Origin of the sequence: Streptomyces sp. NBC_01618 (assembly GCF_045209435.1) — a bacterium.
Classification (GTDB): Bacteria; Actinomycetota; Actinomycetes; order Streptomycetales; family Streptomycetaceae; genus Streptomyces.
Genome location: NZ_CP109297.1, coordinates 4,180,223 through 4,237,194, shown reverse-complemented (window position 1 = coordinate 4,237,194; position 56,972 = coordinate 4,180,223). Strand labels below are relative to the sequence as shown.

Annotated in this window: 46 protein-coding genes, 8 tRNA genes and 4 pseudogenes (1 of these 58 cut by a window edge); 28 read left to right on the top strand and 30 right to left on the bottom strand. The window is 69.0% G+C overall.

Annotated elements, in window-relative coordinates:
- From OH735_RS19795 to OH735_RS19785, 3 genes and pseudogenes are all read right to left on the bottom strand, one after another.
- Positions 1-759: the 5' portion of an IPT/TIG domain-containing protein gene (locus OH735_RS19795; protein ID WP_406386648.1), read on the bottom strand. 708 nt of this gene lie to the left of the window's left edge; the window shows 759 of its 1,467 coding nt (coding positions 1-759); its start codon is at positions 757-759; its stop codon lies beyond the left edge, outside the window.
- 195 nt (positions 760-954) lie between these two features.
- The gene (locus tag OH735_RS19790; protein WP_406386960.1) at positions 955-1,116 is read right to left on the bottom strand and encodes a hypothetical protein; all 162 of its coding nucleotides are present in this window, start codon (positions 1,114-1,116) and stop codon (positions 955-957) included.
- Positions 1,086-1,355: pseudogene (locus OH735_RS19785) on the bottom strand (DUF3631 domain-containing protein); the annotation flags it as partial. The gene OH735_RS19790 and the pseudogene OH735_RS19785, both read right to left, overlap by 31 nt.
- A gap of 21 nt (positions 1,356-1,376) precedes the next feature.
- On the opposite strand from OH735_RS19785, the pseudogene OH735_RS19780 reads away from it, so the two are divergent.
- From OH735_RS19780 to OH735_RS19755, 6 genes and pseudogenes are all read left to right on the top strand, one after another.
- Positions 1,377-1,599, top strand: a pseudogene (locus OH735_RS19780) (site-specific integrase); the annotation flags it as partial.
- A 1,620-nt stretch (positions 1,600-3,219) separates the two neighbouring features.
- The gene (locus tag OH735_RS19775) at positions 3,220-3,558 is read left to right on the top strand and encodes a MerR family transcriptional regulator (RefSeq protein WP_406382839.1); all 339 of its coding nucleotides are present in this window, start codon (positions 3,220-3,222) and stop codon (positions 3,556-3,558) included.
- 767 nt (positions 3,559-4,325) lie between these two features.
- Positions 4,326-4,529, top strand: coding sequence for a cold-shock protein (locus OH735_RS19770; RefSeq protein ID WP_030304224.1), 204 nt, complete (start codon positions 4,326-4,328; stop codon positions 4,527-4,529).
- A gap of 320 nt (positions 4,530-4,849) precedes the next feature.
- Positions 4,850-6,364, top strand: coding sequence for a DEAD/DEAH box helicase (locus tag OH735_RS19765; RefSeq protein ID WP_406382838.1), 1,515 nt, complete (start codon positions 4,850-4,852; stop codon positions 6,362-6,364).
- Positions 6,365-6,408: 44 nt separating this feature from the next.
- The gene (locus OH735_RS19760; RefSeq protein WP_406382837.1) at positions 6,409-6,813 is read left to right on the top strand and encodes a CBS domain-containing protein; all 405 of its coding nucleotides are present in this window, start codon (positions 6,409-6,411) and stop codon (positions 6,811-6,813) included.
- A 54-nt stretch (positions 6,814-6,867) separates the two neighbouring features.
- Positions 6,868-7,179 carry an SCO5918 family protein gene (locus tag OH735_RS19755; protein ID WP_327368876.1) on the top strand — a complete coding sequence of 104 codons (312 nt, stop codon included), beginning with the start codon at positions 6,868-6,870 and terminating at the stop codon, positions 7,177-7,179.
- A gap of 636 nt (positions 7,180-7,815) precedes the next feature.
- On the opposite strand, the gene OH735_RS19750 is transcribed toward OH735_RS19755, so the two are convergent.
- A complete protein-coding gene (locus tag OH735_RS19750; RefSeq protein WP_406382836.1) occupies positions 7,816-9,165 on the bottom strand; it encodes a hypothetical protein in 1,350 nt (449 codons plus the stop codon).
- Between the two features lie 125 nt (positions 9,166-9,290).
- On the opposite strand from OH735_RS19750, the gene OH735_RS19745 reads away from it, so the two are divergent.
- The 5 genes from OH735_RS19745 to OH735_RS19725 all read left to right on the top strand — a co-directional run bounded on the left by OH735_RS19745 (position 9,291) and on the right by OH735_RS19725 (position 13,069).
- On the top strand, positions 9,291-9,683 hold the full coding sequence (locus tag OH735_RS19745; protein ID WP_406382835.1) for a hypothetical protein: 393 nt from the start codon (positions 9,291-9,293) through the stop codon (positions 9,681-9,683).
- 307 nt (positions 9,684-9,990) lie between these two features.
- Positions 9,991-10,158, top strand: a complete 168-nt coding sequence (locus OH735_RS19740; protein ID WP_266359515.1) for a hypothetical protein — start codon at positions 9,991-9,993, stop codon at positions 10,156-10,158.
- Positions 10,159-10,171: 13 nt separating this feature from the next.
- Positions 10,172-11,356: a JmjC domain-containing protein gene (locus OH735_RS19735; RefSeq protein WP_406382834.1), complete on the top strand. Its 1,185-nt coding sequence runs from the start codon at positions 10,172-10,174 to the stop codon at positions 11,354-11,356.
- Positions 11,353-12,264 (top strand): aldo/keto reductase, encoded by a 912-nt coding sequence (locus tag OH735_RS19730; protein WP_406382833.1) that lies wholly within the window; start codon positions 11,353-11,355, stop codon positions 12,262-12,264. The genes OH735_RS19735 and OH735_RS19730 overlap by 4 nt, the downstream gene beginning before the upstream one ends.
- A gap of 19 nt (positions 12,265-12,283) precedes the next feature.
- A complete protein-coding gene (locus OH735_RS19725; RefSeq protein ID WP_406382832.1) occupies positions 12,284-13,069 on the top strand; it encodes a hypothetical protein in 786 nt (261 codons plus the stop codon).
- A gap of 76 nt (positions 13,070-13,145) precedes the next feature.
- On the opposite strand, the gene OH735_RS19720 is transcribed toward OH735_RS19725, so the two are convergent.
- From OH735_RS19720 to OH735_RS19700, 5 genes are all read right to left on the bottom strand, one after another.
- A complete protein-coding gene (locus OH735_RS19720) occupies positions 13,146-14,864 on the bottom strand; it encodes a mobilization protein (protein WP_406382831.1) in 1,719 nt (572 codons plus the stop codon).
- 4 nt (positions 14,865-14,868) lie between these two features.
- A complete protein-coding gene (locus OH735_RS19715) occupies positions 14,869-15,444 on the bottom strand; it encodes a plasmid mobilization protein (RefSeq protein WP_406382830.1) in 576 nt (191 codons plus the stop codon).
- Between the two features lie 86 nt (positions 15,445-15,530).
- Entirely contained in the window at positions 15,531-16,352 is an 822-nt protein-coding gene (locus OH735_RS19710; RefSeq protein ID WP_406382829.1) for a DUF2637 domain-containing protein, read from the bottom strand.
- A 194-nt stretch (positions 16,353-16,546) separates the two neighbouring features.
- Entirely contained in the window at positions 16,547-17,767 is a 1,221-nt protein-coding gene (locus tag OH735_RS19705; protein WP_406382828.1) for a DUF3631 domain-containing protein, read from the bottom strand.
- 234 nt (positions 17,768-18,001) lie between these two features.
- Positions 18,002-18,232 (bottom strand): hypothetical protein, encoded by a 231-nt coding sequence (locus OH735_RS19700; RefSeq protein ID WP_401988629.1) that lies wholly within the window; start codon positions 18,230-18,232, stop codon positions 18,002-18,004.
- Between the two features lie 109 nt (positions 18,233-18,341).
- Here OH735_RS19700 and OH735_RS19695 point away from each other — a divergent pair, with 109 nt between their 5' ends.
- Both OH735_RS19695 and xerC read left to right on the top strand, forming a co-directional pair.
- A complete protein-coding gene (locus OH735_RS19695) occupies positions 18,342-19,007 on the top strand; it encodes a transcriptional regulator (RefSeq protein ID WP_406382826.1) in 666 nt (221 codons plus the stop codon).
- Entirely contained in the window at positions 19,004-20,617 is a 1,614-nt protein-coding gene (xerC, locus tag OH735_RS19690) for a tyrosine recombinase XerC (protein ID WP_406382825.1), read from the top strand. Before OH735_RS19695 ends, xerC begins: the two co-directional genes overlap by 4 nt.
- Positions 20,618-20,650: 33 nt before the next feature.
- Here xerC and OH735_RS19685 read toward each other — a convergent pair.
- Positions 20,651-20,723, bottom strand: a tRNA-Lys gene (locus tag OH735_RS19685).
- A 318-nt stretch (positions 20,724-21,041) separates the two neighbouring features.
- On the opposite strand from OH735_RS19685, the pseudogene OH735_RS19680 reads away from it, so the two are divergent.
- Positions 21,042-22,353 (top strand): annotated as a pseudogene (locus OH735_RS19680) (IS200/IS605 family accessory protein TnpB-related protein); the annotation flags it as partial.
- A 152-nt stretch (positions 22,354-22,505) separates the two neighbouring features.
- On the opposite strand, the gene OH735_RS19675 reads toward OH735_RS19680, so the two are convergent.
- From OH735_RS19675 to OH735_RS19655, 5 genes are all read right to left on the bottom strand, one after another.
- Positions 22,506-24,092 (bottom strand): FG-GAP-like repeat-containing protein, encoded by a 1,587-nt coding sequence (locus OH735_RS19675; protein WP_406382824.1) that lies wholly within the window; start codon positions 24,090-24,092, stop codon positions 22,506-22,508.
- Positions 24,092-26,227 (bottom strand): FG-GAP repeat domain-containing protein, encoded by a 2,136-nt coding sequence (locus OH735_RS19670; protein WP_406382823.1) that lies wholly within the window; start codon positions 26,225-26,227, stop codon positions 24,092-24,094. Before OH735_RS19670 ends, OH735_RS19675 begins: the two co-directional genes overlap by 1 nt.
- A 241-nt stretch (positions 26,228-26,468) precedes the next feature.
- Complete coding sequence (locus OH735_RS19665; RefSeq protein ID WP_406386646.1) at positions 26,469-28,655, bottom strand: DEAD/DEAH box helicase; 2,187 nt, start codon at positions 28,653-28,655, stop codon at positions 26,469-26,471.
- Positions 28,656-28,894: 239 nt separating this feature from the next.
- The gene (locus OH735_RS19660) at positions 28,895-29,485 is read right to left on the bottom strand and encodes a hypothetical protein (RefSeq protein WP_406382822.1); all 591 of its coding nucleotides are present in this window, start codon (positions 29,483-29,485) and stop codon (positions 28,895-28,897) included.
- Between the two features lie 178 nt (positions 29,486-29,663).
- On the bottom strand, positions 29,664-30,014 hold the full coding sequence (locus OH735_RS19655) for a metallopeptidase family protein (RefSeq protein ID WP_266747485.1): 351 nt from the start codon (positions 30,012-30,014) through the stop codon (positions 29,664-29,666).
- A gap of 330 nt (positions 30,015-30,344) precedes the next feature.
- Here OH735_RS19655 and OH735_RS19650 point away from each other — a divergent pair.
- The 3 genes from OH735_RS19650 to OH735_RS19640 all read left to right on the top strand — a co-directional run bounded on the left by OH735_RS19650 (position 30,345) and on the right by OH735_RS19640 (position 30,629).
- Positions 30,345-30,417 (top strand) — tRNA-Glu (locus OH735_RS19650).
- A 38-nt stretch (positions 30,418-30,455) separates the two neighbouring features.
- A tRNA-Asp gene (locus OH735_RS19645) sits at positions 30,456-30,530 on the top strand.
- Positions 30,531-30,552: 22 nt separating this feature from the next.
- Positions 30,553-30,629 (top strand) — tRNA-Phe (locus tag OH735_RS19640).
- 38 nt (positions 30,630-30,667) lie between these two features.
- On the opposite strand, the gene OH735_RS19635 is transcribed toward OH735_RS19640, so the two are convergent.
- From OH735_RS19635 to OH735_RS19625, 3 genes are read right to left on the bottom strand one after another with little or no spacing between them, the layout of a single operon-like run.
- Positions 30,668-31,516, bottom strand: coding sequence for a cytochrome c biogenesis CcdA family protein (locus OH735_RS19635; protein WP_406382821.1), 849 nt, complete (start codon positions 31,514-31,516; stop codon positions 30,668-30,670).
- Positions 31,513-32,346 carry a DsbA family protein gene (locus tag OH735_RS19630; protein WP_406382820.1) on the bottom strand — a complete coding sequence of 278 codons (834 nt, stop codon included), beginning with the start codon at positions 32,344-32,346 and terminating at the stop codon, positions 31,513-31,515. The genes OH735_RS19635 and OH735_RS19630 overlap by 4 nt, the downstream gene beginning before the upstream one ends.
- A 59-nt stretch (positions 32,347-32,405) precedes the next feature.
- Positions 32,406-32,819: a hypothetical protein gene (locus tag OH735_RS19625; RefSeq protein ID WP_406382819.1), complete on the bottom strand. Its 414-nt coding sequence runs from the start codon at positions 32,817-32,819 to the stop codon at positions 32,406-32,408.
- A 156-nt stretch (positions 32,820-32,975) separates the two neighbouring features.
- Between OH735_RS19625 and hrpA the strand changes: the two genes are divergently transcribed.
- The 3 genes from hrpA (at position 32,976) to OH735_RS19610 (ending at position 37,583) form a co-directional block, all read left to right on the top strand.
- Positions 32,976-36,935 carry an ATP-dependent RNA helicase HrpA gene (hrpA, locus tag OH735_RS19620; protein WP_406382818.1) on the top strand — a complete coding sequence of 1,320 codons (3,960 nt, stop codon included), beginning with the start codon at positions 32,976-32,978 and terminating at the stop codon, positions 36,933-36,935.
- A gap of 115 nt (positions 36,936-37,050) precedes the next feature.
- Positions 37,051-37,125, top strand: a tRNA-Asp gene (locus OH735_RS19615).
- Between the two features lie 143 nt (positions 37,126-37,268).
- Positions 37,269-37,583: a DUF6274 family protein gene (locus OH735_RS19610; RefSeq protein WP_406382817.1), complete on the top strand. Its 315-nt coding sequence runs from the start codon at positions 37,269-37,271 to the stop codon at positions 37,581-37,583.
- Positions 37,584-38,073: 490 nt separating this feature from the next.
- On the opposite strand, the gene bldC is transcribed toward OH735_RS19610, so the two are convergent.
- Together bldC and OH735_RS19600 are read right to left on the bottom strand one after the other, a co-directional pair.
- A complete protein-coding gene (bldC, locus tag OH735_RS19605) occupies positions 38,074-38,280 on the bottom strand; it encodes a developmental transcriptional regulator BldC (RefSeq protein ID WP_003949541.1) in 207 nt (68 codons plus the stop codon).
- Between the two features lie 523 nt (positions 38,281-38,803).
- Positions 38,804-39,649 carry a hypothetical protein gene (locus OH735_RS19600; protein ID WP_406382816.1) on the bottom strand — a complete coding sequence of 282 codons (846 nt, stop codon included), beginning with the start codon at positions 39,647-39,649 and terminating at the stop codon, positions 38,804-38,806.
- 176 nt (positions 39,650-39,825) lie between these two features.
- Here OH735_RS19600 and OH735_RS19595 point away from each other — a divergent pair, with 176 nt between their 5' ends.
- A complete protein-coding gene (locus tag OH735_RS19595) occupies positions 39,826-40,932 on the top strand; it encodes a Leu/Phe/Val dehydrogenase (protein ID WP_406382815.1) in 1,107 nt (368 codons plus the stop codon).
- 316 nt (positions 40,933-41,248) lie between these two features.
- Positions 41,249-41,506: a DUF3073 domain-containing protein gene (locus tag OH735_RS19590; RefSeq protein WP_406382814.1), complete on the top strand. Its 258-nt coding sequence runs from the start codon at positions 41,249-41,251 to the stop codon at positions 41,504-41,506.
- 200 nt (positions 41,507-41,706) lie between these two features.
- On the opposite strand, the gene purM is transcribed toward OH735_RS19590, so the two are convergent.
- The 4 genes from purM to OH735_RS19570 form a co-directional block, all read right to left on the bottom strand.
- Positions 41,707-42,774, bottom strand: coding sequence for a phosphoribosylformylglycinamidine cyclo-ligase (gene purM, locus OH735_RS19585; RefSeq protein WP_406382813.1), 1,068 nt, complete (start codon positions 42,772-42,774; stop codon positions 41,707-41,709).
- A gap of 60 nt (positions 42,775-42,834) precedes the next feature.
- Positions 42,835-44,361, bottom strand: a complete 1,527-nt coding sequence (purF, locus tag OH735_RS19580; RefSeq protein ID WP_406382812.1) for an amidophosphoribosyltransferase — start codon at positions 44,359-44,361, stop codon at positions 42,835-42,837.
- A 402-nt stretch (positions 44,362-44,763) separates the two neighbouring features.
- Positions 44,764-45,564: a sterol carrier family protein gene (locus OH735_RS19575; RefSeq protein WP_406382811.1), complete on the bottom strand. Its 801-nt coding sequence runs from the start codon at positions 45,562-45,564 to the stop codon at positions 44,764-44,766.
- A gap of 457 nt (positions 45,565-46,021) precedes the next feature.
- Positions 46,022-46,660, bottom strand: coding sequence for a TetR/AcrR family transcriptional regulator (locus tag OH735_RS19570; RefSeq protein WP_406382809.1), 639 nt, complete (start codon positions 46,658-46,660; stop codon positions 46,022-46,024).
- Positions 46,661-46,780: 120 nt separating this feature from the next.
- On the opposite strand from OH735_RS19570, the gene OH735_RS19565 reads away from it, so the two are divergent.
- Positions 46,781-46,987: a hypothetical protein gene (locus OH735_RS19565; protein ID WP_406382808.1), complete on the top strand. Its 207-nt coding sequence runs from the start codon at positions 46,781-46,783 to the stop codon at positions 46,985-46,987.
- Between the two features lie 105 nt (positions 46,988-47,092).
- On the opposite strand, the gene purL is transcribed toward OH735_RS19565, so the two are convergent.
- From purL to purS, 3 genes are read right to left on the bottom strand one after another with little or no spacing between them, the layout of a single operon-like run.
- Complete coding sequence (purL, locus tag OH735_RS19560) at positions 47,093-49,342, bottom strand: phosphoribosylformylglycinamidine synthase subunit PurL (RefSeq protein WP_406382807.1); 2,250 nt, start codon at positions 49,340-49,342, stop codon at positions 47,093-47,095.
- Positions 49,339-50,019 carry a phosphoribosylformylglycinamidine synthase subunit PurQ gene (gene purQ, locus OH735_RS19555; protein WP_406382806.1) on the bottom strand — a complete coding sequence of 227 codons (681 nt, stop codon included), beginning with the start codon at positions 50,017-50,019 and terminating at the stop codon, positions 49,339-49,341. The genes purL and purQ overlap by 4 nt, the downstream gene beginning before the upstream one ends.
- On the bottom strand, positions 50,016-50,276 hold the full coding sequence (gene purS / locus OH735_RS19550; protein WP_406382805.1) for a phosphoribosylformylglycinamidine synthase subunit PurS: 261 nt from the start codon (positions 50,274-50,276) through the stop codon (positions 50,016-50,018). Before purS ends, purQ begins: the two co-directional genes overlap by 4 nt.
- 390 nt (positions 50,277-50,666) lie before the next feature.
- Here purS and OH735_RS19545 point away from each other — a divergent pair, with 390 nt between their 5' ends.
- The 5 genes and pseudogenes from OH735_RS19545 to OH735_RS19525 all read left to right on the top strand — a co-directional run bounded on the left by OH735_RS19545 (position 50,667) and on the right by OH735_RS19525 (position 52,118).
- Positions 50,667-51,002, top strand: coding sequence for an Lsr2 family protein (locus tag OH735_RS19545; RefSeq protein ID WP_406382804.1), 336 nt, complete (start codon positions 50,667-50,669; stop codon positions 51,000-51,002).
- Between the two features lie 211 nt (positions 51,003-51,213).
- Positions 51,214-51,285, top strand: a tRNA-Gly gene (locus OH735_RS19540).
- A 97-nt stretch (positions 51,286-51,382) separates the two neighbouring features.
- Positions 51,383-51,455, top strand: a tRNA-Gly gene (locus OH735_RS19535).
- Between the two features lie 102 nt (positions 51,456-51,557).
- Positions 51,558-52,023: pseudogene (locus OH735_RS19530) on the top strand (DNA-binding response regulator); the annotation flags it as partial.
- A gap of 22 nt (positions 52,024-52,045) precedes the next feature.
- Positions 52,046-52,118, top strand: a tRNA-Gly gene (locus OH735_RS19525).
- Between the two features lie 58 nt (positions 52,119-52,176).
- Here OH735_RS19525 and OH735_RS19520 read toward each other — a convergent pair.
- The 3 genes from OH735_RS19520 to OH735_RS19510 all read right to left on the bottom strand — a co-directional run bounded on the left by OH735_RS19520 (position 52,177) and on the right by OH735_RS19510 (position 56,822).
- Positions 52,177-53,091 (bottom strand): phosphoribosylaminoimidazolesuccinocarboxamide synthase, encoded by a 915-nt coding sequence (locus tag OH735_RS19520; RefSeq protein ID WP_406382803.1) that lies wholly within the window; start codon positions 53,089-53,091, stop codon positions 52,177-52,179.
- A gap of 108 nt (positions 53,092-53,199) precedes the next feature.
- Positions 53,200-54,663 carry a N,N-dimethylformamidase beta subunit family domain-containing protein gene (locus OH735_RS19515; protein ID WP_406382802.1) on the bottom strand — a complete coding sequence of 488 codons (1,464 nt, stop codon included), beginning with the start codon at positions 54,661-54,663 and terminating at the stop codon, positions 53,200-53,202.
- Between the two features lie 275 nt (positions 54,664-54,938).
- Positions 54,939-56,822 (bottom strand): hypothetical protein, encoded by a 1,884-nt coding sequence (locus tag OH735_RS19510; RefSeq protein ID WP_406382801.1) that lies wholly within the window; start codon positions 56,820-56,822, stop codon positions 54,939-54,941.
- Between the last annotated feature and the right edge of the window lie 150 nt (positions 56,823-56,972).

The window sequence follows — 56,972 nt, the reverse complement described above, 5'->3', positions numbered from 1 at the left end:
CGCCCCGATGAGCAGCTTCACTTCTTCGGTCGCCTGCGGTCCCGGGCTCGGGTACCAGTCGGCGGTGGTGTCGAGATCGGCCCATGCGTGCGGTACCAGGTCGTAGGCGTTGTTCTGGCGCTCGTCGATGACCCACGGCACGGAGTCGAAGTAGTCGACAAAGCTCTGCACGCCGGCGGTGGGAGCGGCATAGGTGATCACCGCGAACTTCGGCTGTTTCGGCCAGGTCTGTGCCTGCAGGTACGGCGCGAGCATGGTGGCGATGCAACCGCCCAGGCTGTGACCGGTCAGATAGACGGTCGGCTGCGGCGAGGAGGGCGCCGACTTGAGCACGGCGGCGAGCGCCTGAGCGAGCGTGACGTTCGGGGAGGGCGAGGCGATCGAGCGGGCGTTGACAACCCGTTTGAACGCATCCATCGCCCCCTTGGAAACGGCGATGGGCTTCGGCGATCCGCTTTCGGGGAACGGGACGACTGTGCCGACCTCAAGGTCCTCAAGGATGTCGGTCAGATCGGCGTCCGTTCCGCGAGCGACCACGGCGAACTCGTTCGAGCCGTTGGTGCTCTGTGCGATGTAGGCCATATTGGCGTTGGCCTCGCTCAGGGCGAGCCACACCAGCTTCCACGCGCCCTGCGTCGCAAGGCTGGGATCGCTCAGTTGCGCGTCGATGCCGGTGATGATTCGCTCGGTCTGATGCTCCGGGGTTTCCCCGGACGGACGCGGGGTAGCCCCGGTGGCTGCAAGGGCAGCCAGGGTCATGGTCACCTGGGCGATTGTCGGATCGGGCGCCATCGTCGTTCCTGCTCCTCGGATGTTTTGCCGGTGCGGAGGCGGAACGGCCTTTCGGCAGCATCAGGGCAGATCTGTGCCGAACCGACCGTCAGATTGGACGCACACAATCAGACCTCCCCTCTGCTTTATCCGGTGCTTTTCCTGCCTTCAGGTTGACCAGGTTCACCTTGTTGGCCGTTCGTCATACGTGTGTGCGGTGCGCAGCGCGGTCGCCAGAACTGCGGTGTCCGCGGGCAGGCCCGGGGCGGCGGCCCAGGCGACGATGCCGTCGGGGCGGATGAACGCGGCCGACAGATCGCCGCGGTCGGCAGGGGCGGCCACCACGGTCGACAGGCGGCGAACCGGTCGCGCAGGGCATGGAGGGGCGGGGTGTCGCGGTAGGTGCGGAACTCGGCCACCTTCTCGCCCGGCCTGCGGCGGCGCATCCGGATGACGATCGATCGGTCCATGACCGTGTCGGGCAGGTCGCCGATGCCCGCGAGGGCCGCCATGGCGAAGGTGGGGAGCTTCGCGACTTCGTGGTTGGGACCAGAAACCCGGAGGTTGCTGGGGCCTCCGGCGTTGTGCCGCCGGGGGCCCGTTTCCGCATCCTCGCCACCACCGACCTGCCGCCGATCACCTTGCGCGACCTGCGTCACGTCGCGGCCACTCTCACCCACGGCAGGGGCGGCGATCTCCACACGATCAAGGGCGACGCTGCACCACTCCACGATCACGCTCACGTCGGACACGTACACGAGCCTGCTGCCCGAGGTCGACAAAGCCGCCGCCGCGCTGGTGCCACGGGCCCGTAGGGCCCCTCCGTAGCCCCTGCTGTCGGACCGTCCGCTCACGCACGAGGTCGGGGAAGACGAAGCGCCCCGACCGGATGAAACCGATCGAGGCGCTAAGTAGCAGGTCAGAGGGGGTCCCACCTCGCTGCCGGCGGTAGGCCGTGTGGGACTCGAACCCACAACCAACGGATTAAAAGTCCCGGCAGGGTCCTGCCGGGACTTCCGCCAGCTTCCACGCTGGTCCAGAAATGCCTAGTCAGAGGCATGTCGCATGCTGGCCGGTCCAAGGTTGTGTGCGCCATGTCAGCACGTCCGCTCACGCATCGCTCACGCATCCAGGCCCCGTCGAAGACGGCCGAGCCAACACACCTTCCAAATGTTCATCAGGAATCCGAGGTGGGTCGGTGGGCGTGCCGGCCTGGAGCGGAGAGGTCGGCAGGTGGGTTCCTCAACGATCCCGGACACCGGTGGATGGGACCAGAACTGAGACCGCGGCGCGGCCGGAGCCTTGCCGGTCAAGAGCAGACAGCAGTCAGCCGTGGCGGGTTCGAGTTTGAACCAGCGGCCCCTTTGTCCCAAATGAGGTTCGGCGAAGATCGTGACCTGCGAGGAAATCCCGGGCGCTCCGGCGCGCGCTGGCAATGCATGCCGTGGAGAGGGCAGTTGCCACGTTGACGCTCATTGTGTTCATCAGGCCACCCTGGTCTCTGGATCGTCACGCAGGTCCTATCTGGCGGCGCTTGTGCCCGGCCTGCGGTGTGTCAACCGCACGAGCCCGCGCGTGTCCTGAGCGATCATCCGCATGGCCAGACGTGGCGAATGCGGTGTTCGCGGCGTCGAGGCTGCGCGTAACGGCGCTGGTCGGAGCGGGCGAGCCTGGCTGGAGCGGGGCCGCCGCACACCCGTTCCGTGACCGAGGCCGACTATCTCTCCGCCCGGGTACGGAAATCTATGTCAGCCGGAGTAGACATTAGGGTGGTGGTGTGGCTATGGTTTCTCTCGTAGCCCAGAGAGACAGCAGGGCCCGGCAGAGACGAACTGCCGGGCAGCAGTAACCGCAGTTGCAGTTCGCAGGACGGTGCGGTGGTGGAGTTCCGAAGCCAGGGTTGTTGCAGGACGGCGACGGGACTGGCGACCGGACCGGGTGGCCCGCAGTGATCAGGGGCCGCCGTGAGCAGTACCCGCAAGTGCAGTACGCAGCAGTGAAGTCAGTGAGCAGCACCTCGGTGAAGGCGTCGGCTGCGGACGCGCGCACCGGGAGGTTCGACAGTGGGGTTCTAAGCCAGAGCAGATGCAGGACGGGCGACGGGGCTGGCTGTCGAAAAGTGGCGCTGGCACAGGCCACAGAGCAGTACGCAGGAGAGCAGTACCAGCAGTAGGTAAGTGATGATCCCAGAGGGAAGAACGGAGGAGCCAGGCGCCATCAGGATCGCCCGGGTGGAAGTTTTGAGCCCGGGTACCGCAGGACATCGATAGCGAGGTGGTCTCCGGTCAAGCAACCGCGATCCCCGCACCCCCGACAACTTCCAGGTCGGGTCAGCGGAAATAGAAGGCCGGCGCAGTATCAGGGTCGGCAGATGGTGTAGCAGTTCCTTCGGGGCTCGGGTGCCGTACGGCACCCGAGCCCCTCCACGCGTTCCACAGAGAGGTGCAAATGACAGCAGACGACTCGTTCGGCCGTCTCAACGACGACGACTACCCTGCCTACACGATGGGCCGGGCCGCCGAGATGCTCGATACCACACAAGGTTTCCTCCGCGCCATCGGAGAAGCCCGCCTGATCACCCCGCTGCGTTCCGAGGGCGGCCACCGGCGCTACTCCCGCTACCAGTTGCGCATCGCCGCACGCGCCCGCGAACTCGTCGACCAGGGCACCCCCATCGAGGCCGCCTGCCGCATCATCATCCTCGAGGACCAGCTCGAAGAAGCCCAGCGCATCAACGCCGAATACCGCCACGCCGCCGAATCAGAGAACCCGACGACCGCGGGCTGACGCGTGGCTTCTGGGTCAACTGCCTTGACCAGGAAGTTCCCTTCGCCCACATCTTCGTCGTGGGCGTTCTGCTGCGGCGGAGGAGCCAGGGTGACCGCCTCCGTCTGCCGCATGTCGTAGGACGCTTCATCGGCAGGAAGGTGTGAGGCAAGGGCCGCGGGAACTGTGAAGTGGTTTGACACGCAGAACGGCTGCGGCTTCACCGCCCGGACAGTGGCGGCTCGGACGTGTTCGCCCACCGTACGGCGATCAGCCCGCGCGCGGAGCGTACTGCTGCCCCGGGCAGGTCCTGCTGTCCGACTGGTTCGCACGAACGGTGGGCGTCGGCCGCCTTCAGTCTCAGTCCATGGTGGTGGGATCTGGGGCACTCGTGAGAGCGCCGCGCAGCAGCGCTGCGCTGATCTGCGTCGGGACCCTTATACGGGCTGATGGGCCGCCGTATAAACGACGACCGCTCTTCCTGGAACGCCGTGTTCCGGGTGGATCAATATCTATGACCGCGAGACGAGAGTTTAATGTGCCGCGCGGACAGTGTGTTTACTGCAACGGGCAGAGTGGAATTATTTACCGTACGCAGGCCGCTACCGCATGCTACTGTCGATCTCAGTTGCAGTCGTGGTTCCCAAAAACTTCAACACCTTTCGTCGGCATTTTTAGCCGCGGGGAGCGTTTTGTATTTCCGGTCATCTCCGGGCGGGGCATCATCGCGGCGACCCGGTATCCGTGGATTGCGGGTTCCGGCGTACTGCCCCACAAGGAGATATGACATGGCGTCTGGCACTGTGAAGTGGTTCAACGCGGCCAAGGGTTTCGGCTTCATCGAGCAGGACGGTGGCGGCGCTGACGTGTTCGCCCACTTCTCGAACATCGCCGCTCAGGGCTTCCGTGAGCTGCTCGAAGGTCAGAAGGTCACCTTCGACATCGCGCAGGGCCAGAAGGGCCCGACGGCCGAGAACATCGTTCCCGCCTGACGCTGACGCGCACTTCGTAGCTGGGGCCCGCATCCCTCGGGGTGCGGGCCCCAGCTACGGGCATTCCCCGGGGCTTCCCTGTGGGGCAACGACGCCCGCAGATCCCTCTCCAGGAATGCGGACCTCTTTGAAGATGCACCCGTAGACGTCCGGGATCTCACGTCCGCATGACGTCACCCATTTCATCGCCTGCACTTGCACCGGATTCACCGCGGGCCAGATCTGCTTTCGCATTTCGTTCGGCTCGTTCTTGTGATTCCCCGCGCTGTTCTTCTGCTGCGAGAATTCCTTGATACGTGCCGTATCAAGGAAGGTTCTGAATGAACCCCTCACGTACGAACAACCGCTCCTCCCGCAGCCGTACCGGCGGTCCCGCCTTCGGCTCCGGCGCCGGTTCGCACCGGGGCAACCGCTTCGGCACGCCCGCCCCGAGCCGTTCCGGAGGGCCGAGCCGCCCAGGCGGCCGCGGCCGGCGGCCCGCGGCGGCCTCGGGCGAGTTCGCCCTGCCCAAGACGATCACTCCCGCGCTGCCCGCCGTCGAGGCTTTCGCCGACCTCGACATGCCCGAGCAGCTGCTGGCCTCGCTCACCGCGCAAGGCATGCGCGTCCCGTTCCCGATCCAGGGCGCGACCCTGCCCAATACCCTCGCGGGCCGCGACGTCCTCGGTCGCGGGCGCACCGGCTCAGGCAAGACCCTCGCCTTCGGCCTGGCCCTGCTGGCCCGCACCGCCGGACAGCGCGCCGAGCCCCGCCAGCCGCTGGCCCTGATCCTCGTGCCGACGCGTGAACTGGCACAGCAGGTGACCGCCGCTCTCACCCCCTACGCCCGCTCGGTGAGGCTGCGCCTGGCCACCGTCGTCGGCGGAATGCCGATCCGCAGGCAGGTCAGTGCACTGCGCAGTGGCGCCGAAGTCGTCGTCGCGACGCCGGGCCGCCTCAAGGACCTCATCGACCGGGGAGACTGCCGGCTGAACCAGGTCGCGATCACCGTCCTGGACGAGGCCGACCAGATGGCCGACATGGGCTTCATGCCCCAGGTCACCGCACTCCTGGACCAGGTCCGCCCCGAGGGCCAGCGGATGCTGTTCTCCGCCACCCTCGACCGCAACGTCGACCTCCTGGTCCGCCGCTACCTCACCGACCCGGTCGTCCACTCCGTCGACCCGTCCGCCGGCGCGGTCACCACGATGGAGCACCACGTACTGCACGTCCACGGCGCCGACAAGCACCGCACGACGACCGAGATCGCGGCCCGCGAAGGCCGGGTGATCATGTTCCTGGACACCAAGCACGCCGTCGACCGGCTGACGCAGGACCTGCTGAACAGCGGAGTGCGGGCCGCCGCCCTGCACGGCGGGAAGTCGCAGCCGCAGCGCACACGGACCCTGGCCCAGTTCAAAACCGGGCACGTCACCGTGCTCGTCGCGACGAACGTCGCGGCGCGCGGTATCCACGTCGACAACCTCGACCTCGTCGTCAACGTCGACCCGCCGAGCGACCACAAGGACTACCTCCACCGCGGCGGCCGCACCGCGCGGGCCGGCGAGTCCGGCGGCGTCGTCACCCTGGTCACCCCCAACCAGCGCCGCGACATGACCCGCCTCATGGCAGCCGCCGGCATCGTGCCGCAGACCACTCAGGTCCGCTCGGGCGAGGAGGCACTCAGCCGGATCACCGGCGCCCAGCCCCCCTCCGGCATCCCCGTGACGATCACCACGCCGGTGGCCGAGCGACGTCAGCGCAGCCGCAGCGCGGCCTCCCGCGGCCGGCGCAGCCCCGCTTCGACTGCCCGGCGCACGATCGTGCGGCAGTCCTCCTTCGACGCGGCGGCCTAGAACCCTTGATCAGGAAACTGGCCCATCTCTGCAGGAGGCACATCTTGGCACTGGTTCAGATGCAACCCCGCCCGGCGAGCGCCACCCCGGCGCACAGGACAGTGGCCGACACCATGGGCACGGCCGGACCGCAGGTCTGCGACGACATGACCATCGAAGTCGCCCTGGCCGTCATGACCAGTGCCCGCACCGAGCACCTGCTCGTCTGCGACAACGACGGCCTGTGCACCAGACCGGTCACTCAGGCCCAGCTCACCGCCATCCGTGACAGCCCCGCGTACACGGACCGGGTCCAGCTACGCGACATTCTCGACAACCGCGGGCCGTTCACCTCACCCGCTACCACGATCACCGAAGCCCAGCACGCGATGCGCGGCCGCCGGCCCGGTGCCCTGCCGGTCGTCGACGAGCAGGGCAGCGCTCCGGGCGTCCTCGCCCTTGCCCACTGAACCGCCTCACCGCGGCGAAACCATTCCCCTTCATTCTTCTCCCTGTGAGGCATCATGCGCTGTGTCATCGCCCGCTTCCCGTTCGACCTCACCAAGAGCGGCGTCCTGGAATCCATGAAGGGCATCAAGCCCGAACAGGTCATCGGCGAGTCCGTGATCATCGGCCGCCGCACCTACCCCGTCAAGCAGGTCGGGCAGGTCATCACACGCCAGGACCGCCGCGATTTCAGCGCCGGCGAAATCCTCCGGGCCATGACCCAACTCGGCTTCACCTGCCCCGGCCTTCCCCACACCGCCGCGCCCACGCGCGTCCTCAACCCGTTCCAACAGGCTTCCGCGATGCTCGGCGCCCCTGCCGCCGTCTGACCGACGCGCAGGCGCAAGCCGCCACCAAAACAACAGTGAGGGTCCTCAGCGCGCAGCAGTGGATTCAGTGGTCGGAGTAGCTAAAGTCGCCCATGGTCCAAGCGCTGACGTCATCGATCGCCACCAAGACCTCCGACACCCGCTGCCTCCAGACTGCTTTGGGAGTCAGCCGCCTCGAACGGCGACGGGCCGCGAACGCGGTGAGCGGCGAGGAAGCCGTCGAGGCTTCGACGCTCCTTCGGTGAGGGGGAGATCCAGCCTGTCGGTTGGGGTCGTCTGGTCAGCGTCTCGCCTCTCGGCGGACAACCGTTCGCCCCCGACGAGGCCGCAGGAGAGCGGCCCCCTGGCCGACTGGGCCGCTTGGGTTACCACGTGCGGCGCGTCGTCCTCGGGGCCGCTCTGAAAAGCACGGCGAGCGCTACCTCGCGGCACTCAACGCCGGTGAATCAGCAGACGCACACGAAGCCGCTGTCGCGGTTAATCAAGTGCTGGAAGAGCAGGGCGCCGGCGGAAACGAGACGGGTCCGTAACTGGAAGCCTGACCGCCCTGCCGGCCAGATCCTGCTTGCCTGACCCGCGCGCCGCCCAGACGGGGAGGGCGGTGCGGCGCCCGCCTCATCGCCCTCTCCAGGGTCACTACCCCTTCAGCGTCGCGACCTGGCGAGCGCGTTCGCCGAGTTCTCTTACGGCCCGGACCTTCCGGTGGGGAGCGAGCCGCTTCCGCATCGTCTCGAAGTGCTCGTCGCCGCGAGCGGTTGACAAACCCACGTAGTCGTCGAGGAACGTATTCCAGGTGCTGCACGCCTCCTCGATGTGTCCCAGTTCGTACTGGCGTTGGGCCATCACGCCGTTGGCGTGGAGTCGGCCCTGCCGTTCCTGTTTGGGTTGTGCCCGGACCGAGCTCTTCAGAGCCGCGATCGAGCCCGCCAGGTCTTTCGTCTCGTAGAGGACGTGGGCGACGTGGAACTGGTAGGCCGCTTGGTCGTATCCGCCGACAGCATCTCGGCGTGAGTCGGCCTTCGAGAGCGCTACTTCGGCTTCACGCAGGCGAGTGAATGCCTGCTTCCGGTCGCCGACCATGGCTGCCGAGTGTGCCTGCTGACCTCGAAGGAACGCCACCAGCCGCGGGCCGGCCTTGGGTGCAGCTTCGGCAGCTGAGTCCGCGAGCTTCAAGGCCGTCTGCCCATGGCGCAGATGTGATGCCTGAAGGCTCATGCCGCGCAGAGTGCGGCAGTAGGTGACGTGGTCAGCAGCATCCTTGGCGAGGTTCAACGCCTTTACGTAGTACTGCTGTCCGAGGCCGTGCTCTCGTTCGTACATCGCCATCCACCCGGTCAGGTAGGTCAGGTCGGAGGCGGCGGAGAGCATGTCGTTTCTGACCGGCTCGGTTGCTTGGGCTCGCAGGTAGGGCGCGACGGTGTTGACGAGGAATGCCGCGGCCATTGGGCGGGCGTGGCCGCCGCCCAGCTCGTCGAGGATGTCTGCGATGCGGTCGGTCATGGTCCGTACGGTCGCGACTTCGCCCGGCCCGATACGGCCTGTGGGTTTCGTGGCGCGTTCGCGTTCCTCTGCGTGCGCCTCGCCTGCGAAGAGGGGCACGACGAGAGCAGCCGAGTACAAGCCGGCGGCGAGCACGCCGCGTCGTGAGGGGTCCATATCAGCCCTGCCCAGATCCAAGAGGGACTCGACAGTGTCTCCGCTGCCGGAGTCCTCTCCGCCCTTCGGAGGCTGCAGACCCGCTTCCGCATAGGTCACGGGGCGGCCGACCTTACGTTCGAGTACCTCGATGATGATCGGCCTGACCTGCTCCCTTGGCTGCGTCCCGCTCAGCCAGTGCGAAACGGCGGAGTGGTCGTACTTCAGGGTCATACCGACCTGGACACCGGTGCGGTTCACCGCATTGGCGAGCTGGGTACGCGACCATTGCGCCTGCTCAAGCAGGGTTTCGAGTCCCGTATTGCGGTCGTCCTGGGGTGCTTTGGCCATTGCCAACTCCCGTAGGTTTCACGGCTTTCACGGTCACGCCTCCCTCCTACGGTACCCGGATGGGCACATCTCGCAGTTAGCTCTTCACACGCCGCAACCAAAAGCGGACACGAGAGGAGCGCGTGATGACCGCTGTGACAGACAAGGACCGATCCCCGAGCGTCGACGCTGCCGATCCGGAGGCACTGCCGATCGACGTCGAAGCCATCAGCGATGTCGTGACGAAGGCTTTGGCCATCACGCTGTCCATGCCTGATCGGCAGGAAATCGACCTGACAGCCACCCAGTTGCGTGGAGCGCTGAACCTGTTCGTGACGGAAGAGCTGGGCTTCGACGAGGACCCGGTCGTTCGGCAGATGTACAGGGACGCTTACCGCCTGACGGAGCTGAACGCCCGGCCGACGGCTGAGACTCCGCAGTTCGTTGCCTTCGATTACACGCGTGAACTCGGCCGACTGACGAGACGTTTCGTCAGTCTCTACCGCGAGCGCCATCCGGAGGGCACCAACGATGGGTAGCCACCGGAGACGCCGGTGACCGACAAGCGGCGGCTGCACGACTGGCGTGAGTGGGCGGGCGCTCTCCTCCCCTTGCTTGTCACCGCCCCCCTCGGCCTTCTGATCTGGTATTTCGGCAACCACTAGCCCCACAGACTCCGCCTCCGAGCGACGACTCATGGCTTCCCCAACGGCCTGACGCCGCAGAGGCGGGAAGAACCCTGCCCGGCTGTTCTCGTGAGGGTCGGCAGTCGGGCGGGCGTACGACGAGTGCGGAGGACCGCTCCGCACTCGACCGGCAAGTGCAAGAGAAGAAGAGGAGTCAGCGATGGAGATCCAGCACGAAACGCAGGCGGACTCGGCGCACACAGCCCTGACGGCGCCCATCACGGGTGACAGCCTGCTCGTCGCCCGTGCGCAGGTGAAGGCGGCGCGGGAGCGTGCGTTCATCCCGTCGGACAACACCGGCGGCCGGTCCGACAGCAACGATTCCTGACGGGACCGGACACATGACCGCTCAGCCCCACGCGGTCGTCGCACGCCTCGGCGAGGACTTCCTCGCCGAGGCGTTCGGCCGCACCTTCCGCGTCATTCCTGGCGATGCCCAGTGCATTGCCGGACTCCTCGACTGGGACGACCTCAACGAGATCATCGCCCGGCACCGCCTGGAACCACCGCGGCTCCGTCTCTCCGCCGACGGCGTGGTCGTTCCCCTCGACGCCTACACCGTGCGTGAAGTAGCCAGGCGCCGAACGGTATGGCATCGAATCCACCCCGCCTCCCTGCACGAACAGCTCGCCCAGGGCGCCACCATGGTGATCGACGCATTCGATGAACTGCACCCAGGCGTACATGGTCTTGCCCATGCTCTTGAGGCCAGGCTCCGCTCCAAGGTCCAGGTGAACCTGTACGCCTCCTGGAAGCCGCGCGAGGGCTTCGGGGTGCACTGGGACGACCACGACGTGGTCGTCGTCCAGGTGGACGGCCACAAACGCTGGAAGATCTACGGACCGACCCGCGTCGCCCCCATGTACCGCGACGTGACCGAAACCGCCCCGCCGTCCGACGAGCCCGTCGCAGAGTTCGTCCTCACACCAGGGGACATCCTTTACCTGCCCCGTGGCTGGTGGCACGCCGTCTCTGCCTCCGAGGGACAGCGGTCGCTCCACCTGACGTGCGGGCTCAGCTCCACAACCGGCGTCGACCTCGTGTCCTGGGTTCTGGACACCCTGCGAGCAGAACAGACAGTCAGGGCAGACCTCCCTCATTTCGGGTCCTCCGATCAAAAGCAGCATGTCGTTGACCAGCTGCGCGACCTGCTCGTCAAAGAAATGGCTAACGGAAGCCTGATCGATCGCTACTTCCAGCACCGGGACGCGGACGAGCCCGTACGGTTCCGGCCCAGCCTGCCCTTCGTGGACGCAGTACCGGCCGACCCTGGCGTCAGGGCGCGGATGCTCACCGCACGCCACACGCTCAGTACGACGGACGACGGCAACGCCGTTCTGACGGCAGGCGGCGAGTCCTGGACCTTCACAGCGCCCGCACTGCCCTTGCTGAAGCGTCTCGCCGACCGATCGGAACACCGGCTCGCCGACCTCGTCAGCGACACCGAACTCACTCTGGGGCAGGCGGCTGCCGTGATCAGTGAACTCGTGAACGGCCAGGTCGCCTCGGTCAGAGGCACGCAGTGAGGGGCGCCGAACTCGGCCTGGGCACCTATCGCACGGCCGGCGTTGCGGCCGCCGCCCAGGCCGCGATCGACCAAGACGTTTCCTGGATCGATACGGCCCCGAACTACCAGCGCGGCACAGCCGAGGAGCAGCTGGCCCCCGTGCTAGGCGCCTTCCCGTCCGTACGTGTGTCGACGAAGGTGGGCTTCCTGGACGCTGCCCGCCAGGTGCGGGCGACGAAGGAGGGCGTGCTCACCCCTTCGCGGACCGAGAAGGGGTACTGCCTCGAACCGTCATATGTGAGGTGGCAGGCAGCACAGAGCAAGGCCGCCCTCGGCCGGATCCCCGACATCACGTTCGTCCACAACCCCGAACACGGTGGACCAGAGCCACACGAGCTCGACGCCCGCCTCCTCAAAGCGTTCCGGACGCTGGAGGAGTGCTGCCGGCAAGGACTGATCAAGGCGTACGGCGTGGCCACGTGGTTGGCGCTGCACGACGGGTCGCTGACGGTCGACCGTCTCATGGAACTGGCCCACAAGGCCGGAGGCCCGACCCACAAGTTCGCAGCGATCCAGCTCCCTTTGAGCCTCGTGCAGCTGGGGCCCATCGCCGACGCGCTGAACGGCCGGGGCGTTCTCTTCGACGCCCACGCCCTCGGCCTGGAAGTCTTCGCCTCGGCACCACTCCATGCCGGAGAGCTGCTAGAGATGGTCACTCCCACCGTCGCGCAGGAAGTGCATCCGGGAACCACGCCCATACAACTGCTGCTCGGGACAGTCGCCTCCACACCCGGTGTGACACGGATCCTGCTGTCGGCCAGCACCACGAGCCATTGGACGGCAGCCGAGCAGGCCGCCGCCCCGCCCCTCCCACGCCTCTTCGACAGCACCGAACTGAGAAAGATCGTCGATGCCTTCCGCGCCTGACCACGCCACAGCAGAACGAATGCGACGAGCATTCGAGTACGCCGCCACAGTCTTCTCTCTCAATGCTGCAGGCAGTGAGGAGACCTGGGGGTGGGACGGTAAGACCCTGAGCGGCCCGGCCAGCGGCCACCTCTGGCTGCGGGTGGCCGAGACCAAGGCAGAGAAAGCAGCCAGCGCATCCTGGAAGGGACCGGAAGAAGCACACGAAGCGATGCCGGACCGCGTTCCGCGTCCTCGCTTCCGCGGGGCTTTCGAATGGTCGACCGACGCGTACGCCTACCGTGCCGAGGTCCACAACCGCGCCAATGGCCGGCCGCTCAATCGGTCGCCCTTGGCGCCACCGGGCCTGGACCTCTCCGCCGTGTGGTGGGCCCAGCTACGCGATGCGCTGGACACGATCTCCCTCGTGTCCACGAGCCGTGTAGCTGTTCGCCAAGAACGGCTCCACTGGGCCTTGCCCCGCTTCCTCGGGACGGACGTGGCCACCGAAGTCCTGGAGTGGAGTACCGCACACGCCGACATCCAGTGGTCGAATCTGACCGGTCCCGAGCTCTTCATCCTGGACTGGGAGCGGTGGGGACTGGCTCCAGCCGGCTACGACGCGGCCACCCTCTACATCTCCAGCCTCGCTGTCCCTTCGGTTGCAGACCGCGTCCTCCGCGAGTTCAAGCCCATCCTGCAGTCCGCCTCCGGCTGCCTCTCCCAATTGGTCGTGGCCAGCGAGTACCTCCAAGGGATCGAACGCGGAAACAACCTGGAACTCGAGGCGCCCTTGCGAAAGCACCTGACCCACCTGCTCGGTTGACCCACCCTGTGCACCTGCTTGAGGGCAGGCGGACAGGGTGCCGATGGGCGTCACGCCCAAGACGTCGGTTCCGTTCTCAACGCCGACGAGGGTGCGCAGCCGCCGTACCTGGGCTGGTGGCGGGCGGAGCGATGTGCCGACCCTGTTTAGCCGGTCGCTTGTCGGCTCGCGCAGCGGTGGGCATCTCGGCGGGTGCGAGATCGAGCCGGTACAGGCGCCAGATGAGCACCTCGCTGACGGAGTCCGCGCTGTCGAACTCCCGTTGTGCTGTGACCGTGTGGAGGAGGACCGAGGGGTTGTGTCCGGCCCGCTGGGCTTGATCCAGCATGACCGCCAGGGCGGGCCAGCTGGCCTCGGTCTGGACGCGGCTGGCCAGTTCAGGCCGTGCGGAACGGATTGCGGCGATCTGGTTGTGCTGTGTCCGCGCAGAGAGCCCTTCGCCGTATGCGCGCATGTCGGCCAACAGACCCGCAGCAGCAGTCCGGTACGCCGTGCGCAGGTGCATGGCGGTTTGGCGTGCGGCTTCGGCTTGCTGGGCGTGCTGGTGGGCGGCGTGCCAGTGGCCGGCGGCGACAACGGCGAGGATCAGAACGTCCAGGACCAGAGCGGTGGCGGCACCGTCTGCTCCGTGTCCGAGGGCATGCCCGGAGTGGACGATCTGGCGAGCGGCCCGTCGGAGTGCGTACATCCGGGTCTGTTCACCGCGAATATGGGAACGGGCTGCGCGCTCGAAGGTCCTTGCGGCATCTCGGAGTTCCTCATGCGGACGGCCCAAGGTGGTTTGAGCGAGAGCGTCGAGGACCTCGCCCACCCCGACGATGTGGGCAGCCGCAGCCTCGTCGTCGGGGGAAGCGATCATGGTAAGTGCCGTATCGAGGGCTTCGGCGGAGAAGCGGCGGGCGCGGCCCGGCGCGGATTCGCCGGCCCGTTCCACGAGGGCCGGGGGCTCGGGGACGTCTCGTTCGGTAGTGAAGCGCTCACGGATTTTGGGCAGGGACAGGTCAGGTGCGAGTTTCGAGCCCGAATACCAGATGGGTTCCTGCTTGGCATTGCGGTCACCGACGAGGTCTACGGAGTAGCCAAGAAGGTCGCCGGACGGGGCGACGCGCTTCTTGATCCGTACGCCTTCGGCGGCAAGGCGGTCAAAGAACTCGGTCTCGTCGGGAGCGCCGGCGAGGGCGCGGTGGACGTGTTCTCGCAGCAGCTCACGCGACGTGGCCTCCTGGCCGAGACGTTCAGCTTTGCGCCGTTCGGCGCTGGTGGGGCGTTTGGCGGCGGTGCCGTCGCCCTTCTTCAACTGGCGCAGGCCGAATTCCTTCTCGATCTTGCGGCATTCCGCCTGGGCTCGGGTGGCGTCCTTGTGGCGGCGTGGCTGGGTGCGGTCGGCGCGTACGAGGGTGGCGACGAGATGGATGTGGTCGGGGGCGTGCCGGACCGCGATCCAGCGGCAAGCTTGCTCATCGCCCTCGGGAGCAATGCCGGTGGCGTTGACGATGCGGCGGACGACGGTGGCCCAGTCCTTGTCGCTGAGGATGCGGTCGGTGTCCGCGGTGCGCACCGAGCAGTGCCAGACGTGCTTGGACGGGGCCTTGTCCTTCAGGGCGTCGACCCACTGGTCGAGATCGGCGGCGAGCTCGGAGAACGTGGCGCTCGGATCGCGGCCGGGATCGACGACGAAGGGGTCGTAGGCGGCGACGATGTGCGGGTCGACGTGAGCTTCGATGTCGCTGGTTCGGTAGAGGTACTTGAGCAGGCCGATCGTCCGGCCGCCCGGCGGGTTGATGTCGGGGACCAAGGACTCAGCTCACCAGCTTCCGGGCGGCAGCTTTCACCATGGCTGCGGACTCGCAGACCTCGTTAGTGGCGCGAGCGAGGTGGACGACGTCGCCGCCGGAGTTCAGGATCCGCGCCATCTGATTGATGTTGTTGCCGACACGGGCCAGGTCGACGCGGGCCGCTTCGAGCCTGTCGAAAGCCTCGTCCTGGTCAAGTCCGTTCCGACCGTGGAGTTGTGCGTGGACCGCCTGAGCGATGAACCGGGCTTTGGAGACACCCTTCGCGTCGGCTGCGGCCTGGATCTCTGCGTCTTCGGCCTCGCTGGCGCGGAAGGTCAGGCGCTTCACGCGCTGCCGCGGCTGGCGGGAGCGTCGGCGGCCCCGCTTGGCAGCGGGCTTGTCTTGCTGGTGGCCGCCCTCGGCCACCAGCTCCGGGTTCGGCACCCCCTGGCGCCGGACCTCCTCCGCCACCCCCGGGGCGGAGGCAAGCGCGCTGGACCGGCCCTTGGACGGTCCAGCGCTACAGCTTGCTCCGCCTGGAGCTGGGGTGTAGGTCATCTGCTTCTGAGATGGAGGGAGTTCGTGGTTGAGGTCGTGCATGTGGACTCCTGCAAGGGGTGGTGGTGAGGACCCGCCCTTCCCGTGCTGATTCGGGGAAGGGCGGGCGAGGGCGACGGGTTGTGGGGTCAGCCGGTGCCTGCGGTGGCCTCGTCGAGTTCGGCCTGCAGCAGGTTCTTGACCTTGTCCAGGCGGCTTCGGGAGATGCCGAACCCCTTGTCCCGGATCGCCTTCTCGACGTTGCGGCGCGAGACACGGTCGGCCCGTCCGAGGGGAGCCGTACGACCGATGTCGATGGCCTGCTCCAGCGAAATGCTTGGCGGAGTACCTCCCGGCATACCTGCCTGGTACGGAGCCTTTGCCAGGTGCTTCGCGGCGGGCTGCGCCACGTCGTTGGCGCTCGTGGCGGTTGGCGGTGACGTTTCGCGACCCATGTCTCCCACGGCGGGTTTGTGGCCGTCATTGGCGCTGTGACCGATGGGGTTGTGGCGGCCGGCGGTGATGGGGCGTCGGGCGACAAGGAGGTAGAAGTGGACGGCTCCGGCCAGGGCGAGTGGGGCGATGGCGGAGATGGCTCCGACGGTGATGTCGTCGAGGGCGAGGCCGTTGTGGCGGGTTTGCTGGTTGAGGCGGATGGCGTGCAGGACGTTGGCCCAGATGCTTGTGGCGGTGGCGATGCCGACCAGCGCCGAGACGTAGAGGCGGGCGGACAGGGGTGCGGTTCGCAGAACGAGTAGGGCGCCGATCCCGATGGCGATGAACCCGTCGATGACGAGCGGGAAGGCGTAGGTGAGCGCCGGGTGGATGTGGCTGGCGGCGGCCATCTGGCGCAGGGCGTCGTAGGAGAGGGCGAAGGCCGCCACGGCCAGCAACGCCACGCCCGTGCGGATCGCGGCGGCCAGGGGCACCGGGGCAGCGGTCGGCGCTGCGGCGAGGGCAGGGGAAGGCAATGGAGAGTGCTCCAGGGGTACGGAGGTGCGGCTGACGTGGCCCGGTGAGGGGGAGAGAGACCCGTCGCGACTCGTTGCATGCCTGGTCAGGGCAGGTACGGGTGGGGCGGTGATGTCGAGTCGACTCGTCACCGCCCCTCGACTCGTCACCGCGCTGACCTGCGCGGGGACGAGTCGCGACGGGTCGTGCCGGGTCAGGCCCCGGCCGTGGCTTCCGGTGCGAGTTCGGGGCAGTAGCGTGCCCAGGAGTCGGCGAACTGCTGGCGGGTGAAGCCCTTGGCCTGGACGTGGCCGTGGAAGCGGTGATTCGCCGAACCGATGCCGTACTCCTGGAGCAGGATCTGCAGGCCCCGGGCGGTCAGGCCGTTGGCGGTGTACTCCGGCCACGGGGTCTCGTCGTCCCGGTTGAGGATGTCGAGGAGCCGACTGGTGCGGAGCATCGGCGGGTCGCCTTCGGTGGCGAAGGCGCGGCGGATGTCGGCCAGGAGGCGGATGCCCAGGCTGCTGCGGTCCTGGTCCTGCTCGGCCTCGTGCTTGGCCATGACCCGGCAGGCGGTACGCGCGAGGTGGGGCCATGGTCCGCCGGCGAGGTCGGCGACGGACACCAGCGGCTGCCAGGTGTCGGCCGCGCGGTCCTGGACCGGCATGGCCGGTGTCAGCTCCATCGCGTCGGCGTGGAGCGGGGCCAGCCAGGCGGCGAGCCGGTCGCGCAGGGCGTGGAGGGGCGGGGTGTCGCGGTAGGTGCGGAACTCGGCCACCTTCTCGCCCGGCCTGCGGCGGCGCATGCGGATGACGATCGACCGGTCCATGATCGTGTCGGGCAGGTCGCCGATGCCGGCGAGGGCCGCCATGGCGAAGGTGGGGAACTTCGCGACCTCGTGGTTGGGGCCGGAGACGCGGAGGGTGGGGCGGTTGCGCTGGTGTCCCGCGTTGAGCAGGCCGCGCATCTCCTCGTTCTTCTCCGCGACCTTCGCGGAGCCGAAGAGGGTGTCGGCCTCGTCAACCAGCAGGGTGGGCGGGGTGTCGGTGATCGACCGGAACACCGCGGCGGCCGAGGCGTTGACGGTGATCAGCGGATCGTGGACGCTCTCGGTGATCACGTCCAGCAGCCGCGACTTGCCGCACCGCTTCGCCGGTCCGACGACGGCCAGCCGCGGAGCGTGCTGCCATGCGGTCTGCAGGTGGGTGGCCGCCACCCACAGGGTTACCGCCGTGAAGGCTTCCTCGCTGGGCAGCACGACGTACCGGCGGAGCTGCTCCCGTAGCTCCGTCAGCACCCGCTCACCTTCGGAGGCCGAGGAGTTGTCGGGTCCGTCCACGGACGGCCCAGGCTCAGACGGCTGTCCGGGTATGGCGACCGGCGGCCAGGATGGCTTGTCGGAGGTGGAATAGGGCTCGGTTGCTTCGTGTTTCACGGGGGCAGCTCCTCGTCTGGCGGTGGCGGGCTTGCGCGCCCTTGCCGCCGGGTTGGTTCTTCGCGGGCCGTTGGGGGTTGCTGGGGCCTCCGGCGTTGCACCGCCGGGGGCCCGTTCCCGTCTCGCGGGCGCAAGGCCATCGCGAGGGAACACGGACGGTACGTCGACGCCCGCCAACAGTCCAGCGATTCTGTGTCAGCTCAACGCAGAATGGCCTGCTACGCTGCCGCCCTTTCACGCCGCCAGCCCCAGCAGATCCAGCAGATCCGCAGTCACGACGCGGTAGGCGCTGCCGAGCCTCAGAACCTTGCACGGGTACGCACCCCGCTTCGCCAGCTCATAACCCTTGCTCCGGCCGAGCCCCAGGGCGCGGTTGCTTGTCTCCAGGTCAACAGCCACCGGAAGGGCCAGCAGATCCTCCCGACTCATCCCCTTCGAGCGTCCTGATGTGGCGTTTTCACGCATGCGGCATCCCTTTCGGCACAGCCCTCGGCGAACGTGGCCATCACGTCCGGCTCCAGGCACCCACCAACCAGCATCCTCAAGCTAATGTGTCTGCATGACACAACACGGTATGGATGATGAAGAGGACGACTTCCCAGAGTGGGTGGACCGGGTCAAGGCAAACGTGGCCGGCGAAGTCCGCCGGAGACGGAAGGAGATGGGGTGGAGCGCACAGGACCTGGCCGACCAGTGCGAGCAGCTCGGACACCCCATCCCGCGCAACGTGATCGCCAACATGGAGTCCGGCCGCCGGGCCAGCCTTCCGCTGGTGGACGTCATGGTCCTGGCCGCCGCCCTGGAGACGTACCCGGCCTGCCTGATCTTCCCAGTCGGATACGTCGACCAGACCCAGGAACTCCCCTTCCAGAGCCTCGTCCCCACCTGGGACGCCCTACGGCGCTTCACCGGCGAACAGGAAGTGCCCGGATACGACCCGGGCCTGGTCCCCGACTTCGAAGCCCACGCCAGCCTCGTACGCACCGCCCTGGCCGCCCTCGAAGAAGAAGAACAGGCACGGTTCACGGCCAAGACAGCAACCGGCCGCGCACAGCAGGAAGAAGCCGAACGCAAGCGCACCACGTACGCCGACCAGGCCATCTCCGCCAAGTACAGACTCCGCCACCTCCGCCGGGAACTCCGCGAGGACGGAGCCACCCCACCCGACCTCCCACCCGCACTCCACGACGTCGACCCACCCGACTCGGCCCCTGACACCACCACGGAGGAACGCCTTTGAAGGGCTCCACACACCGCCGCTGCTACTGCCGCGACCCCAAGACCGGCAAGCCGCTCGGCAAGAAGTGCCCCAAGCTCACCAGCCGCAAGCACGGCTCCTACGCCATACGCCAGGAACTCCCACCCCGTGAGGACGGCACCCGCCGCTCCTTCAACCGCGCCGGCTACGAGACGCTGAAGGCGGCACAGTCCGACCTGGACCACGTACGGGCTCTCATCTCCATCGCCGATTCCGACGACGAGCACGACCTGGCCCGCATCGCGGCCCTGCTCGAACAGGTCGCGGACGAGAAGGCTCCGCTGCCCGACATCGAGGACACCCGCAGGCGCTTCAGGGCGGGACTGGACCTGATCGGCCGACGTACCGTAGGCGAATGGCTCGACCAGTGGCTTCTTTCGAAGAAGTCACGCAAGACGACGCTCAACGGGTACGCCTCGCACATACGCGTGCACCTGAAGCCGCGCATCGGCCATGTCCGCCTCGACCGTCTCAATGTCGGCCACCTGGTGGAGATGTACGACGGCATAGCCGACGCCAACGAGGTGGTCCAGGCGGAGAACCTCGAACGCCGCGAGCAGATCGCCAGGTGCAAGCCCAGCAAGGCCGGCCGCCCCATTGCAGCCGAGCGGGCGCGGCTCGCCGTCGAGCGGGAAAAACTCGCCGAGATGAAGCCTTTCCGGAAGATCACCGGCCCAGCCACGCAGCAGAGCATCCGGCGCACGCTGCGAGCGGCTCTGAACGCGGCGATCGCCCAGCAGCACATCACCTTCAACCCTGCCTCCCACGTCGAACTGGAGTCCGGCAAGCGCCCGAAGCCCCTGCTCTGGACGACCCAGCGGGTGGAGCGCTGGCGTGCCACCGGTGAACTGCCGTCACCGGTGATGGTCTGGACGCCTGCGCAGTTCGGCACGTTCCTGGACGCGGCCGAATCCGATCGGCTCTACGCTCTCTTCCACCTCGTCGGCACCCGTGGCCTTCGCAGGGGCGAGGCCGTTGGCCAGAGCTGGACCGATGTCGACCTGAACGCCGGCCTCATCACCCCGGCCAAGGAAATCGTCGTCGACGGCTGGGACACCTACGAGTCCGCCCCCAAGACCGACGGCAGCGCCAGCACGATCGCGTTGGACAGCGTCAACGTCGCTCTTCTGTGCGAGCACCACAAAGCGATGCTGAGCGCCCGGGAGAAGTGGGGCGACGCCTGGAACGAGACCGGCAAGGTCTTCACCCGTGAGGACGGCTCCTGGCTGCACCCGGAGACGGTTTCCGAGACGTTCCGCCGCATCCTCGCCACCACCGACCTGCCGCCGATCACTCTGCGCGACCTGCGTCACGTCGCGGCCACTCTCATCCACGGCGGGGGTGGTGACCTCCACACGATCAAGGAGACGCTGCACCACTCCACGATCACGCTCACGTCGGACACGTACACGAGCCTGCTGCCCGAGGTCGACAAAGCCGCGGCAGAAGCCGCCGCCGCGCTGGTGCCACGTGCCCGTAGGGCCCCCTCCGTAGCCCCTGCTGTCGGACCGTCCGCTCACGCATCGCTCACGCACGAGGTCGGGGAAGACGGAGCGCCCCGACCGAATGAAACCGATCGAGGCGCTAAGTAGCAGGTCAGAGGGTTGCCCCTCCCCCGCTGTCGGTAGGCCGTGTGGGACTCGAACCCACAACCAACGGATTAAAAGTCCGCTGCTCTGCCAATTGAGCTAACGGCCCCCGGCGAATCACCCCTGAGCATAGCCCGCCGGGGCCCGGCCGCCGATCGGGTATCGGTTACCGGGCCCTGTCACGGTGGGATCCGCGGGGGTTCTGCAGGAAATGTGCGGGGGCTCAAGGGGTACGGGCAGGCGTCTCAGAGGTTGTGAGCTGCTGTCGGTTTGCTGAGCTGAAGTGCGTTGGAGTGAGCCGGAGTGGGTCCTGTCGGCGGCTTCATGGGGTGGGAACGGGAGTTCTGGGGCCGAATGGGTGACCTTGGCGGCTGGTGCTCGTTGGGCTGAGTGGCAGGTGTCCGGTCTCGTGGGAGGGGGTGACGTGGTGCGTGGTGTGCGGGAGTTGACGGCACCGTTCGTGGCGCCCGGGCCTTGCGGGGTGGCGGTCCGGGACCGTCTCAAGCACCTCACGCCCCAGGACGAGAAGGTTCTGCGTGAGGTCGGCGCGTATCAGGGCGCGCTCACTTCCCGTGACCTCAGGGCCCGTTGCGCGGATGGGCTGGAGCACAGCGCGAAGACGTGGGCTTCGCGTAAGCGGGACCTGACCGGGGTGTCGTCGTCGCGGATCGCCGGTGCGATCACCAAAGCCACACATGACCAGTGGGCGCTGGCCCGGCGTTGCCAGGCCGCGCACATCCGGAATCTGGAGGCCGGGATAGGGACACTGCGGCACCGCCTGTCCCTCCCGATCGGCACGAGGGGCACCAAGCGAGCAGCCGGTGGCTACCGTTCCAAGGGGCGAGTGGTTCCACAAGTCCCGCCGCCTCGCGGCGCTGGAGGCCCGGCATGCTGCCGCTGTCGCCGACCGACAGGCCGGACGCGTCCGGGTGGTACGGGGCGGCAAACGCCTCCTCAACACTCGCCATCACCTCGCCGACGCCCACCTCACCGAGGAGCAGTGGCGGGAACGCTGGGAGGCGGAGCGCTGGTTCATCGCCGCCGACGGCGAGTCAGGGAAGCGGTTCGGGAACGAAACAATCCGCGTCACCCCGGACGGCGAGGTCAGCATCAAACTGCCCGCCCCGCTCGCCCACCTGGCCAACGCCAAGCACGGCCGGTACACCCTCACCTCGACCGTGGCGTTCGCGCACCGCGGCGTGGAGTGGGCCGACCACACCGAAGCGAACCGAGCCGTCGCCTACCGCATCCACCTCGACACCGACCGCCGCCGCTGGTACCTCACCGCCACCTGGCAACGCCCCGTCGTCCAGACCATCCCGCTGGAAACCGCCCACGCCCGGGGCATGATCGGCGTCGACACCAACGCCGACCACTTCGCCGCCTACCACCTCGACCCGCACGGCAACCCCATCGGCGACCCGCACCGCTTCCCCTACGACCTGTCCGGCACCACCACCCATCGCGACGCCCAGATCCGTCACGCACTGACCCGCCTGATCCACTGGGCCAAGCAGGCCGGTGTGACCGCGATCGCCATCGAAGACCTCGACTTCACCACCGAGAAGACCCGCGAGAAGCACGGCCGCAGGAAACGGTTCCGGCAGCTCATCTCCGGCATCCCGACCGGCAAACTCAAGGCCCGGCTGGTCTCCATGGCCGCCGAACACGGCCTGAGCATCGTCGCGGTCGACCCCGCCTACACCTCGATGTGGAGTACTCAGGAAGGGCGCGCCCCGCAGGCCGCGCCCTTCCTGAGCTCCCACCGCCTCTTCTTCGGCTCTCGCCGGATCGGCTGATCCGCGCGTCCCGCGCCTCAGCCGATCCGTGCGTCCCGCGCCTCAGCCGATCCGCGCGTCCCGCGCCTCAGCCGATCCGCGCGTCCTGCGCCTCAGCTGATCCGCGTGTACTTCTTCCAGCGCGTGTCGGCCAGCTTCTTCGGCGCCGAGAAGCCCCCCGTGTGGTTCGCGTTGTAGAGGTACACCGCGCCTGCGGGCGTCCGCGCGAGGATGTCCTGACGCCCGTTGTGGTCCATGTCGCCGCTGCCGACGATCGCGTTGTACTTGCCCCAGCCCGATCCGATCTTCGTACGTGGGGAGAAGCCGCCCTTGCCGTTGCCGCGGTAGAGCCAGAGCACCCCGGCGCCGTCCCGCGTCACGATGTCCGCGCGGCCGTCGCCCGACAGGTCCCCGCGTCCCGCGATGGCGGTGTAGCTCTTCCAAGTGGTGACCTTCGTACGGCCGGCCAGGGAGCCGTCGCTCCTGCCGCGGTGGAGCCAGACCACACCCGAGGTGTCACGGGCGAGGATGTCGGGAAGGCCGTCGCCGCTGAGGTCGCGGGCGGCGACGATCTTGTTGTACTTGGACCAGCCGGTGCCCAGTTTCACCTTCGGGGCGTCGCCGACCTCGCCGTACGCGAGCGGGTTGGGAATGCGGTAGAGCGTGCCGCCCGGTGTACGGGCGAGCAGGTCGCCCTTGCCGTCGCCGCCCAGATCGCCCAGTTGCGTCAGGAAGTCGAAATCGTCGTCCCAGTCGAGCATCGAGCCCATTCTGTCGACGTAACAACCGTCCAGCTTGCCCTGCTGGTTCGTGGTGCAGAGGTCGATGAGGTCGCTGGGTTCCCGCGCCAGGACCGAGCCGCTGATCCGTTCGTCGAGGTCGACGTCACGGGCCCAGTCGGTGATCGTGGACCGGTAGGAGGAGATCCGGGTGTAGAGGCGTACCCCGCCCGCGACACAGCCGGTGGCCCTGGTGGCCGATATGGCGATGAGCTTGCCACCGCCGACGAGCGCTCCGCCCGCGTCGCCGAAGCACTGGTCCTCGTCCGCGACGGGGGGAGCGCCGGGCGCCGGTACGGTGCAGAGCGTGCCGCCCGGCAGCGTGCGGCCGAGCAAGGTGGCGCAGGTCGCGGCCGACTTGAGCACGACCTGCTCGGTGTGACGGACCCGCGGGGCGTCGTCCAGGTCCAGGCCGGACCACGAGTAGAACGTCGCCTTGGCGCCCGTGGCGTACAACGCCGTGTCGCTCGGCGAGGCCATCACGGGCTTGCCGTACGAGGCCGGCGTCGCCCGGATCGCCACCGAGACCGCGCCCCGCCGCGTGGCGGCGTCGTACGTCGGATGGCTCCGGTAGCGCGGATCGCTGCTACCTCCCCGCAGCAGGCCGCTCTTCAGGTCGTGGTCCCACTCCATGTCCGCGTGGCTGCGGCCGGTGAAACAGTCGGGCGTGGCCAGCGTCCGGGTCTTGGACAGGGTGATGCCCGTGCAGGCCCGGTGGGAGCCGTCCGCGTCGTCGGAGTAGTGGAGCGGTATGAGCCACGAGGGAACCGTCGTGGCCGCCTGGGCCTGTGGCGTGGAGCCCAGCAGCCCGGCGAGTACGGCACCGGCCGCCGTCACGGTGGTGAGCGCCCGGCCCACCGCAGGGGGGCCCGTCCGGAGCCGCGGAGCCGTCCGGAACGCCGTGCGAAGTCTGATTCCCATCAGAAAATCCCCTTGTAGCCCTGCCACCCGGTGGCGATCTTCGTACGCGAGCCGAACGACCCCTTGCCGTTGCCGTTGTTGCGGTAGAGATTGCCGGAGCTGTCCCGCTCGACGAGGTCGGCCTTCCCGTCACCGGTGATGTCTCCCACCCCGACGATGGTGTTGTACGAGGCGCCCCACGCGGAGAAGACCTTCACCCGTTCCTTCAGCTTCCCGGTGGCGGTGCCGTCGTAGCGGTAGAGCGTGCCGTCCTTGTGACGGGCCAGCACATCGCCGTACCCGTCGCCGTTGAGGTCTCCGGCGCCCACGATCTTCGTGTAGGCGGTCCAGGACGAACGGATCTTCACGCCGGCCTTCAGCTTGCCGTGGCCGTCGTTGGCGAAGAGGTAGATGTCGCTGGTCGACGCCTTGCGCGCGAGCAGGTCCGTGCGGCCGTCACCGGTCAGATCGCCCGGCGCGGTCAGGACGTTGTAGGCGTTCCAGCCCGTGCCGAGCGAAGTGTGACTGCTGTTCGGGGTGTATGGGGCGCCGCACTTTCCGGCGTACCGGCGCAGCTCCCCGTTCGGCATCCGTACGAGCATCTCGGAGCACCGGTCGCTGCCCATGTCCCCGAACGGGATGGCCACCGTGCCCTTGGACCAGCCGGAGCCGGAGCGCTTCCAGTCGAACTTGCCCTTGCCTTCGGTGTAGTGGAGGGTCAGGGCGCCTGCGGAGTTGAGCGTGACCAGCTCGCCGAAGTCGTAGCCGCCCTGGTCGTGATGGCCCTGGACACCGCCGGAGACCGAGATCTTCCCGCTCGTGGTGTACGTGCCGCCGCCCTTGGCGGCCCTGGCGGTCAGCGTCCAGGTGTGGACCCCGTTGGTCGGGTAGCCGCCCTTGTCTGTCCGGCCGTCCCAGTTGACCCCGACCTCGGCACCGGGACCGCCGGAGAGGGTACGGATCGCCCGCCCGCGGATGTCCTTGACCACGAAGGTCCAGGTCGCGGGCGCGTTGAGCTGCCAGGTGCTCTCCCAGTTCTGGCCGCCGCCGCTGTTCTTGAGATCGATGTACCCGGCGTTGAGATCCGACTCGATCTTCGCGAGCGGCTGCGTGGGCACCCCGCTCTCCACGATCCGGATCGACTTGTCCGGGCCGACATACGCGATGTCGCCGCCGAACTTGTCCACGGCCCAGGTCAGCCGGCGCTGGTCGGCGGTGCCGCCCGCGGGCAGGTCCGCGATCTCCCGGGGCGGTGCGGCCTTCCCGGTGTGGAAGTCGGTGAGCAGCAGTTTCCCGGCGGTCCGGTCGTGCCGGACGAGATAGCCGTCGCCGACGAGCGCGGCGCCGGGCGCCACGGTGACGCTCTTCTTCGCCGTACGGTCGTACACCCCGGCGGCACCGCTCGGGCCGCAGTTCCAGTAGATCCAGCGGCTGACGGTCTGGAGTTCCTTGATCACGCACGGGGCGCCGGTGGCGACGGTCTGGACGACCTTCTTCTGTTCGAGGTCGGTCGCGGTGACGGCTCCGGTGGTGGAACTCGCCGTCCACAGCCCCGATCCCCATACCGAGGCGGCGGTGATGGACCGGGTCATCCGCACATCCGACCTGCGGACCCCGACGTCGTCGATGTACTGCTTGCCGGTCGATGCCGCGTTGTAGACGAAGTAGCGTCCGGTCGCGTCCACGAACTGACCACCGGTCACAGCGGGTTCGTCGGAGCTGTGGTAGCTGTTCCCCGTCAGCCAGATCTGGGCGGTTTCCCGGCCGTTGTCGACGAAGAAGCGGCCCATATGGCCGTTGCCGGTGGCACGCAGGAGTACGCAGGAACCTGCGTCGCACGGCACACGCTTCGCATGCGCACCGGTGGCGAAGGTGTCCACGTATCCCATCGAGGTGGGAGCGCCCACCGTCGCCCCGCCCGGGGAGACCTGACGGGCGAACGCGAACTGCGGGCCGCTCGGGGCGACTTCCACCGTGTTCAGCACTCCACCGGCGAAGTCGATGCCCCAGACACCGTTCGTCGCGATGGGTGCCGGCGCGTCCGCGGCGACGGCGCCCGGCACCGTGCCGAGACCGGCCGCGACCACGGTGAGAGCGGCCAGCGCGGCAACACGGCGCCGGGCGCCACGACCGCGTGAATAAGCAAGGCGAGCCAAAAGGGTCAGTCCTCCCCGGAATGCCCGAAGGCATGAAGGGCACAGATGATCGACGGCGGCCCGCCGTAAAGGAATCACGTAGAGCTCGCAAAGCCCCCCGGCCCCGCCCCTGTGCGAGTGGCCGGATGCTAGCAGTGGTCACTCATGTGAGGGAAGCGAAAAGAAAAGCGGGCCCGCTCGCAAAGAGCGGGCCCGCTTTCCGTGGACCTTTCAGCGGACCTTCAGCAGGTCCTCACGGCGTTCAGCCGTTGCGCTTCCAGCGCGGCTTGTCGTCGCGGCGGCCGAAGGAACCGGTGTTGGTGCCGGTGCCGCGGTGGTCGTCACGGCGGCCGGTCGGACGGTCGCTGGCGCCGGAGCGGAAGCCGCCCGACGGACGGTCGTCACGACGGTCACGGTTGAACGGACGGTCGCTGCCGCCGGAGCGGAAGCCGCCCGAGGGACGGTCGTCACGACGGTCGCGGTTGAACGACGGACGGTCGTTGTCACGACGGTCGAAGGAACGGCCACCACGGTCGTCACGACGGTCGTTGCCGCCGGAGCGGAAGCCGCCCGAGGGACGGTCGTCACGACGGTCGCGGTTGAACGACGGACGGTCGTTGTCACGACGGTCGAAGGAACGGCCACCACGGTCGTCACGACGGTCGTTGCCACCGGAGCGGAAGCCGCCCGAGGGACGGTCGTCACGACGGTCACGGTTGAACGACGGACGGTCGTTGTCACGACGGAAGCCACCCGACGAACGGTCGTCACGACGCTGGAAACCACGGTCGCCACCGCGGTCGTCCCGACGGTCGTTGCCACCGCGGTAGCCGCCGCGGTCGCCGCCACGGCTGTCCCGGCGGTCGAAGTTGCCGCGGTCGTCCCGACGGTCGTCACGGGCGGAGGGCTGCTCCGGTACGGAGACGGCGGCCTCGATCGCGGCCTCCGCCTCGGCGGCGGCCTCGGCCACCGCCGTCTCCGGGTCGTCGCCCCGCTCGCGCGCGGCACGGGCGACGAGGCGGTCGGCCTCCTCGCGCAGCTCACCGGCGCGGCGCTGGACGCGCTCCAGTTGCTTGGTCAGGTCGGCGACCTCGCGCTCGGCCTGCTTCGCGGCGTTGTTCGCGGAGTCGGCCTGGACCTCGGTCAGCGAACGGGCGCCGGTGATCTCGGCGACCTCCGGGTCAAAGGCACCCGCGCCGCCCACGATGTGACGCGAGGCGTCGACGCCCGCGTCCTCCATGAGGCGGAAGATCTGCCGACGCTGGTGCGGCAGCGCCAGCGAGACGACGACACCGGACTTGCCGGCCCGGGCGGTACGGCCCGAGCGGTGCAGGTAGTCCTTGTGGTCACCGGCCGGGTCCACGTTCAGCACCAGGTCGATGCCGTCGACGTGGATACCGCGGGCGGCGACGTCGGTCGCGACGAGCGCGTTGACGTAACCGTCCTTGAAGTCGGCGAGGACGCGGGTACGGGCGCCCTGCGTCATGCCTCCGTGGAGCGCGTCCGCCTTGACGCCCGCCTCGACGAGCTGCTCGGCGATGCGGTCGGCGCCCAGCTGGGTGCGGACGAAGATGATGGTGCGGCCCTTGCGGGCGGCGATGGCGGAGGTGACCGGCGCCTTGTCCTTCGGCTTCACGACGAGGACGTGGTGCGTCATGGTCGTGACGTTGCCCTGGGCGCTGTCGACCTCGTGGCTCACCGGGTTGTTCAGGTAGCGCTTGACCAGCGTGCCGATCTCGTTCTCCATCGTGGCGGAGAAGAGCATGCGCTGACCGCCGACCGGAACCTGGTCGAGCAGCTCGGTGACCTCGGGCAGGAAGCCCAGGTCGGACATCTGGTCGGCCTCGTCGAGGACGGCGACCTGGACGTTCTCCAGGGAGCAGGCGCCCCGGTTGATGATGTCGCGCAGCCGGCCCGGGGTGGCGACGAGGATGTCGACACCGCGCTCCAGCGCGTAGATCTGGTTGCCCATCGACGTACCGCCGCAGACGACCTTCATCTTCAGGCCGAGCACGTCGCCGTACGGCTGCAGCGCGTCCGCGACCTGCATCGCGAGCTCACGGGTCGGGGTGAGGATGACCGCGCGGGGCTTCTTCTTCTCGGTGTGGCCGCCGGCCAGCGTGGCCAGGGTCGGCAGACCGAAGGAGAGCGTCTTGCCGGAGCCGGTACGGCCGCGGCCCAGGATGTCCTTGCCGGCCAGGGCGTCCGGGATGGTCGCGGCCTGGATCGGGAAGGGCGCGGTCACGCCGTTCTGCGCGAGCTTGCGGACGATGCCCTCGGGCAGGCCCAGGTCCCCGAAGGTGACGGTCGGCTCGGCGTCGGCGTCGTCAGCCGCGTCGGTACCGGCCTGCTCGGCCCGGGGTGCGTCGGCCTCGACGGAGGCAACGGCCTCGGCGACGACGGCCTCTGCAGCCTCGATGAGCTCGACGTTGTCGACGTTCTCGGGCATGACGGTGTGGTCAGAACTGGAAATTGACATGCGAAATGCGAAACCTTCCGGAGTCTCGGCACGCGCCCGTAACTCCGTGATTCGCAATTTCGACCGCCTCAATGCGGTCCAGCCACGGCAAGGGAGAGTACGCGCCACACGGCGCGCTTCTGTTTCGGCGCCGGGCAATGGGATCAAACGATCTACTACCATACGCACTCCCCCCCACATCGCGCAAACCGCCCTCCTTCGGCCCCCCACTACACCGGCTCCACCTGCGGTGATACGTCCGGCGTCCGCAGCGACGACGGCTCCGTCGGCGCACTCATCGCGTCGTTACGGAGCTGGGCCCCTGACGAAGCGGACGGCTGCGGCAACGGTTCCGGGGGCTCCTGGTCCGGGTCCGGGTCCGGGGAAGCGGGCGGCTCGGGGGTGGCGGGCCCGGACGGCGGCGGGGATTCGGGCCGCTGCGGCACGCCGGGCCCCGGCTGCGAGGCCGAGGGCGCGGGCAACCCACCACCCGGCGCCGCCCCCGAATCCCCGGGCTCACCGGGCTCCGCGCCGGGGCGTACGCCACCGGGCCCGCCCGACGGCTCGGCGGAGCCGCTCGGCTCCGGAGGCTCGGCCGCCTCCCGCTCGGAGTGCGCCTCGGCACGGCCACCACCGGTGCGGCCGCTGCCCGTGCCCGCCACGGTGCCGCCGTCCGGCTCGACCCCGCCGCCCTTCGACTCGGACGACGGCGAAGACGAAGGTTCCCCTCCGTCGTCACCGACGCTCATGCAGCCTGTGGACGCGGCGACCGTCACGGCGATGACGGACGCCCACCGGACGGGGGCGGAGAACTGGCGCACGGGAGGCACCTCCGGGGGACGAAGAGGGTGGGCGGGGCGGTACGGGAAGGGGTGGGGACACCGTGCCCAACTCCCGCAGCCCCGCCGGGGACACGCCCCGTCCCGGCCCGCACACCTCCCGCCCGGCACCCTCGGCCCGCCGCGCCGCCCGCACCGTGCCCGCGCGGCGCCCGTGCGCTCAGCCGTAGCCGAGCGCGTGCAGCCTCTCGTCATCGATGCCGAAGTGGTGGGCGATCTCGTGGACGACCGTGATCTCGGTCTCGGCCACGACGTCCTCGCGCGACTCGCACATCCGCAGCGTCGGCCCGCGGTAGATGGTGATCCGGTCCGGCAGCACCCCCGCGTACCACTCGCCGCGATCGGTCAGCGGCGTGCCCTCGTACAGCCCGAGCAGCTGCGGATCACCTGGGTCCGGTTCGTCCTCGACGAACACCGCGACGTTGTCCATCAGCCGCGTCAGCTCCGGCGGGATCCGGTCCAGCGCCTCGGCGACCAGTTCTTCGAACTCTTCGCGCGTCATCTCCAGCACCCCGCCATTGTCCCGTACGCCCGATCGGCATGGGCCCCGACCGCACCGCACACCGTGTGCCGCCCCGCCCGACACGGGCGGCGGCCCAGGTCAGCCGCTCTCCGCAGGGGGAGAACCCGGCCGGAGCGGCCCCTTCGCCTATTCGGTTTGGCTGACGTCGAAACGCCGTAGTACAGTCTCCGACGTGCCCAAGGGCGCCGGTCAGGGCTTGACCGTTCTGAGACCCCAGAGGTTGAAGGAAAAGTGGAACCTCTTGAGGGGAAGCGGAGCTCAGACGCTTCTGACGCCCTCCGGGGCGACAGACACAGAAGCAGCAGCACAAGCAGTTCTGCCCTCATCGTCTAGTGGCCCAGGACGCCGCCCTTTCAAGGCGGTAGCACGGGTTCGAATCCCGTTGGGGGCACGCACAACCTTGTGCGACACTTAGTCGCACAACAGCTTGGTCCTGTGGAGCAGTTTGGAGTGCTCGCCACCCTGTCAAGGTGGAGGCCGCGGGTTCAAATCCCGTCAGGACCGCTGCAGCCCTTATGAGCTGCGTGGCTGGGTAGCTCAGTTGGTACGAGCGATCGCCTGAAAAGCGATAGGTCGCCGGTTCGATCCCGGCCCCAGCCACCACCCGAAGGCCCCGTCCGATGGACGGGGCCTTCGCCGTGTCAGGCCTCTTCCCGGTCCGTCGAGTTCACGCCCCGGCCGCGCCACGCCCGTACCGCCAGCACCAGCAGCACCACCGCGACCACGGCCACCAGCGCCATGGCGTCCGGCACGTGCTCGCCGATGCGCTGGGCCCACTGCTCGACGGCGAACGAGTCGTCCACATTCAGCAGCCCGGGCAGCGCGGTCGTCCCGTCGTACACGAGGAACAACGCGCCGAGCCCGATGAAGAAGAGCCCCGACAGCAGCGTAGTGGTGTGCAGCTCGAAGCGGCCGAGCCGGAAGGTGCGGCCGCGCAGCCAGGCCCGGCGGCCCAGGTCGAAGCGTTCCCAGAGCAGGGCGAGCAGAAAGAGCGGGACGGCCATGCCCAGGGCGTAGACGGCGAGCAGCAGTCCGCCGTAGACCGGGCTGCCGCTGACCGCCGCGACGGTCAGGACGCTGCCGAGGATCGGTCCCGCGCAGAAACCGGCCAGTCCGTATACGGCCCCCAGCGCGTAGACGGATACGGCGGTGGTCGGGCGGATCCGGCCGCTGAGCGCGGCGATCCGGCGCGAGGCGAAGCCCAGGCCCACGATCTGCGCGATGCCGAGCACGATGATCAGCCACCCGGCGCCGAGGACGAGCGCGTCGCGGTGGCTGTAGAAGAGCCGTCCGGCGTACGAGCCCACGGCGCCGAGCGGGACCAGGGTGGTGGCCAGACCGGCGTAGAAGATGCCGGTGCGGGCCAGGAGCCGTGAGGTGGAGTCGATGGAGTACGCGAAGAAGGCCGGCAGCAGCAGGGCACTGCACGGGCTGACCAGGGCGAGCAGTCCGCCGAGGAAGGCCGCGAAGTAGCCGATGTCGGCCGTCATTTCGCGCCGTCCTCGGCGCCCGGGGTGTGGCCACCGGTCTTGGCGTCCTCGGTGCCGCGGGCCTTCTCGGCGGCCTCCTCGATGGCCCCGGTGAAGGTCTCCAGCGGCTGGGCTCCGGCGATCGGACGGCCGTTGATCAGGAACGACGGGGTGGAGGTCGCCCCGATCCCGTATCCCTGTTCCTGGTCCTTGCCCACCGCGGCGGAGGCGGCGGAGCTGTCCGCGTCGCGCGCGAACCGGTCGAGGTCCGGCACGCCCGCCTGCTGGGCCAGCGCCTTCAGCCGGTCCTTGCCGAAGCCCTTCTCCATGACCCCCTCGGCGTACGCCGCACGGTGGAACTGCCAGAAGCGGCCCTGCTGTCCGGCGGCCCAGGCGGCCCGGGCGGCGGCCTCGGACTCCGCGCCGAAGATCGGGAAGTTGCGCCACTCGATGCGCAGCGTGCCGTTGTCGACGTACTTCTTCACCAGGGCGGGTTCGGTGTCGCGGGCGAACTTGGCGCAGTAGCCGCACTTGAAGTCGGCGTACTCGATGAGGACGACGGGCGCGTCCACCCGGCCCTGGGCGAGCTTGTCACCGGCGTCACGCCGGGCGAGCCCGGCCAGTTCCGGGTAGACGCCCGCGTCCGGGTCGGTCGTGGCATCGGCGACCGACGAGGAGGAGGACGAACCGGAGTGGTCGGGGGCGGTGGCCCAGTAGGACACGAGGCCGAGCAGCGAAGCGGCGAGGACGACTCCGGCGCCGTAGATCAGCGGCTTCTTGGACGACGACGCCGTACGTGACGCTGCCGTACGCGCGGACGAGGATTTGGGCGTGGGCTTGGACTTGGGCATGCGGGACTCCGTGCTGGCGATGCGGGAGGGATGGGAAACGGCCGGGCGGGAGGGGCCGTCTACACCCTCAGTACGGAGAGCTCGACCGGAGTGGGCGCGGCGGACACGGGGCCGCGCGGCCCTATCCGCACGGGCGGGGGGACCGGTCCCTGTCCGGTGGCGGCGGGCAGACCCCACGCGGCGAGGCCGGGTGCCTGGTCGTGCGCCGCACGGGTCCGGCCCGGCAGAGCCGGCTCGCCGTCCTCGTGTTTCCGGCTCTTGCCGCACCCCGGCGTCCCGTGCCTGTCCGTGGCCGACGCGACGGCCGCCCCGGGGCCGTCCGGCACGGCGCCCTTGGCGGGGCCGTCCGAAACCGCCGGCCTTCCGCCGCCTGCCTCGGCACCCACGACGGCCGTCGCCGGTCCGCAGAACAGCCCCAGTACGACCGCGAACACCGCCACCAGGCAGCACCACTGCGTACGGGACACGGACACGGCGACCGGCCTTTCCGGACAGAGGCAACGGTTGATCAGCTGCCCGAAATGGTACGTGCTGTGTTCCCGCGCCTCCGCGCAGTGCCGGTCCGGTGACCAGGAACGCACGAAATGCGTTCGCCGTTCCGCGGGCCCGGGTGCGATCCTGGGACCCGTATGTCTACTTCCTTCGCTGATCTCCAGTCACAGCTCGGGCGCCTCTCGCTCCGCGATGCGCACCGGCTCGGCCGCCGTCTCGAAGGGGCGCGCCGGATCCGTAAGCCCGAGGCCCGCCAGTCCGTGCTGGACGAGATCGCCACCGAGGCCGCAAAGGCAGCCGGGCGGATCGCGCTGCGCGCCGAGCGGATGCCGGTCGTGTCCTACCCGGAACAGCTCCCGGTCAGCCAGAAGAGGGACGAGATCCTGGAGGCGATACGCGACCACCAGGTCGTGATCGTCGCCGGGGAGACCGGCTCGGGCAAGACCACACAGATCCCGAAGATCTGTATGGAGCTGGGGCGCGGGGTCCGGGGCGTGATCGGGCACACCCAGCCGCGCCGGATCGCGGCCCGTACGGTCGCCGAGCGCATCGCCGACGAGCTGAAGACCCCGCTGGGCGAGGCGGTCGGCTGGAAGGTCCGCTTCACCGACCAGGTGAACCCCGACGCGACGTTCGTCAAGCTGATGACGGACGGCATCCTGCTCGCCGAGATCCAGACGGACCGCGAGCTGCGCGCGTACGACACGATCATCATCGACGAGGCCCACGAGCGGTCGCTGAACATCGACTTCCTGCTCGGCTATCTGGCCAGGCTGCTGCCCGTGCGCCCGGACCTGAAGGTCGTCATCACGTCGGCGACGATCGACCCCGAGCGGTTCGCGCGCCACTTCGGCGAGGCCCCGATCGTCGAGGTCAGCGGACGTACGTACCCCGTGGAGGTCCGTTATCGCCCCCTGCTCGAAGAGGAGGGCGACGACTCCGACCGCGACCAGATCACCGCGATCTGCGACGCCGTCGACGAGCTGCAGTCGGAGGGTCCGGGCGATGTCCTGGTCTTCCTCTCCGGCGAGCGCGAGATCCGCGACACCGCGGACGCGCTGATCAAGAAGAACCTCCGCCACACCGAGGTCCTCCCCCTCTACGCCCGCCTCTCGCACGCCGAGCAGCACCGGGTGTTCCAGCGCCACACGGGACGCAGGATCGTGCTGGCGACCAACGTCGCCGAGACGTCGCTGACCGTTCCCGGCATCAAGTACGTGATCGACCCGGGCAACGCCCGGATCTCCCGCTACAGCCACCGCACCAAGGTCCAGCGGCTGCCGATCGAGCGGATCTCGCAGGCCAGCGCCAACCAGCGCAAGGGCCGCTGCGGCCGCACGTCGGACGGAATCTGCATCCGGCTGTACTCCGAGGACGACTTCCTGACCCGTCCGGAGTTCACCGACCCCGAGATCCTGCGTACGAACCTCGCCTCCGTCATCCTCCAGATGACCGCGGCCGGCCTCGGCGACATCGAGAAGTTCCCCTTCATCGACCCGCCGGACCACCGCAACATCCGCGACGGCATCCAGCTCCTCCAGGAGCTCGGCGCGCTGGATCCGGAGGAGAAGGATCCGAAGAAGCGGCTCACCCAGCTCGGCCGGAAGCTCTCGCAGCTGCCCGTCGACCCGCGTCTGGCCCGCATGGTCATCGAGGCCGAGCGCAACGGCTGTGCCCGCGAGGTCATGGTGATCGCGGCCGCGCTCTCCATCCAGGACCCGCGCGAGCGGCCCTCGGAGAAGCAGACGCAGGCCGATCAGCAGCACGCCCGCTTCAAGGACGAGACCTCCGACTTCCTGGCGTTCCTGAATCTGTGGCGGTACATCCGCGAGCAGCAGAAGGAGCGCGGCTCGTCCAGCTTCCGCCGGATGTGCAAGCAGGAGTATCTGAACTTCCTGCGCATCCGCGAATGGCAGGACATCTACGCGCAGCTGCGTACCGTCGCGAAGCAGATGGGGATCCACCTCAACGAGGAGGACGCACCCGAGCAGTCGGTGCACACCTCGCTGCTGGCCGGGCTGCTCTCGCACATCGGGCTGAAGGACACCGAGAAGAACGAGTACCTCGGTGCCCGTAGCGCCAAGTTCGCGATCTTCCCCGGATCGGCGCTCTTCAAGAAGCAGCCGCGGTTCGTGATGTCGGCCGAGCTGGTCGAGACGTCCCGGCTGTGGGCGCGGGTCAACGCCAGGGTCGAGCCGGAGTGGATCGAGCCGCTGGCCCAGCATCTGCTGAAGCGCACCTACAGCGAGCCGCACTGGGAGAAGGACCAGGCGGCGGTAATGGCATACGAGCGGGTCACGCTGTACGGGGTGCCGATCGTCGCCCAGCGCAAGATCAATTTCGGCCGTATCGACGCTGAGACGTCCCGCGATCTGTTCATCCGCAACGCCCTCGTCGAGGGCGACTGGCGGACGCACCACCAGTTCTTCCACGACAACCGCAAACTCCTCGGCGAGGTCGAGGAGCTGGAACACCGCGCTCGGCGCCGCGACATCCTCGTGGACGACGAGACGCTGTTCGACTTCTACGACCAGCGCATCCCCGAGCACGTGGTCTCCGGGGCGCACTTCGATTCCTGGTGGAAGCACAAGCGCCGCGACGAGCCGGACGCGCTGGACTTCGAGCGCTCGATGCTCATCAACGAGAAGGCCGGGGCCGTCACCAAGGACGACTACCCGGACTCCTGGCGGCAGGGGAAGCTCAAGTTCCGTGTCACGTACCAGTTCGAGCCCGGCGCGGACGCCGACGGTGTGACCGTCCACGTCCCGCTCCAGGTGCTCAACCAGGTCACCGCGGAGGGCTTCGACTGGCAGATCCCGGGCCTGCGCGAGGAAGTGGTCACCGAACTGATCCGCTCGCTGCCCAAGCCGATCCGCCGGCACTACGTCCCCGCGCCGAACTACGCGGACAAATTCCTCGACCGGGCGGTCCCGCTGCAGGAGCCGCTGCCGGTCACGCTCGCCCGTGAGCTCCAGCGCATGGTCGGTGTACCGGTCACGGCCGACGACTTCGACCTGACCCGCGTGCCGGACCACCTGAAGATCACGTTCCGGATCGTCGACGAGCGGCGCCGCAAGGTGGCCGAGGACAAGGACCTGGAGGCGCTGAAGCTCCAGCTGCGCCCCAAGGCCCGTCAGGCCCTCTCCAAGGCCGCCGCGGCGACCGCTGGGCCCACGGGCGAGTCCATCGAGCGTTCGGGCCTCACGGACTGGACGATCGGCACGCTGAACCGCGTCTTCGAGACGGATGGGGTCTCCCCTGGTCGAGCGAAGTCGAGAACTCGGGGAAGGGCCGGGCAGCCGGTCAAGGCGTATCCGGCGCTCGTCGATCAGGGCGAGACAGTGGCCGTACGGCTCTTCGACACCGAAGCCGAGCAGCAGCGGGCGATGTGGCTCGGCACCCGCAAGCTGATCATGCTGAATGTGCCGGTGAATCCGGCGAAGTTCGCCTCCGACAAGCTGACGAACCAGCAGAAGCTGGCCCTGTCCCGCAATCCGCACGGCTCCATCCAGGCGCTCTTCGAGGACTGCGCGACTGCGGCCGCCGACCGGCTGATCGGCGCGCACGGCGGCCCGGCGTGGGACGAGGAATCGTTCCGGAAGCTGTACGACAAGGTGCGCGCCGACCTCGTCGCCCTGACCGAGCACGCCGTCAAGCAGGTCCAGCAGGTGCTGGCCGCCTGGCAGTCCTGCGAGCGGCGCCTGAAGACCACCAACAGCCTGGTCCTGGTCGACAACGTCACCGATGTACGGGACCAGCTCGCGGCCCTCGTGCCACCGGGCTTCGTCACCGCGACCGGGCTGCGCAGGCTGCCCGACCTGATGCGCTATCTGGTCGCCGCGGACCGCCGGCTCCAGCAGATGCCGACGGCCGTCCAGCGCGACACCACGCGCATGGAGAAGGTCCACGAGATGCAGGACGAGTACGCCTGGCTGCTCGAACAGCTGCCGCAGGGCAGGCCCGTGCCGCAGGAGGTCCTGGACATCCGCTGGATGATCGAGGAGCTCCGGGTCAGCTATTTCGCGCACGCCCTGGGGACGGCGTACCCCGTCTCCGACAAGCGGATCGTGAAGGCGATCGACGCGGCGGCGCCGTGAACGCGCCCCGGCCGGGCCCGTAACGGAGTCACCACCTTCGGTGAGGTCGACCGGACCCTCTGACCTGCTGTACAGTCTGTCTTCGCAGCCAGCCGCAAGGCAGCCGCGAAAACCTGGTCCTGTGGAGCAGTTTGGAGTGCTCGCCACCCTGTCAAGGTGGAGGCCGCGGGTTCAAATCCCGTCAGGACCGCAGTAACGAAAGCCCGGATCCCCCTGGATCCGGGCTTTCGCGCGTCTTGACTCCGGCAACCGCCGACGAGTACTCAGACAGCAGGGCTGCCCCTGTTCCTCCGCATTCCTCTGCGCGGGGCGGCCCACCGGGAGGTGGGGCGCATGTCGGCGTCCACCGGGCACGAGATCCGCGCGCTGCTGCGCGCCCATCCGGCCGCCGCCCCCGGCTTCCGTCACCTCACGTGCCCACTGCCCGGTCCGCCATCGGCTCCTGCGGCTCGCCACGGGCCCTGTGACGGCCTCCCGGGCCACTCCCCCGCCCGAGCCGCCGGTCCGGCGCGTACGGCGCCAGGATGGGCCCTCGGGGGCCCGGGGCGAAGGTCCCTCGCTCGGGCGACCAAGGGCGGGTCGACCCGCTTCACAAAGGTGGCAGGCTCGTACTTGGCAAGACTCGTGCAGTGTGACGGGAGTCACTGAATGAGTTTTGAAAAGGGGGGACTTTACACCCTTCCTACAACTGGCGAATTTAATATGTGCAATTGCACTCCTTGGGCGGAAGCACCGCGGGACCTTCCGGACCGTCAGTTCCCGGCTTCCCCGGGGCGGCCGGGAACACTCCCCCACAGACCCGCGCAAGCTCGCACGGCGTCCGAGCCGACTCCCGGCCGGAGCCAACCGGGCGCCCGGTTTTCAACGGCGCCGGAGCCGCCCTCGACCGCCCCGGTGGGCGCGGGCGGCGAGGCCCGCGGGACCGCCGGAAGGCCCGGGGTGATCACGAGGCCCCCGGGACCGCGAGCGCACAAAAAAGATCGCGCTGGACCCGGCGGAGTCCAGCGCGATCGAATGACGTACCCATGGCACAGGTATGGCGCCCGTTGGGGCGGGCGCCCGTCATTTGGAGCTATGGGTGGGCATGTACGGGTTGGGGGACCCGAACGCCCAGTTGTGACGCGGCGACAGGGGTGTGTCAGGCCTCGCTGCGCTGCTGCGGAATACCCGCAAGCAGTGCGCGGACCTCTGCCTCGCGGTACCGGCGATGTCCACCGAGCGTGCGGATGGACGTGAGCTTGCCGGCCTTGGCCCAGCGGGTAACCGTCTTCGGGTCCACGCGGAACATCGTGGCAACCTCAGCCGGGGTCAGCAGCGGCTCGGCATCAGGGGTGCGAGCGGTCATGAGCGGCCTCCTCGGGAGAACCGAACCATCTCGGTTCTTTCCTCTAAATTCTGCACCTTGACCCGCGTTGCCCGAAATGGCGGACGCGGGCCGAGTCGGTTATAGGACGAACGGCTTGTCCTCGGCACTACAACTACACCATCCGTCCAGCCACGTCGGCCAAACCGATGGAATTGCCCTCCCAGGTGTTCATCAGCGACGGAAGCCGATGGACCATGCCATAGCGGACAGTCACACCACTGTGACGATCAGTCACAGGGCGATCAGGAGTCACCAGACCCCCCATAGCGTGCAATGCTGAGCGATCCGCCCACAATTGGACGGATGGAGCCCTCCCCGGACTCCTTGTCCTATTTTGGCACGAGGAGCAGGGAAGGGCGCAAGAGCCCCGTTAGTGCTATCCGTCACGCTTGAGGCAAAGGCCCGGTTCAGGACGTAGGTCCTAAGACCACTGGGGTAGGCTCCCGCCCCCTCAGCCTCACGTGTCACACGGGACACAGGTTCAGACGCGGACGAGGCCCTGTCAATTCGCGAATTGACGGTCTTTCACGGCTCGCCAGCGCTCCGCCAGCCGCCCGTACGCCTCACTCGCCCCGTCGGCATCGCCGGCCCGCAGCGCCGCGATGCCCTCGGCCACATCGGCGGCCGACCGGTCCCCGGCGAGCTGCTCCGCCGGCAGCGCGTGCACCAGACCGCCGTAGTCCAGTTCGACCAGGGCGCGCGGATGGAACTCCTCCAGCCAGCGCCCCACGTCCACGAGCCCCTCGGTCAGCGGACCTTCGTCCACGGTCTCGCGCAGCGTCTTCAGCGTCCTGGCCAGCCGGCGCCGGGCCTGGACCATCGGCGTCCGGTAGCGCAGCACGGGCGGCTCACCGCCCTCGCCCGCCGCCGTGTACTCCCGCTCCTCGTCGGAGAAGAGCACGAACCAGCGCACCGGGACCTGCCACACGGAGGAGAGGATCCAGGGCCTGGCGTCCGGATTGCGCTCCGCCCACCGCTCGTGGTCCGCGACCGCCTGCCCGCGCACCACCGGCGGCAGCACCGCGTCCAGCACCGGCCCCGGGAACATCTCCATCAGCTCGTCCAGCGCCAGCCAGCCGCGCAGCCTGGTCCGCCACGGGCAGACGCACACCACACCGTCGACCTCGGCAACGAACGCGTCCCCGCTCTCGTGCACCGGCACGCCGACCGGCGGCGTGGCCACCAAGTCGGCCAGCGAGCGGCGCAGTTCGTCCTGGGCCGTGGGGATGTGCGAGCGCCCGGCATAGCGGGCCCAGTGGGCGCGTTCGGACTCCGGGAAGGCGGCCAGCGGCTCGTACACCCGGAGGTAGGACGCGTAAGGGACGAGCACCGAAGACACCACCGACATGCAGCAAATCGTGTCATGCCCGTACTCCGCCGGGGGGTGATCCTGAGCACTGGAACAGATCTACGTCCGCGTAGGACTTACGCTCTTGCCCAGTCGGACCGGCCGTGCCGGCCGGTCCGTGGCCCTCCCCACCTTCAGGAGGGTCTTCCGCCGCTTCGTACTTGGGAGTCACCACAGTGACCGATGTGACCGGCGTGCCTGTCGATGTACTGCACACCCTGTTCCACTCGGATCAGGGGGGGCACGAGCAAGTCGTGCTCTGTCAGGACCGTGCCAGCGGACTCAAGGCCGTCATCGCCATCCACTCCACCGCTCTGGGCCCGGCCCTCGGCGGTACCCGCTTCTACCCGTACGCCTCCGAGCAGGAGGCCGTCGCGGATGCGCTGAACCTGTCGCGCGGTATGTCGTACAAGAACGCCATGGCCGGTCTCGACCACGGCGGCGGTAAGGCCGTGATCATCGGAGACTCGGCGCAGATCCAGGGCGCCCGACGGACGGAACTGCTGCTGGCCTACGGCCGGTGCGTGGCCTCGCTCGGCGGCCGCTACGTCACGGCCTGCGACGTCGGCACCTATGTCGCCGACATGGACGTCGTCGCCCGCGAGTGCCGCTGGACCACCGGCCGCTCCCCCGAGAACGGCGGCGCCGGCGATTCCTCGGTCCTCACCGCGTTCGGTGTCTTCCAGGGCATGCGGGCCTCCGCCCAGCACCTCTGGGGCGACCCGACGCTGCGTGGCCGAAAAGTGGGGGTCGCGGGAGTCGGCAAGGTCGGTCACCACCTCGTCGAGCATCTCCTGTCGGACGGTGCCGAGGTCGTGATCACGGATGTGCGGGACGAGTCCGTGCGCCGCGTCACCGGGCTGCACCCCGAGGTCGCCGTCGCCGCGGACACCGACGCGCTGATCCGTACCGAGGGCCTCGACATCTACGCCCCGTGCGCGCTCGGCGGCGCCCTGAACGACGACTCGGTCCCGGTACTCACCGCCAAGGTGGTGTGCGGCGCGGCCAACAACCAGCTCGCGCACCCCGGCGTCGAAAAGGACCTCGCCGACCGGTCGATCCTGTACGCACCCGACTACGTGGTGAACGCGGGCGGTGTCATCCAGGTCGCCGACGAGCTGCACGGCTTCGACTTCGACCGGTGCAAGGTCAAGGCATCGAAGATCTTCGACACCACGCTGGCCATATTCGCACGTGCGAAGGCGGATGGCATTCCGCCGGCTGCCGCAGCCGACCGCATCGCCGAGCAGCGCATGGCCGAAGCGCGTCGCTCCGCTTCGTGACCGACGGTCGCGGACCGTCACTCGTTGTCCTCGTCGGCCGGCGGGGCGCACGCTCGCCGGCCGACGAGACAAGACTCACGTCGGTCGGCGGGTCGCACGCCGAGAAGAGGTTAAAATCGCAGTTGACCAGCGAGGACGGGGCTTCTCGCCGGTCCTCTTCCGGGGTGCGTGATGCGGGCGGCGTACCGTATGGCTTCGGAAGCAGGTACCGTTAAAGCCCTACGGGCACGGTCTCTCTACCGAGAGTCCGTCCTGAAACATGAACGCGTGTCAAGACTCTGGGGCCGTCGAGCCCCGTCACCGAGGGGGTCGAGCCATGGGGCGCGGCCGGGCAAAGGCCAAGCAGACCAAGGTCGCCCGTCAGCTGAAGTACAGCACCGGCGGGACTGACCTGTCGCGTCTGGCCAATGAGCTGGGCGCATCGCCTTCGAGTCAGCCACCGAACGCAGAGCCGTTCGAGGACGACGACGAGGAGGATGACCCGTACGCACAGTACGCGGATCTGTACAACGACGACGAGGACGAGGACGAGGACGACAAGTCCGGTCCGTCGCCCAAGCGCCGCGGCGTTTGACCTCGCGCTGACACATCAACCCGGTCCGGGCCCGTCCCGGACCGGGTTCTGTGCTACCCCGATCCGGTTCTTCCACGCTGCTGTGATCCGGCAGGTCCGCGCTGCTCCGGTCGGTCGAGGACCTGAGGACAGCGCTCGGGTGCATTGCCCGGGCAGGGAGAGTACGGAACGGCCACCGGGCGTCCCCGGTGGCCCCGTGCCTAGCGCGCGTACCCGCCCACCAGCTCCGCGCCCGAGGTGTGTGCCCCGCGCTCCGTGATCTCGCCGGCGACCCAGGAGTCGACGCCGCGGTCGGCCAGCGTCGTCAGAGCCACCTCCACGGACTCGGCCGGAACGATCGCGATCATGCCGACGCCCATGTTGAGCGTCTTCTCCAGCTCCAGCTGCTCGACCTGACCGGCCTTGCCGACCAGGTCGAAGACCGCGCCGGGAATCCAGGTGGCACGGTCGACCCGGGCGTGCAGCCCGTCAGGGATGACCCGGGCGAGGTTGTTGGCCAGGCCGCCGCCGGTGACATGGCTGAAGCCGTGCACCTCGGTCGTACGGGTCAGGGCCAGGCAGTCCAGCGAGTAGATCTTGGTGGGCTCCAGGAGCTCCTCGCCGAGCGTCCGGCCGAACTCCTCGACCTCGCGGTCCAGCGCCCAGCCGGCCCGGTCGAAGACCACGTGCCGGACGAGCGAGTACCCGTTGGAGTGAAGACCGGACGACGCCATGGCGATCACCACGTCACCCTTACGGATACGTTCCGGGCCGAGCAGGTGGTCGGCCTCGACCACGCCCGTACCGGCGCCCGCGACATCGAAGTCGTCCGGACCGAGGAGGCCCGGGTGCTCGGCGGTCTCGCCGCCGACCAGGGCGCAGCCCGCGAGGACACAGCCTTCGGCGACGCCCTTCACGATGGCCGCGACACGCTCGGGGTGCACCTTGCCGACGCAGATGTAGTCGGTCATGAAGAGCGGCTCGGCCCCGCAGACGACCAGGTCGTCGACGACCATGCCGACGAGGTCGTGGCCGATCGTGTCGTACACGCCCATCTTCCGGGCCAGGTCGACCTTCGTGCCGACGCCGTCGGTGGCGGAGGCGAGCAGCGGACGCTCGTAACGCTTGAGGGCCGAGGCGTCGAAGAGTCCGGCGAAACCGCCCAGGCCACCAAGGACCTCGGGGCGCCGCGTCTTCTTCACCCACTCCTTCATCAGCTCGACAGCACGGTCGCCGGCCTCGATGTCGACGCCCGCTGCCGCGTAGGAAGCACCTGTTGTCTCAGACATTGCCTGGGATCTTTCGTGTGGAAATACGGGGCTGGTGGCCAGGGATGTACGGCTGGACCGTCACGGACGACGCAGTGCGTCGGACGCCGCGGTCGCCGCGGGGCCTGCCGCCAGCTCGGTCTCCAGCAGCTGCTTGCCGAGCAGCTCCGGGTCGGGCAGCTCCATCGGGTACTCACCGTCGAAGCAGGCGCGGCACAGGTTCGGCTTTGCGATCGTCGTCGCCTCGATCATCGCGTCGAGCGAGATGTACGCGAGCGAGTCGGCACCCATCGACGTACAGATCTCGTCGACGGTCATGCCGTTGGCGATCAGCTCGGCGCGGGTCGCGAAGTCGATGCCGAAGAAGCAGGGCCACTTCACCGGCGGGGACGAGATCCGGATGTGGATCTCGGCGGCCCCGGCCTCGCGGAGCATCCGGACCAGTGCGCGCTGGGTGTTGCCGCGGACGATCGAGTCGTCGACGACCACCAGGCGCTTGCCCTTGATGACTTCCTTGAGCGGGTTCAGCTTGAGGCGGATGCCCAGCTGGCGGATGGTCTGGGACGGCTGGATGAAGGTCCGGCCGACATAGGCGTTCTTCACCAGACCGGCGCCGAACGGGATGCCGCTGGCCTCCGCGTAACCAATGGCGGCGGGGGTGCCGGACTCCGGTGTCGCTATGACCAGATCGGCCTCGACGGGGGCCTCGGCGGCCAGCTTGCGGCCCATCTCCACCCGGGAGAGGTAGACATTGCGCCCGGCGATGTCGGTGTCGGGGCGGGCCAGATAGACGTACTCGAAGACACAGCCCTTGGGCTTCGCTTCCGCGAAGCGCGAGGTGCGCAGGCCGTTCTCGTCGATGGCGACGAGCTCGCCCGGCTCGATCTCGCGGACGAAGCTGGCACCGCAGATGTCGAGGGCGGCGGACTCGGAGGCCACCACCCAGCCACGCTCCAGGCGGCCGAGGACCAGCGGGCGGATGCCCTGCGGGTCACGGGCGGCGTAGAGGGTGTGCTCGTCCATGAAGACCAGCGAGAAGGCGCCCTTCACATCGGGAAGCACCTTGGCGGCGGCCTCCTCGATGGTGAGCGGCTTGCCGTCGTCGTCGGTCTGGCCGGCGAGCAGCGCGGTCACCAGATCGGTGTCGTTCGTCGCGGCGACCTGGGTGGCGCGGCCGTCCTTGCGGGGAAGGTCGGCGACCATCTCGGCGAGCTGGGCCGTATTGACCAGGTTGCCGTTGTGACCCAGGGCGATCGAGCCGTGCGCGGTCGCACGGAACGTCGGCTGCGCGTTCTCCCACACCGAGGCACCGGTGGTGGAGTAGCGGGCATGACCGACCGCAATATGGCCCTGGAGAGATCCCAGAGACGTTTCGTCGAAGACTTGCGAGACCAGTCCCATGTCCTTGAAGACCAGGATCTGGGACCCGTTGCTCACAGCAATGCCCGCGGACTCCTGTCCACGGTGCTGCAGGGCATACAGTCCGAAATAGGTGAGCTTGGCGACCTCTTCACCCGGAGCCCAGACACCGAAGACGCCGCAAGCGTCCTGGGGGCCTTTCTCTCCGGGGAGCAGGTCGTGGTTGAGTCGTCCATCACCACGGGGCACGCCACCGAGTGTAGGCGAGATCGACCACTGGTCCGAATTCGGGATAGCGGGCCCGAGCACCGGGGAAGCGCTCCCAGGGGTGGTTCGGGGACCGTTCCGGACGGTGACTCGGAGTGATCATTTCCGGTATGTGGCGAGGCCCGGGACGGAATACGGCACGGGGTGCGGAACGGCCACAGGGCGGTCGGCGCCCGGATCAGCGGCCACATACAAATCGGTTTCGGCCACTCGGGACGCGGCGGTCGCCGGGGCCCGGTGGTGGCGCTCGGTGAACCGATCGGCGCCCCGACGCGGAGTCCGGCCGAACGTCCGTTTCGTGGTGAGCCTCACACCGGGGAGCCCGGTATGCGGCTTCTCCGGGCAGTCCGCGACGCGCCGCCGGGGCTCGGGAGGTTCACCCCCTCAGCCCATGAGGGGCAGCAGTGCGGCGAGATCGGCCCGCTCTCCGCTGGCGTCGACCTTCGCGGCGTCGAGCGCCTGCGCCCACCCGGTACGCCCGGTGGCGAGCCGGATCCAGGTGAGCGGATCGGTCTCGACGACATTGGGCGGCGTACCGCGGGTGTGCTTGGGGCCCTGCACGCACTGGACGACGGCGAACGGCGGGACGCGCACCTCGACCGAGCCGCCCGGCGCCTTCTCCGCGAGGGCGTCGGCGAGCAGCCGGGTGCAGGCGGCGAGCGCCTGCCGGTCGTACGGGATGTCGAGGCCGGCCGCCTCGTTCAGGTCGTCGGTGTGCACGACGAGTTCGACGGTACGGGTGACGAGGAAGTCGGCCAGGCGCATCACCCCGACCCGGGTCGGCAGCAGGCGCTCGGTTCCGGCTCCGGGCACCAGTTCGTCGAGCCGCCCGGCCACCTCCCCGTACAGCGCGTCCAGGTCGGGGCGGTCCGCGGCGAGCGCCTTGGTGTCGTCCGCGATGCGCGCCGCCCGGTCCGCGGTCGAGAACGGCCACTCCAGGAGCGTGAGCTCCGGCTTCGCCGAGGCGGGTTCCGGCAGCTCCAGGTTCCGGGTGACGGTCGAGAGCGCCATGGTCAGGTGTACGGCCAGTTCGCGCACGGTCCAGTCGCCGAGCCGGGTCGGCAGCGCGAGCTGTCCGGGCGTCAGCGTGCGAACGGCTTCCCGGACATGGGCGAACTGCGCAAGGACCGCGCTGCGGGTCCTGACCGGGTCGTAGCGGCGGGCGCGTTTCTGGGACGGCGGCATGCCCGGGAGCCTACGGCCTGTCCGGGGGCCCAAGGCCCGTGCCAGGGGGCCCGGAAGCCCGTCGGGGACGCTGCCGCCCGTCGGGGACGCTGCCGCCCGTCGGGAGCACTGCGGCCCGCCGGAGACGCTGCCGCCCGTCCGAGACGTTGCCGCCCGTCCGGGACGCTGCCGCCCGTCGGGAGCACTGCGGCCCGTCGGAGACGTTGCCGCCCGTCCGGGGCGCTGCCGCCCGTCGGGAGCGCTGCGGCCCGCCGGAGACGCTGCGGCCCGTCGGAGGCGTTGCCGCCCGTCCGGGACGCTGCCGCCCGTCGGGAGCACTGCGGCCCGCCGGAGACGCTGCCGCCCGTCCGGGACGCTGCCGCCCGTCGGGAGCGCTGCGGCCCGTCCGGGACGAGCCAGAGGCCCGTCCGGCGGATCAGGGCCGGACAGGCGCCCCGGCCCCGTCGACCCGGCGGCCTCAGGGCCGGGTCGCGAAGTCGCCCAGGCCGTTGGCGAGCAGGCCGAAGCCGCGCTCGGCGAGCGCGACGGCAGCCGGCGCGACCGCGTCCGCCGGCTCCCCCGCCAGCAGCCGCAACTGGTTCGCGTGGATGAGGGCGTTGCGCGTACCGATCAGCTGGGCGGCAGCGATCCGGGCGACGGGCGGCTCCTCCCCCTCCTCGACCAGGGCTTCGGTGAGCAGGTCGAAGGAGCGCATGGAGAACGCGTGAACCCGGGTCAGCAGCGCCGGGGTCTCCTGGATCAGCCGGCGCACCCCGAGCACCACCGGCGCGTCGCTCATTCCGGTCGAGGGGTCGTGGCTCTCGACGGCGGCCAGGAACTGAGCGCGCACGGCGGCCAGGGCCGACTGGCCGGGGGCCCTGTCCCGTACCGCCCGCGCGACATCGCCGACGTGCTCCTCCATGGGAGCGAGGACCAAGTCCTCCTTGCTGGCGAAGTAGTTGAAGACAGTCATCTTCGAGACTTCGGCCGCCTCGGCGATCTCGGCGACCGAGACCTTGTCGAAGCCCCGCTCTGCGAAGAGCTCGGTGGCCGCGGCCAGCAGTCGGCGCCGCGTCTGGAGCTTCTTGCGCTCGCGCAGGCCCATCCCCTCAATCATGGCATCACTGTACCAGGATGAATGTTGATCCAGGATTAACTTTTGACTCGGTATATTTTCTTGGGTCATGGTGGTGCCCGACCGCAGCAGCGCCACGCCGCTCAGAAGGGGAGCCCCGTCATGCCCACAGCCATGACCGACCGTCAGCGCGTCATCGGCTTCGCGCTCTGTATCGCCGCGATCCTGCCGGCCGTGCTCGACACGGACATCGTTTCGTCGGCGACAGCCACCGTCCTGGCGACCCGGCTGCCGGGACGGCAGGAACCGGACCGGGCGGCCGGTGAGGCATCGGTCGTCAACGCCGAACCAGCAGCCATCGGCCACTGACCGGAAAGGCACGCGCATGCGGTCCCCGTACGAGGACGGCCCCGCCCGGGAAAATGAACCGGGCGGGGCCGTCCCCATCAGGGACCGTTGTCAGGAACCGTTGTGTCAGGCGAGCAGAGCCGGAATGGTCTCCTCGTGCGCCGTGCGCAGCTCGCTCAGCGGAATGCTGAACTCGCCCTGGATCTCGATCTCCTCGCCGTCCACGACACCGATGCGGGTGACGGGCAGCCCCCGCGCCCCGCACATGTCGTTGAAGCGAAGCTCCTCACTCCGCGGAACGGAGACGACCGCGCGCCCCGCCGACTCGGAGAAGAGGAAGGTGAACGCGTCCAGTCCGTCCGGCACGACCAGCCGGGCACCCTTCCCGCCGCGCAGGCAGGACTCGGTGACCGCCTGGATCAGGCCGCCGTCGGAGAGGTCGTGCGCCGCGTCGATCATGCCGTCGCGGGAGGCCGAGATCAGGATCTCGCCGAGCAGCTTCTCGCGGCCCAGGTCGACCTTGGGCGGCATGCCGCCCAGGTGGCCGTGGACGACCTCGGACCAGGCCGAGCCGCCGAACTCCTCGCGCGTGTCGCCCAGCAGGTAGAGGAGCTGGCCCTCTTCCGCGAAGGCGACCGGCGTACGCCGGGTGACATCGTCGATCACACCGAGCACGGCCACGACCGGCGTCGGGTGGATCGCCGTCTCACCGGTCTGGTTGTACAGCGACACATTGCCGCCGGTGACCGGAGTGCCCAGCTCCAGGCAGCCGTCCGCGAGACCACGGGTGGCCTCGGCGAACTGCCACATGACGTCCGGGTCCTCGGGCGAACCGAAGTTCAGGCAGTCCGAGATCGCGAGCGGCTTGGCGCCGGAGGCGGCGACATTGCGGTACGACTCCGCCAGCGCGAGCTGCGCGCCGGTGTACGGGTCGAGCTTGGCGTACCGGCCGTTGCCGTCGGTCGCCATGGCCACGCCCAGGTTCGACTCCTCGTCGATCCGGACCATGCCGGCGTCCTCGGGCATCGCGAGCACGGTGTTGCCCTGCACGAACCGGTCGTACTGGTCCGTGATCCAGGACTTCGACGCCTGGTTCGGCGAGGCGACCATCTGGAGGACCTGCTCGCGCAGCTCCGCGCCGTTCGCCGGGCGGGCCAGCTTGCCCGCGTCGTCGGCCTGCAGCGCGTCCTGCCAGGACGGACGGGCGAACGGGCGGTGGTACGTCGGACCCTCGTGGGCGACGGACCGCGGCGGTACGTCGACGATCTGCTCGCCGTGCCAGAAGATCTCCAGCTGGGAGCCCTCGGTCACCTCACCGATGACGGTGGCGATGACGTCCCACTTCTCGCAGATCTCCAGGAAGCGCTCGACGTGCTGCGGCTCGACGATCGCGCACATGCGCTCCTGCGACTCGCTCATGAGGATTTCCTCGGGCGAGAGGGAGGAGTCGCGCAGCGGCACGGTGTCCAGCTCGACGCGCATACCGCCGGAGCCCGCGGAGGCCAGCTCGGACGTGGCGCAGGACAGGCCCGCACCGCCGAGGTCCTGGATGCCCGCGACGAGCTTCTCCCGGAAGATCTCCAGGGTGCACTCGATGAGGAGCTTCTCCTGGAACGGGTCGCCGACCTGGACGGCCGGGCGCTTCGCGGGGCCGGTCGACTCGAAGGTCTCCGAGGCCAGCACCGAGACGCCGCCGATGCCGTCGCCGCCGGTACGGGCGCCGTAGAGGATCACCTTGTTGCCGGGCCCGGAGGCCTTGGCCAGGTGGATGTCCTCGTGCTTCATCACGCCGATGCAGCCGGCGTTGACCAGCGGGTTGCCCTGGTAGCAGGCGTCGAAGACGACCTCGCCGCCGATGTTCGGCAGACCCAGGCAGTTGCCGTAGCCGCCGATGCCCGCGACGACGCCCGGCAGGACGCGCTTGGTGTCGGGGTGGTCGGCCGCGCCGAACCGCAGCGGGTCGACGACCGCGACGGGGCGGGCACCCATGGCGAGGATGTCGCGGACGATGCCGCCGACGCCGGTCGCCGCGCCCTGGTAGGGCTCGATGTACGAGGGGTGGTTGTGCGACTCGACCTTGAAGGTGACCGCGTACCCCTGACCGACATCGACGACACCGGCGTTCTCACCGATGCCGACGAGCATCGCGTCGTTGGCGGGGACCTTCTCGCCGAACTGCTTGAGGTGGACCTTGCTGCTCTTGTACGAGCAGTGCTCGGACCACATCACGGAGTACATGGCGAGCTCGGCGCCGGTGGGACGGCGGCCCAGGATCTCGCGGATCCGGGCGTACTCGTCCTCCTTGAGGCCGAGCTCCTTCCAGGGCTGTGCGACGTCCGGGGTCTCGGCCGCGTGCTTGACCGTATCCAGGCTCATGCGTTGACCAGCTTCTTGATGATCGAGGTGAAGAAACCGAGACCGTCGGTGCGGCCGGTGCCGATCAGCGGCTCGACGGCGTGCTCCGGGTGCGGCATCAGACCGACGACGTTGCCCGCCGCGTTGGTGATGCCGGCGATGTCGCGCAGCGAGCCGTTGGGGTTCACGTCCAAGTAGCGGAAGGCGACCCGGCCCTCCGCCTCCAGCTCGTCGAGCACCCGCTCGTCGGCGACGTAACGCCCGTCCATGTTCTTGAGCGGTACGGAGATCTCCTGGTCCGCGGAGTAGTCCGAGGTCCAGGCCGTCTCCGCGTTCTCGACGCGCAGCTTCTGGTCGCGGCAGATGAAGTGCAGGTGGTTGTTCCGCAGCATCGCGCCGGGCAGCAGATGCGCCTCGGTCAGGATCTGGAAGCCGTTGCAGATGCCGAGGACCGGCATCCCCGCCCGCGCGTTCTCGATGATCGTCTCCATGACCGGCGAGAAGCGGGAGATGGCTCCGGCCCGCAGATAGTCGCCGTAGGAGAATCCGCCCGCCAGGATGACCGCGTCGACCTGGTGCAGGTCCTTGTCGCGGTGCCACAGCGATACGGGTTCGGCGCCCGCGACCCGTACGGCCCTCAGGCTGTCCTTGTCGTCGAGCGTGCCGGGAAAGGTGACGACTCCGATACGAGCAGTCACTTCGACTCCTCGACCTTCTCCACCTTCACGGTGAAGTCCTCGATGACGGTGTTGGCAAGGAAAGTCTCGGCCATCTCGTGAATACGACCGAGGGCGGCGTCGTCGACCGGCCCCTCGACCTCGAGCTCGAAACGCTTTCCCTGACGTACGTCCGCGATTCCCTCGAAGCCGAGACGGGGCAGTGCGCGCTGCACCGCCTGTCCCTGCGGGTCGAGGATCTCGGGCTTGAGCATGACGTCGACTACGACGCGTGCCACTGGCACTCCCGGTGGTGGTGTGGTGCGGCTGTTTCTCCGGGGGGCTCCCCAGACCCCCGCAGGTCCCCTCAGCCTACCTGGCCAGATTTTCTACGCGGGTAGATATGGAGAACCGTCGTTCGCTCCCGGATATCGGCGTGACAACACTTGGGGAAAGTCCTGCAAAAAAATCCTCACCGATGACACACATAGAAGGCTGACACGCGGAGTTAATTGGATGGGCTTCACAATGCGGCACCCACCGCTGTACAAATGATTACCGGGGAATGCAGAATTGCCCTAATCGGCCGACGCCGGCCGACTCACATCCACCCGCTTCCGCCTGACAGCCGGAAGACCGGCATCAGCGCATGCCAGACGCGCCGATGCCGCAGGAAAGGACCGATATCCGTGGCTCAGCGCGTAGTGGTCACCCTCTTCGACGACATCGACGGGGGAGCAGCGACGGAAACGGTCACCTTCTCCCTGGACGGGAAGTCGTACGAGATCGACCTCAGCCAGTCCAACGCAAAGAAACTGCGCAAGATTCTGGCGCCGTACATCACAGCGGGCCGAAAGCAGACAAATGCCAGTAAGCGCGGCAGGACTCCCGCCTCGTACCGGCACACCTCACTCGCACCCGCCCCGGCGGCCGTGCGCGCCTGGGCCCGTTCCCACGGGGTGGAGGTGCCGGCCCGCGGCCGGATCCCCAAGAAGGTCTACGAGGCGTTCAGTGAAGCCAGTTGAGGCCCGCCCCCGTGCGGGCCTCAGAGTCGGATCGCCCGGACAGGGCGCCCGCACCGGTCACCGCGACCGGGCTCCGGGACGATCTTCGGGCGTTCTGGCGCACCCCTCGACGACACCGCGCGGCCACCGACTTGCGCTACACCCCCGCAGGTCGGCTAAAGTCTGGAGCACGCCGAGGGGCAAGGCCGCAAAGCCGAACCTCACGCAGCGTGCGGGTGTAGTTCAGTAGCAGAACATCCCCCTTCCAGGGGGAAGGCGCAGTGTGCAATTCCTGTCACCCGCTCTGCATCGCTCTTATCGACCACTCCGGTGAATCGGGTAGAGTAGTGCTCGCACCGCTCGATGGATCCTCTTACAGGGGGTACAATGACGGCAGCAATGCGGACGTGGCTCAGTTGGTAGAGCATCACCTTGCCAAGGTGAGGGTCGCGAGTTCGAATCTCGTCGTCCGCTCTTGATCGGTTTGTTCGAAGGCCCTGGTCGATATCGACCAGGGCCTTCGTCGTATTCCCTGGCCACCGATTCCATGGCCACCGATGCGCCCGGCCGACCGGTGAGGCGTCGGCCATGCCGCGGGCCCATCTCGGAGTGAGTGTCCCCGGTGTGAGTGTCGCCACATCTTTGCGGGCCGAACTGCCCGGCTGCCGGACGGTGATCGCGACGAGTCGCAGCCGGCCGGGCCATCCGAAACGGGCACTCGCGGCGGGCGCGCGGGCCTTCGTACCGAGACCGTCAGCGCCCGGCAGCCGGTCGGGACCATCCGTACTGTTCATGCCGGAAACCGTTACGTGGACCCGGAGTTGGCGGCCGACGCGATCTCCGCCGGGGACTCGCTGCTGGCCGCGCGAGAGGCGGAGGTGCTGGAGTGGGCGGCCGACGGGGCGCCGGTCGCGGAGATCGCGGAGTGGGCCTCGCTGTCGCAGGGAACCGTACGGAACCACCTCTCGGCGGCCGCCTCGAAGCTCGGGGCGGAGACCGACATGCGGCGGTGCGTCTCGCACGCGAGCGGGGATGGGTATAGTGGTTCTCGCGCTTCGGCGCTTGCGGACGTAGCTCAGTTGGTAGAGCGCAACCTTGCCAAGGTTGAGGTCGCCAGTTCGAACCTGGTCGTCCGCTCGGTTCAGCAAGAAGCCCCCGGCCTTTTCGGCCGGGGGCTTCTTCGTTTCCAAGTCGCTTACTTCCAGGGCGTACCGGTGAGGTGTTCGTACGCCTCCAAGTACTTCGCCCGGGTCGCGTCCACGATCTCCTGGGGCAGCGCCGGGGGCGGCTGCTCGCTTTGGCGGTCCCAGCCGGAGGCCGGTGAGGTCAGCCAGTCGCGCACGAACTGCTTGTCGTAACTGGGCTGGGCCCGGCCCGGCTTCCAGGTGGCGGCGGGCCAGAAGCGCGAGGAGTCCGGGGTCAGCACCTCGTCCGCGATGATCAGCTCCTCGCCGCCGTCGGCGGTGGGCGCGAAACCGAACTCGAACTTCGTGTCGGCGAGGATGATCCCGCGCTCACGCGCGATGTCACGAGCCCTGCTGTACACGTCCAGCGTGGTGCGGCGCAGCCGGTCGGCGGTCTCCTCGCCGACCTGGCGGGCCACCTCCTCGTAGCTCACGTTCTCGTCGTGGTCCCCGACGGCCGCCTTGGTGGCGGGGGTGAAGATCGGCGTCGGAAGCTCGGAGCCGTCGACGAGGCCCTCGGGCAGCGCGAGGCCGCAGACGGTGCGGGACTCGTTGTACTCGGCGAGGCCCGAACCGGTGAGATAGCCGCGGGCGACGCACTCGACCGGGACCATCCGCAGCGACTTGCAGATCAGAGTGCGGCCGGCCCAGTCCGCGGGGGCTCCGGCGGGGAGCTCCGTGGACAGGACGTGGTTCGGCACGAGATCGCTGAGCTGGCCGAACCACCACAGCGAGAGCCGGGTGAGCACCCGGCCCTTGTCCGGGATCTCGGTGGGCAGGACCCAGTCGTACGCGGACATGCGGTCGCTGGCGACCATGACGAGGTCGCCGGCCTCGTTCCGGTACAGGTCGCGCACCTTGCCGGTGTGGAGGTGGGTGAGCCCCGGGACCTGCACTGGCTCGGGCTTTTCTACAAATCCGGACACGCTGCCTCCGCGTAGGTTGATCCAGGAGTCGTTCCGATTCTCCCGTATCGGGGTGAGGTGGGGTGGAGCGGGGCGCCCGTGGCGCCGGGCGTGGGTCGCGGAGGCGTTTCAGTCGCGCTTGCAGATGCGGTCGAGGAGGTTGGCGGTGGCGCGCTGGATGCGGGGGTCCACATGGCCGGGGCGGTCCAGGGCCGGAGACCAGGCGAAGGTCCCGGAGGCGAAGACGAGGGCGCCGGACGGGGCCCGGTACAGGGACGTCTCCTGGTGACGCTTGACTCCCTCGCTGTCGAGGTACGGGGAGTGGGCGAGCAGGATGCGATTCTCGTGCTCGGGGAGTGCGGTGCGCGGGAAGTAGCGGTCGGCCTCGCCCGCGACCAGGCCGTCGATCTCGTCGCCCTCGCCGGCGCCCGTCGCGTCCCACAGCCAGTGTTCGGCGTTCCGTACGACCAGCGGGTGCGGGTCGGGGACCCGGCCCGCGTACTGGATGCCGAGGAGCTGCTGCTCGGGGCGGTCGATCTCGCGCCAGAGCGCGGGCTTTCCCGGACCTCGTCGCTTGCGGCAGGTGAGCAGCCGGTCCGGGACGCCGGACGGCGCCGGGGCGAGGCTGACCTGCCAGTACATGGTGTTGGCGGAGAGGAAGACGAGCGAGGTGCCGCTGTCGCGGGCGAGTTCGGCGGTACGGCGCATGGGCACCGACCAGTACTCGTCGTGGCCGGGGAAGACCAGGCCCCGGTAGCGGCCCGGGTCGATCCGGCCCGCGTGCAGATCGCGGGTGTCGGCGTACGCGATGTCGTAGCCGTAACGCTCGGCCCAGCGGATGAAATCGTAGGCATGACCGACGTGGAGCGGCAGGCCGGCGCCTGCGTACGGGCGGTCGAAGGAGACGGTGACCGCCGCGTCCTCCTCGCCGAGCAGCCGGCCCTGTTCGTCCCACGCGTGGTAGAGGCTGGCGCCGGTGCGGCCGTCCTCGGGGTAGAGGTTGTACGCCTGCCAGGTGATGTCCGGCAGGACGAGCAGCAGATCGGCCGGGTGATCGTCGCGGACGGTGAACGGGATGTGGGAGCGGTATCCGTCGACCGTGGTGAGCACCGCGACGTACGCGCCGATCGACCAGTACGAGGGGATCTGCAGCCGCCAGGACTGCCACCAGTGATGGCAGGAGACTGTGCGGTCGGCGGTGAGCGGGGCCGGCTGGACGATGCCGGAGAGCCGGGGGCTCGTGGTGATCTGGGCGGCGCCGTCGCCCCCGTAGTGACCGATGCGGTAGATGTCCACGGAGAACTGCTGGGGCGGGTCGACCGTGACGTGGAAGTCGATCGCCTCGCCGGGGGCCGCGGCGCCCGTGGAGATGAAGCCCTTGATCTGACGGTGCACGTCGTCGGCCGTACGCGTACCGCCGCCGGTTGAGCCGCGGGCCAGCGTGGGGTCCGCGTACCAGGGGACGACATGTCCGGTGTCGTCGAAGTAATTCTCACTGCCGCGCAGCCAGGGGAGGGGGCCCTGGCCGAAGGGATCGGAGACGGCGTGCGCGAGGGCACCCGACTCCCATCGACGAATCTGCTCCGCCCCCATATCGCTCCCCTCCCTCGGTCCCTCGGACAACAACAGTGAGACACCGGCCGATCGTCATCGGTGACGGCCGACGGCGATATCACCGGTGACCGCTTCCGGCCGTGCGCCATCGGTGCGCCAACGGTGCTGCGCCGACTGTCAGCGTCGATCCCCAGCACATCACATAACGCACGCACACCGTCACCGTTCGTCGCGAATTGACGTGAACGGAACCTGACTTTCCGGGTATTGGGGGTGCGGTGGCGCCTGTCGGGCTTGTTGGCGAGGTCCGTGGTTCAGACGAGACGGACGGGTTTGTCGGTGCGTACGCCGACCGATGCGAGCCAGGAACGCAGTGGTCCCGCGTCGCCGTCCTCGACCAGGCTGAGGACCGAGATGCCCAGATCCGCCCGGCGCTCGCCGTCGACCAGCAGCGCGGGACCGTCGAGCCAGTCGAGTCCGGGTGCGGCGCCCGCCGTGTCGACAGCGGCGCAGCAGACCATCGCCGCGACGTGGTCGGCGAGCAGCTCCGTGCCCGTACGGGGCGGCTGGAGGGGGAAGATCGGGAGGGGGTCGGGGCCCCAGATGTCCGGGGCGTCGCCGCCCGCGTGAGCACCGCCAGGGACGCCCGCCAGGCCCGATGTGCCGCCGGCCGGGGGCCGTTGGGCCACGGCCTCCTCGCGGGCCATCGCGGCGCTGATTCCGGCCGCGAGCTCCTCGCCGCTCTCGCTCCGGCCTGCCAGATGCTCGACGACACGCGCCAGCGTGGGCACTCCGGGGTTGATGTCGGTGGTGCTGATGTCGGTGGCGGCGATTTCCGTGGCGCCGATGTCGGTGGTCCTGATGTCCGTGGTGCTGATGTCCGTGGGGAATGCGGGACGGTGGGAGTCGAGGCCGGGGCCGTGACAGGGGCCGGGGCCGTGGCTGTCGGCGGCCGGTGCGGGCGGCGTGCCCATCGAATCGAGGACTCGGTGCAGGCGTGCGGCCTCGGTGCGCCACTTCCGGTCGACCACCTCTTCCGGATACTGCTGCCAGTCGACGGGCGACCAGTCGAGACCGGACTCCGCCGGGCCGCCGTGGAAAAGCCGGGCGGCCAGCAGCGACGCCGCCTCGTCGGCCGCGCCCGGCTCCTCCAGGAGGTCACACGCGGGGCGTTCGCCGAGGCGCGAGGTGAATCCGTCGGCGAGCCGGTCGCGCCGGGAAAGCTCGGTGAGTGCGGATACGACGCCCGCGTCCAGCCGGGACGGCCAGCGGCCCATCTGCCAGGCGGGCAGCGCGACCCGGGTGAGCAGCCGGTCCCAGCCCGCGTAGGCGAGGCCGACCTGCTCCTGGGCGACGATCCGCAGGCCGTAATCCACAGCCTGTGCCCGAACCGACGCGGCGGCGGCGACGCCCCGTTCCATTTCAGCGGCATGGCCGCGACAACTGCGCAGCAGCAGCCGGGCGATCCAGCCGACGAAGACGCGCGGCACACCGCGCACCCCGGACAGCGGCCCGGGAACGGGCACGGCGGCGTCGGCAACCGCTCCGTCCAGCCCTCGTACGAAACGGCGCGCCGCGGCTATGTCGGGATGCGCGGAGGGGCCCGTGCCCGCGACGACCGGGGCGAGCACCGCCCGTAGCTCCGCGACCCGCATCCACCACAGGAACGGCGAACCGATGACCAGGACCGGAGCCGCCTGGACCCGGCGACGGGTCCGTCCCGCCGGACGTGCCCCTGGATCCGCCCCGCGATCCGCTCCGGGGCCGGCCGCGGGCTGCGCCGCGGGGTGCGTACGGTCCTCCAGCCAGCTGTCGCAGTCGGGCGTGAGGGCTATCGCCGAAGGAGCGGGGACCCCGAGCCGGTCGGCGAGGTCCCTGACCAGGCGGTAGAGATCGGGGGCGGCCTCCTCGGCGAGCGGAACGGTCGGGCTGATCGCCGGCCTCGCCCGTACGACCGCGAGCGCGACCGCCGCGGCGAGCAGGAGCACGACGACCGCGCAGGCCGTCACGGCCCAGCGCGCCGTGTCCCAGCCGCTGCCGACGGCAAGGCCCTGGGCGCCGGCGACGAACAGCACGACGGCGGCCGCCGCGGGCAGGATGGCCGCGGCCGTTGCTCTGCTGCGGATGCGCAGCAGAGCAAGAGCTCGGGCGCGCGCACTCTGCGCACCCAGCTCCTCACTTGTACCGGTACCGGACACGGCCGGACGTCACCCCCTCTGCCCCCGCGGCGGTGTTGTTCACTCCCCCACTGTGGCACCCGTCACTGACATCGCAATGCCAGTGGGCCAAGTGCCGGAATGCTTGCGCCGCACCCTAGTTGGGGCCTCGGCGGGCGTCATCCGGATGGC

What these genes read in the sequence shown, in the direction of transcription:
- OH735_RS19775 (WP_406382839.1), top strand. Translation starts at nt 3,220, where the DNA reads ATGACAGCAGACGACTCGTTCGGCCGTCTCAACGACGACGACTACCCT.
- OH735_RS19770 (WP_030304224.1), top strand. Translation starts at nt 4,326, where the DNA reads ATGGCGTCTGGCACTGTGAAGTGGTTCAACGCGGCCAAGGGTTTCGGC.
- OH735_RS19765 (WP_406382838.1), top strand. Translation starts at nt 4,850, where the DNA reads ATGAACCCCTCACGTACGAACAACCGCTCCTCCCGCAGCCGTACCGGC.
- OH735_RS19755 (WP_327368876.1), top strand. Translation starts at nt 6,868, where the DNA reads ATGCGCTGTGTCATCGCCCGCTTCCCGTTCGACCTCACCAAGAGCGGC.
- OH735_RS19750 (WP_406382836.1), bottom strand. Translation starts at nt 9,165, where the DNA reads ATGGCCAAAGCACCCCAGGACGACCGCAATACGGGACTCGAAACCCTG.
- OH735_RS19745 (WP_406382835.1), top strand. Translation starts at nt 9,291, where the DNA reads ATGACCGCTGTGACAGACAAGGACCGATCCCCGAGCGTCGACGCTGCC.
- OH735_RS19740 (WP_266359515.1), top strand. Translation starts at nt 9,991, where the DNA reads ATGGAGATCCAGCACGAAACGCAGGCGGACTCGGCGCACACAGCCCTG.
- OH735_RS19735 (WP_406382834.1), top strand. Translation starts at nt 10,172, where the DNA reads ATGACCGCTCAGCCCCACGCGGTCGTCGCACGCCTCGGCGAGGACTTC.
- OH735_RS19725 (WP_406382832.1), top strand. Translation starts at nt 12,284, where the DNA reads ATGCGACGAGCATTCGAGTACGCCGCCACAGTCTTCTCTCTCAATGCT.
- OH735_RS19715 (WP_406382830.1), bottom strand. Translation starts at nt 15,444, where the DNA reads ATGCACGACCTCAACCACGAACTCCCTCCATCTCAGAAGCAGATGACC.
- OH735_RS19700 (WP_401988629.1), bottom strand. Translation starts at nt 18,232, where the DNA reads ATGCGTGAAAACGCCACATCAGGACGCTCGAAGGGGATGAGTCGGGAG.
- OH735_RS19695 (WP_406382826.1), top strand. Translation starts at nt 18,342, where the DNA reads ATGGATGATGAAGAGGACGACTTCCCAGAGTGGGTGGACCGGGTCAAG.
- OH735_RS19675 (WP_406382824.1), bottom strand. Translation starts at nt 24,092, where the DNA reads ATGGGAATCAGACTTCGCACGGCGTTCCGGACGGCTCCGCGGCTCCGG.
- OH735_RS19665 (WP_406386646.1), bottom strand. Translation starts at nt 28,655, where the DNA reads ATGCCCGAGAACGTCGACAACGTCGAGCTCATCGAGGCTGCAGAGGCC.
- OH735_RS19635 (WP_406382821.1), bottom strand. Translation starts at nt 31,516, where the DNA reads ATGACGGCCGACATCGGCTACTTCGCGGCCTTCCTCGGCGGACTGCTC.
- OH735_RS19630 (WP_406382820.1), bottom strand. Translation starts at nt 32,346, where the DNA reads ATGCCCAAGTCCAAGCCCACGCCCAAATCCTCGTCCGCGCGTACGGCA.
- hrpA (WP_406382818.1), top strand. Translation starts at nt 32,976, where the DNA reads ATGTCTACTTCCTTCGCTGATCTCCAGTCACAGCTCGGGCGCCTCTCG.
- OH735_RS19610 (WP_406382817.1), top strand. Translation starts at nt 37,269, where the DNA reads ATGTCGGCGTCCACCGGGCACGAGATCCGCGCGCTGCTGCGCGCCCAT.
- bldC (WP_003949541.1), bottom strand. Translation starts at nt 38,280, where the DNA reads ATGACCGCTCGCACCCCTGATGCCGAGCCGCTGCTGACCCCGGCTGAG.
- OH735_RS19600 (WP_406382816.1), bottom strand. Translation starts at nt 39,649, where the DNA reads ATGTCGGTGGTGTCTTCGGTGCTCGTCCCTTACGCGTCCTACCTCCGG.
- OH735_RS19590 (WP_406382814.1), top strand. Translation starts at nt 41,249, where the DNA reads ATGGGGCGCGGCCGGGCAAAGGCCAAGCAGACCAAGGTCGCCCGTCAG.
- purM (WP_406382813.1), bottom strand. Translation starts at nt 42,774, where the DNA reads ATGTCTGAGACAACAGGTGCTTCCTACGCGGCAGCGGGCGTCGACATC.
- OH735_RS19575 (WP_406382811.1), bottom strand. Translation starts at nt 45,564, where the DNA reads ATGCCGCCGTCCCAGAAACGCGCCCGCCGCTACGACCCGGTCAGGACC.
- OH735_RS19570 (WP_406382809.1), bottom strand. Translation starts at nt 46,660, where the DNA reads ATGATTGAGGGGATGGGCCTGCGCGAGCGCAAGAAGCTCCAGACGCGG.
- OH735_RS19565 (WP_406382808.1), top strand. Translation starts at nt 46,781, where the DNA reads ATGCCCACAGCCATGACCGACCGTCAGCGCGTCATCGGCTTCGCGCTC.
- purL (WP_406382807.1), bottom strand. Translation starts at nt 49,342, where the DNA reads ATGAGCCTGGATACGGTCAAGCACGCGGCCGAGACCCCGGACGTCGCA.
- OH735_RS19515 (WP_406382802.1), bottom strand. Translation starts at nt 54,663, where the DNA reads ATGGGGGCGGAGCAGATTCGTCGATGGGAGTCGGGTGCCCTCGCGCAC.